The following is a 55,900-nucleotide window of genomic DNA, read 5'->3' as shown; positions in this document are numbered from 1 at the left end:
CTACTCCAGCGTGAAAATCGGTGGGCCCGTGCAGGTGCAAGTGCTGGACGGGTGCGCCCCTTATACTGGCGTGCAGATGGTCGGTTTGGCAAATAATCTTTTAGTCGCCCCAGAGGCCAAAAATCTAGCAATTCTGTCTAAAAACTTTGATTACATCATCGACTTAGGCACGCATATAGAAGTGGGGGCAAAGACAAGTGCCCAAAAACTCTTTAGCCACTACAAAAGCCACGACTTGCAAGGCTTGGAGTTCTTAGGTGCGTTGCCCGGGAGTGTGGGCGGTTTGGCAAAAATGAATGCGGGCATGAAAGCCTATGAGATGAAGGAAGTGGTGGAGGCGTTGAACATCAATGGGCAGTGGGTGGAAGCGGCGGATTTGGGCTTTGCTTACCGCACCAGCAACATCCAAGGCGTGGTGTTTAAAGCCCGTCTTAAAAAGCGCAAGGGTTTTAGGCAAGAAGTGCAACAAGCTTGCCAGCGCATGCGTTGCCACCCTAGAAATCCTAGCTTTGGCAGTTGCTTTAAAAACCCCCCGGGCGACTTTGCAGGTAGGCTTTTAGAAGCGGTGGAGCTTAGAGGCTTTCGCTTGGGGAGGGTGGGCTTTAGCCAAGAACACGCCAATTTTTTAATCAATCTTGGGGGAGGGGACTTTGACGAGGCGTTAAAGCTCATCGCCCTAGCCAAAGAGCGGGTGTTTAACGCCTTTGGCATCGCCCTAGAGGAAGAGGTTTGTATCTACTACTAAAGCTCCTTGGGCCTTAAAGCCTAGAGTGTGTCTAACTCTTCGGGGGATAGGTCTTCGTAAAAGCGCTCGAGCGCAAAATCCACTCCTAAGTATTTAGCGATTTCTTGAGAGTCGATGAGGGCGTTTTGCAAACAGCTGGTTGCTCCGGGGGAGGGGGTCATGTTAAAAGTGATGCCTTGATTGGTTTTAATGCGTTTTTCACCCAGCACGAGTTTTCTCTTGGTGCGATCGAGCACCTGCGGGCGCACTTCACCAAAGCCATGGGCGTAGTGCAGATCGGTGAGAGAGAGGGAGGGGATGATTTTGCGCGCATCGTGTAAAAATTTGCGTTTGCCGACATAGGGGACTTCAAAAACCATGTTTTTAAAGACATAGTTGCGGATGTCGCGCTCTACAAACAAGTCAAAGACGATGTTTAAAACATCGGCGTTGAAATCCATTTTCAACAGCTCCCAACTGATGCCCTTGAGTAGTTTTTTATTGCGCTCCAATTTGGGCATGGCTAGGGCAGTGGGCCCGATACGGGTGCGCCCCTTAATCACCACATCAGGATCGCCATGCAAGGCAGCAAAGGGCAGTTTAGGGTTTTGCACGGTGTAAACCTTGCCGCGCAGTAAGTCGGGTACAAAGTAGAAACTCCCCGCCACAGGCATACAGCCCAAATCCAAGCCATAGCCTAGCGATTGCGCTAGAGGCAGGGCGTAAGAGCCGGCATTGACCAAAATATATTTGGCGTAAATCTCATCGGTTTCATCGGAGATCAACGCCCAGTCGCCTAGCCGTTTTTCAATGGTTTCTACATGGAAGTTTAAAAAGACTTGGTTATGGGGCTTGATCGCCATCGCTTCGCTCACGAAGTTTTCACTCAGCAGGGCGTAGTTCATCGCACACCAATCTTTTTCAAACCCACTCCCCACAACATTTTCAGGGCGTTCTAGCCCGTGGTCTTCTAAGATCACCTGTGGTTCGATCTCTTTGACTTTTTTCTTGTCAAAAAAAGTAAGGCCCGGATAGATCTCTTGAAACTCTTCATGCCTTTGGGTGATGAAGGCGCACTCCACATCGCCCACGCCGATCGCCATCTTTTGGCACTCAAAAATCGCCTTGTTTTGCAAACCCTTGTTGAGCGCATAGTGGCGGACTTTATCCGCCGACAGTTTGACCTTGCGCGCCTTTTGGGCGGTGTAGTTGGTTTCAATCGAGCCATCGTGGATAGTTTGTGAGTTGGCTTTTGCGCTGGAACTCACTTTTGCCAACGCGTCTTTTTTGTCTACAATGGCGATTCTCTTAAGGTCTGTATATTGGCTGAGCACCCAAAAGGCCGCACAACCAGACACCCCGCCCCCGATGATCGCCACATCAAATTCATGGTTCATTCTTGTCCTTTTTTACCAACAGTAAAGGTCGATTTTAGCACATTTAGTTATGAAAACCTTTAAGCCCTTTAAAAATTGTTGGGTAGTTTAAGCGCATAGCGGTATAAATCCGACATGCCCAAAATCCTTGCCAAAAGCGAGAAGGAAGGGGGGTTTTTGGCATGTTTATGCCCGATGTCTAAAGTGGTGATCGCCGTTTTTCTAATGTCATAGGCGTTGTCCTTAGACACCAAAACAGACCACACATTGTGCGCCACAATCGCCCTATGGTGCTTTGCGCCCAAGTAGAGCATGATGTGCCCTTTCAGCCATAAAATCGTGGCAAAGGGGGTGGCGTGCTTGATGATGTAGGCTTCCTTTTTTCTTGGGGCCAGATGGCTTAAATCCACCATGTTGTTGGCATAGCGCACTTGGGCTAAAGAGTTGCGGGGGAGCAATATCCCAAAACTTGCAAAGCTATCCCTTGTAAAAGCCGAGCAATCGCGCTTTTGCTCCGCCCCGCCCCAGCCATAGGGTTGGCCTAGCATGGTGTCGATCACCACCGCCATCGCTCTTTGGGTGAAGGGGCGGGGGAAGGGAGTGAAGTGGGGAGAGTGCAAAGGGGTGGGGATTAATTTCACAAAGCCCTTAGTATCCTTAGCGTAGGTGTAAACCTGCTTAAAGTGGTGGGGGACTTTAATGAAAATTTCGCCCATGTGCGCCACGCTTCCATTAGTCAAAGGGACTTTGTCTTTTGTGGGGGTTAAATAATGCCTAAAGTGTAAAAAGGTTTGCATTTGTTTGGAGCTAATGGCGGCAAGTTTATCTAAACGCACCCAACCGAACACAAAAGAGCTTTGGATATGGGCGTAGGTTTTGGCCTTGTTGTAGTGGGTGATGAGCACGGGGGTGCCCGCAAAGATCATGGAGTTTTGCCAGCGATCAAAGGGCTGTCCGTCTTTGAGATAATAGGGGGCATCGCTAGGCACTGCCCGCACATTGGCATCGGCGATCACCACCGCCCTAAGCTCCACGCTCGGGTAGTGGGGCATGTCCATGTCCTCTAGGATGGCCTGCAAGCGATCTGAGGTGTAGGGCTGTAGATTTTTATCATAGCCCACCCTATGTAAGGTGTCTTGCATCCAAAAAACTTTGTTGAGGTCGTCCATCGCCTGCATGTCTACCCAAGGGGCGTACCATTGTTCTAGATAGGATTTTTTAAGCTTGGCTCTTTGGGGGATGGGTAAAGCGTGCTTGGGCAAGTAGTGGCGCGCCTCTTGGGGTAGGCCTAGCAAACTTCCAGGATGGGCGTGCAAAAGGGGCAAGAGGGCTAATAGAGCAAACAGTGCCTTACGCATGCAAGCTGGCTAGGAGATTTTGCACCCCTAGATCGATCAAGGTGTAAACCTTTTCAAAATCTTTCTCTTCTGAGTAGGTGTAGGGGTCGGGAATGTCCGCGCCTTGCAAGCCAAAATCCCCTAACTTACAGACATGGGGGTGTGCAATGCCTAAAGTCTTTAGAGCCTTAACATTGCTTGTGTCCATCGCCACAATGCGATCAAACTTACTTGCCAGCTTTTGGGTGATGGGCTTGCTTCTAAAGGGGGTTAAGTCAATGCCATGTCTTGTGGCTAGGGCGATGATGGGCGGGTGGGCCAGCTCACCCTCATGGTAGCTAGAAATGCCCGCTCCATCTACAACTAAATCTAGCCCCCGCTTTTTAATGATGTCGGTGGCAATCCCCCGTGCGAGCATGGAACGGCAAATGTTGCCTAAGCACAAGAATAGAAGGCTTTTCATATGCGCAAATAGCTTCTCAGTAAGCGCCCGTATTGCGGGCTTCTCAGCTTTTTAATCGCGCTGCTTTCAATCTGACGCACCCTTTCACGCGTAACATTGAGCTCTTTGCCAATCTCCTCCAAAGTCCGATCACTCTCATCTTCTAAAAGCCCAAAGCGCATGCGAATCACCGATTTTTCTCTTTCGTTAAGCTGATCGAGCACGCCGTCAATTTGAGCTTTCAAATCTTCACGCATGATGTGATCCATGGAGCCGACCACATTGCGATCCTCCACAAAGTCGCCAAATTTGCCATCGTCATCATTGCCCACGGGCGACTCTAGGCTGATGGGCTCTTTGGTGATCTTAATCACATTTTTGACCTTATCAAGGGGCAAGCCCACTTCCTTAGCCACTAGGTCCAAATCTGGTTCCTTGCCATTTTCTTGCATGTGCTTGCGCATCACTTTGTTGATACGGTTGATGGTGTCAATCATGTGGATGGGGATACGGATAGTGCGGGCTTGATCGGCAATGGCACGGCTAATAGCTTGCTTGATCCACCAAGTGGCGTAAGTAGAGAATTTATAATTTTTCTCATGTTCAAACTTATCCACCGCTTTCATCAACCCGATATTGCCCTCTTGGATCAAATCTAAGAAAGGTAGTCCCCTTGAAGTGTAGCGTTTGGCGATGCTCACCACCAGGCGCAAGTTGGAGCGTGCCATTTTATTTTTGGCTTTATCGGAGATGAGCTTACCGCGCTTGATTTGGTTTAAAATCTCCTTCAACTTCACAGGCTCTAAATTAAAGCCGTCCTCGCTCGCCTCTTTGGTCTGGAAGAGTTTTTTAATCTCCATGTAAACACTCACCATGGTGGACTCGGGTGCCATCGCACTGATCTCATCGCGACTCATGGTGGTGATGTTTTTTAAAATATTCTTGTGGTTCTCCACCAACGCTTCATTGAATAAGGACAGCTTATACTCTAAGCGTTTGAGCTCTTTTTCAAAGCCATCCCCGCTTTTAAGCGAAGTTTCCATGGCTTTAACCAATTCGCTGATAAGCTTGCTTGTAGGCCCTAGGTCGTAAAGCTTTTCTTTGAGAATGCGGCATTTGTAGGCTAAAGTCAATTCGTGCAAAAGCGAATCTTCTTGTTCCTCTTTAGGGGTGTTTAAGAATTTGAGCCAATCTTTTTTTGCCTTGCTGAGGGCTTTAAAGCTCTCTAGGACTTTTTCTACCCGCTTTTTATCCTTTTCAGACACATTCTTTTTTACTTCGGGGTTGTCCTCTTCCTCGCCCTCGCTCTCCTCCATCTCGCCCTCTTCATCCTTTTTGGGCATGCTCCCCTCATCGTCAAAGTTTCTAAACAACTCCTTGACCCGTCTTTCGCGGTTGATCAAAGCGTCCTTGTAGTTGTAAATGAAGTCGATGAGATAGGGCACAGAGCAAATCGCGTCTAAAATGATGTTTTCGCCCAGCTTGATCTGTTTACTTAAATGCACCTCTTCTTCTTTGCTAAGTAGGGGGATTTCGCCCATTTCCCGCAGATACATCCGCACAGGGCTATCACTTCGAGACCATTCAGGCAACTCTTTTTCTTTAAAGTCTAAATTCTCTTCAGGTTCTTCCTCAATTTGTTTGGGTTTCTTGCGCCCGGCCTTGCGCTCCAAAGAAGATAATGAAGTGTGGGCGTACTCGGATGAATGGATAAAGGTTTTATGGTATTTTTGCGCCCACTCTTTGAGTTTTTTGAGCTGAGAAGTGCTGGGGATCTTTTGCAAAATATCAATGACGCGCTCGTAAGACACGCTGGGTTGCTCTTCTTTAAAAAGCTGTTCTAACTCTTCTTGGATGGTTGGTTGTTTTGTAGAGGTTTTGGGGGTTTTTGGGGCCTTATTGTCTTTATTCTCCATGTGTCCTCGCTTTTAGAATGGTTGAAACCTAGTGGCTTGCAGAAGTGGTATTTTATAGCAAAATGTGGCTTATAAACCCATAAAAAGGTTAAAAATTGCTTGTGCTATAATGGGGCTTTTACTTAGGCAGGGTCAATAAATGTTTGGGATGGGATTTTTGAGTTGGTGGTGATCGTGGTGGTCGCCATTATTTTTTTGGTAGGACAAATTCCCCCAAGCCATGTTGGATTTAGCCCGCTTTTTTAGGGCGGTGAAAAAGACGCTAAATGATGCCAAAGAGAGCCTAGACAAGGAAATCCACATGGAAGAGCTGAAAAAAGAAGCCCTTGAATACCAAGAGCTCTTTAAACAACAAGCTAAACCCTTGGGGGATTTAAAGCAAGAGCTAGAAAACATCCCTCAAATGCCTGAAGTGCAAGACTTGCAAAAAAGCGTGGAGAGCATCGCTAAAAGCAACCCCCTAGAGAGTCTAAACACCCTAGAATTAGAAGAAAAGGCAGAAAAACCTAAAGTGAGTTTAGAAAAACCCCCAAAAAGCTCCCTAGATGCTTGAAGATTTAAAACCGCATTTAGAGGATCTGCGCAAGCGTCTGATCATTTCGGTCGCTTGTTTGGTGCTTGCCTTTGCGCTGTGCTTTAGCTTTTGGCAAGAAATTTTTGCGTGGATCAAAGCGTCTTATCATGGCAAACTCATACAGATTTCGCCCGTGGAAGGGGTGATGGTCGCCATTAAGGTGAGTTTTTTAACCGCTCTAGCTGTGTCTATGCCCGTGATTTTTTGGCAAGCATGGCTGTTTATCGCCCCCGGTCTTTACAAAAATGAAAAAAAGGTCGTTTTGCCTTTCGTGTTCTTTGGAAGTGTGATGTTCGCACTCGGGTCTTGTTTTTCTTACTATGTAGTCTTCCCCTTTGTGATGCATTATTTGGCAAACTTCGGGGGGACCATGTTTGAAGCGAACATTTCGGCTTCTAGCTATGTAAGCTTTTTTACCCGCCTGATTTTAGGCTTTGGGCTGGCGTTTGAATTGCCCGTTTTGGCGTTTTTCTTGGCAAAAGTGGGACTCATCACCGATGCCACGCTCAAAGCCCACTTTAAATATGCCATTGTGGCGATTTTTATTGTGGCAGCGATCATCACCCCCGATGTGATGAGCCAAATTTTAATGGCAATGCCCTTAATCGGGTTGTATGGGCTCTCTATCTTAATTGCCAAATGGGTTAATCCTGCCCCTAAAGAAAGTCTTGACGAAGCCCTAGAAGAAAACTCCGAAGAACCCCCCCATGCCTAATGTCCCCAAAGAGTTTCAGCGTGCCAGCTATCGCTATGACTTGCCCCAGCACCTCATCGCCACGCACCCCATAAGCCCCAAAGAAAACGCAAAGTTAATGGTCTATGAAAGGGCAAGCGGTCGGATCACCCACGCCACTTTCAAAGAAGTCTTTAGCTTTTTTCCAAGAGATGCTTTAGTGGTGTTAAACGACACCAAGGTGATGAAGGCGAGATTATGCGCCCATACCCCCACAAAACGCCCCGTAGAGATTTTATTACACCACGCCATGAGCCCCACAAGTTGTTTAGCCCAAATACGCGGCAAGGTGCGTCCCGGGCTGACACTCGAGCTAGGGCAGGGCTATTCGTGTGAAGTTCTCGAAGTGCGTAAAGATGGCTTAAGGGTGCTTACATTTAGACATGAAGGGGGGGTTTTAGAGTGGGCAAAAGTGCTTGCCATGCTAGAACTCTTAGGGCACATGCCCATCCCCCCCTACTTAAAACGCCTAGACACAAACGCAGACATACAAGACTACCAAAGCGTGTTTGCTAAAAATCTAGGGGCGATCGCGGCCCCCACAGCGTCTTTGCATTTTTCCCAAAGCGCAAAGGAGCATTTATTACAGAATTTTAAACACGCCTTTGTTACCTTGCATGTGGGGGCGGGGACTTTTTTAAGTGTACAAAGCGAGGACATTAGAGATCACCCCATGCACGCCGAGTTTGTGGAGGTGCCCCCACAATCATGGCAAGCCCTAGACAATGCTAAATATATTTTATGTGTCGGCACGACCGCTTTAAGGGCACTAGAGCACTATAAAAGGGGCCTTAGCCATGAGCCCTGCACCCTCTTTTTACACCCAGGCAATCCTGTGAAACACGCGAGTGCTTTGCTGACAAATTTCCATTTGCCCGAATCGACTTTAATCATGTTAGTCGCCTCTATGGTGGGGCTAGAGAAGTGTTTAGAGCTCTACAAAGTCGCCATAGAACACCGTTACCGCTTTTATTCCTACGGCGATGGGATGTTGATCTTATGAAAGACAAATTAGATTTATTCAGCAACTTGCTTTTAGAGTGGAATCGGGTGCATAATTTGAGCGGGGCTAAAAACCGCCAAGACATCGAGCACAACATAACTGATAGCTTGCAAGTCCTAGACTTCATCCAGCCCTTCAAAAGCTGTTTAGATATAGGCAGCGGGGCGGGCTTTCCGGCCATTCCCTTAAGCCTAGCCTGCCCTCATTCCCATTTTATTTTGCTAGAACCCAACGCAAAAAAAATGGCGTTTTTGCACCATTTAAAGGTGAATCTAAACTTAGACAATGTGCTGCTAAAACGCTTACGCTTGCAAGAGTTGCCCGCTTTAAAAGTGGATTTAATCACTTCTAGGGCTTTGATGAACGCCAAAGATTTATTAGATTTGAGCGCGCCCTTTTTAGAGAAAGGCGGGCATTTTCTCTTTTACAAAGGGAGTAACTTAAGCCAAGAGATTTCTTGTTTACCCAAAGAGTGCTTCACCTATGGCAAACGGGTGTATTTTTACCGCAAGGGGACAAATTGAGATTGTTATTTTTATTAGCCATTGTGGTGGGGCTGTTTTTGTGGCTAAGGCCCAAAATGAAAGTCCAGCCCCCAAGAACGACCCCAACACGGGGCTAGACATGCTCGAGTGCGCCCATTGCAAAACCTATGTTACGCCAGAGGAGGCGGTGTATGCTAAAGGCTGTGTCTATTGCTCTAAGGCGTGTTTAAAGGAGAGTGCATGTTGATTTTCGGGCATCCACAAATTCCCACAAGCCCCTTTGTGCGGGTCAAAGAAACCGAGCAAATCGCCCAAACTTTGGCGAGCGATGTCGTGTATTTTCACGCCACAGATGAGAAAGCCTTTGAGTTGTCCGCCCATTGCACCCAAAACGGGGTGAAATACGCCGTGTGTGTGCGCTCCCCCTTAGAGTGGGCGTTGATGGAAAATTTTAAACCCAGCTATATTTTGGTAGAAAGCGAGCCTAAAACCTACCAAAATTTGGCAGACGACTATTTGAGCGATGCGCGGGTGTTGTGGGTGATTGACGATGAAGAACAAATAGAACAAGCCCTACAAATGAGAATGGACGGCGTGGTGTTTAGGGAGTTTTTGGGGCTTGAGATTTTTTAGGCAAAATGTGCTAGAATAGGCGTTTTTGTTGGAGAGATGTCCGAGTGGTTGAAGGAGCACGCCTGGAACGCGTGTAAGGTGCAAGCCTTCAAGGGTTCGAATCCCTTTCTCTCCGCCATTTTCCCCTCTTTCTATCTTTTTTGTGAATAAGATTAACAAAGAATAAATAATATTATCTTTGGATAACAAAATATTAACAACCATTAGCCAAAAGATACTAAAATCTGCCTCGTTGATAGCTTGCGCTATTCAATAACACCATTTTATACGAGGAGTTTAGGATGAAACTGACACCTAAAGAGTTGGATAAGTTGATGCTCCATTATGCGGGCGAACTAGCCAAACAACGCAAAGCAAAAGGCATTAAGCTAAACTACACCGAAGCTGTAGCACTCATTAGCGCCCATGTCATGGAAGAGGCCCGCGCCGGTAAAAAAAGCGTGGCGGATTTGATGCAAGAAGGCAGGACTTTACTCAAAGCCGATGATGTGATGCCCGGCGTGGCGCATATGATCCACGAAGTGGGGATTGAAGCGGGCTTTCCCGATGGGACAAAATTAGTGACCATCCACACTCCCGTAGAAGCTGGCAGCGACAAGCTTGCTCCCGGTGAAGTGATCCTCAAAAACGAAGACATCACCCTCAACGCCGGCAAACACGCCGTCCAATTAAAAGTCAAAAACAAAGGCGATCGCCCCGTACAAGTGGGTTCACACTTCCACTTCTTTGAAGTGAATAAGCTTTTAGACTTCGATCGCGAAAAAGCCTATGGCAAACGCCTAGACATTGCTTCTGGCACCGCTGTGCGCTTTGAACCTGGGGAAGAAAAAACCGTGGAACTCATCGACATCGGTGGCAATAAACGCATTTATGGTTTCAACGCTCTAGTCGATCGCCAAGCCGATCACGATGGCAAAAAACTCGCCTTAAAACGCGCTAAAGAAAAACACTTTGGCACTATCAACTGCGGTTGCGACAACAAATAAGGAAAGGAAGACCGATGAAAAAAATTTCTCGAAAAGAATATGTTTCTATGTATGGACCCACTACGGGCGATAAAGTGCGCTTGGGCGACACTGACCTGATCCTAGAAGTCGAACATGACTGCACCACTTATGGCGAAGAAATCAAATTCGGGGGCGGGAAAACCATCCGCGATGGGATGGGACAAACCAACAGCCCCAGCAGCCATGAGCTCGATCTTGTCATCACCAACGCGCTGATTGTGGATTACACCGGCATTTACAAAGCCGACATTGGCATTAAAAACGGCAAAATCCACGGGATTGGCAAAGCCGGCAACAAAGACCTACAAGATGGCGTTTGCAACAGGCTCTGCGTAGGACCTGCTACAGAAGCTCTCGCTGCTGAAGGCTTGATTGTTACCGCCGGTGGGATCGACACCCACATCCACTTCATTTCTCCTCAACAAATCCCTACTGCCTTTGCTAGCGGAATCACCACCATGATCGGGGGCGGGACTGGACCTGCAGATGGCACCAACGCCACCACCATCACTCCCGGCCGCTGGAACTTAAAAGAAATGCTCCGCGCTTCTGAAGAATACGCCATGAACCTTGGCTACCTTGGTAAGGGGAATGTGTCTTTTGAACCTGCTCTCATTGACCAGCTAGAAGCCGGCGCGATTGGCTTTAAAATCCACGAAGACTGGGGCAGCACACCCTCAGCCATCAACCACGCTCTAAACATCGCTGACAAATACGATGTGCAAGTGGCGATCCACACCGACACCTTGAATGAAGCCGGCTGTGTGGAAGACACCCTAGAAGCCATCGCTGGACGCACCATCCACACCTTCCACACTGAAGGTGCTGGTGGCGGACACGCTCCCGATGTGATCAAAATGGCGGGCGAATTTAATATCCTTCCTGCCTCCACCAACCCCACCATCCCTTTCACCAAAAACACTGAAGCCGAACACATGGACATGTTGATGGTGTGCCACCACTTGGATAAAAACATCAAAGAAGATGTGGAATTTGCCGACTCTCGTATCCGCCCTCAAACCATTGCGGCTGAAGATAAACTCCACGACATGGGGATTTTCTCCATCACCAGCTCCGACTCTCAAGCCATGGGGCGTGTGGGCGAAGTGATCACCCGCACTTGGCAAACAGCGGACAAAAACAAAAAAGAATTTGGCCGCTTGCCTGAAGAAAAAGGCGACAACGACAACTTCCGCATCAAACGCTATATTTCCAAATACACCATCAACCCCGCCATCACACACGGCATTTCTGAATATGTCGGCTCTGTAGAAGTGGGTAAATACGCGGACTTGGTGCTTTGGAGCCCTGCGTTCTTTGGCATTAAACCCAACATGATCATCAAAGGCGGTTTCATTGCGCTTTCTCAAATGGGCGATGCCAACGCTTCTATCCCCACTCCCCAACCCGTGTACTACCGCGAAATGTTCGGCCACCACGGCAAAGCCAAATTTGACACCAACATCACTTTTGTGTCTCAAGTGGCCTATGAAAACGGCATTAAGCACGAGTTGGGCTTGCAAAGAGTTGTGTTGCCTGTGAAAAACTGCCGCAACATCACCAAAAAAGACCTTAAGTTCAACGATGTCACCGCACACATCGAAGTCAACCCTGAAACCTACAAAGTTAAAGTGGATGGCAACGAAGTTACCTCCCATGCGGCTGACAAATTGAGCCTAGCACAACTCTATAACCTATTCTAGTGCTGCAAAAATGGGGGGAGGATTTGCCCTGCTTTTTAGCGGGGCTTTTGTCGTTTAGGGGGGGTTTGATTTACTTTATTGTTTTATAATGGAGCTTCCTTGGGGTTTTCGTTATAAAACGATAACGCTCTGGTTATTTCACAATAAGGATAGGAATGTTAGGACTCGTGTTATTGTATGTTGCGATCGTGTTGATCAGCAACGGCGTTTGTGGGCTCACAGGCGTGGATGCCAAAAGCAAAGCAGTCATGAACTACTTTGTGGGTGGGCTCTCCATTGTATGTAATGTGGTGGCGATCATTTACTCCACTTTCCACGCCACCCCTATGGTTGAAGGGGCCGAAAATGTACAACAAGTGGCGCACCACCTGATCAACTTCTATGGCCCTGCGACAGGTTTATTATTCGGCTTTACCTACCTTTATGCCGCCATTAACAATACCTTTAATTTGGATTGGAAACCCTATGGTTGGTATTGCTTATTTGTAACCATCAACACCATCCCTGCCGCGATCCTCTCCCACTACTCAGATGTGCTTGATGACCACAAATTCTTGGGTGTCACTGAAGGCGACTGGTGGGCTTTCATTTGGCTCGCTTGGGGTGTGCTCTGGCTTACTGGCTGGATTGAAGAAGTGGCTAAAATTAAACTTGGCAATTTTGTGCCTTGGCTTGCGATTATCGAAGGGATCATCACGGCTTGGATTCCTGCTTGGTTGCTCTTTATCCAGCACTGGGCGTAAAAAATGCACGCTGTGGCTATCTTAGGCAACCTCCACATCACAGCCCCAAATGGGGCTGTGGATTACATTGACCTAGAGTGGTTTGATAGCCAAAAGCGCATGGGGCGTTTTAAGACACGAGGCGGGCAGGAAGTGGTGATGAAGCTAGAAAATCCCCCTAAAGTGGGGCTAGCAGACGGAGACATTTTGATCCAAACCCCCGACACCACCATTGCGATCAATATCTTGCCTACCCAAGTGCTTTACGCCTACGCCTCTAACATGCACGAAGTGGCGCGAATCTGCTATGAAGTGGGTAACCGCCACGCCTCTTTATACTACGGCGAAGAAAATTTGAGTTTTAAAACCCCATTTGAAAAACCCCTACAAGTTTTGTTTGAAAGGCTGGGCGTGGAACATGCGGTTTTAAAGAGCAAATTAGACGCTTCTAAACGCATTTCTGTGAGCGCGCCGCACGCCGACCCTTTAGAGATAGGCACTTTTAGGCCCCTAAAATTCACAGACAGCCAAGACTTACAAATTGTGATCAAAAAATAGGACTCCCATGCACACCGATTTTTTACTGCTCCAAATCAACGATGCCGTGTTTCCCATCGGCTCTTACACCCACTCTTTTGGGCTAGAAACCTATATCCAACACAAAGAAGTCAAAGACAAAGAGAGCGCGCTTGCCTACTTGCAAGCCAACCTAGGCACACAATTTTTATACAGCGATCTCCTCAGTTTAAAACTAAGCTACCAACACGCTTTACAAGGGCTAGAGAGCCAAGACCCCCATTTGGGGCACATTTTAGACATTGAAGAAAGGGTTTGCCTCGCCACCCTCCTTTAGAGCTAAGGAGCGCGAACCAAAAACTTGGCAACCGCTTTTTAAAGACCATTTTACAGCTAGATTTGCCCTTTGTGCGCTTTTTTAGAGCCTACGCTAAGGCGACCACCATCCCCACACACGCCACAGCCTACGGAGTCTTTTGTGCCTGCTTTAACATTGCCCTAGACACCGCCCTCAAGCACTATCTCTACGCCCAAAGCTCTAACATGGTGATCAACTGCGTGAAAACCATCCCTTTAGCCCAAAATGACGGACAGCGCATTTTATTAGCTTTGCAAGAAACTTTTAGCAATTTGCTAGACACTTTAGAAAATCTAGATGAACGCTATTTGTGTGCGGCGAGCATCCAAAACGACATTAAGGCGATGCAACACGAGCATTTATACTCCCGCCTGTATATGTCTTGATCTTAAATTTTACAAAGGACTACCATGGTAAAAATCGGTGTTTGTGGCCCTGTGGGCAGTGGAAAAACGGCTTTGATCGAAGCCTTAACTAGGGCGATGAGCCAAAATTACAGCATTGGGGTGATCACGAATGACATTTACACCAAAGAAGACGCCGAGTTTTTGTGTAAAAACTCTGTGATGCCCCGCGAAAGAATTATTGGTGTAGAAACGGGCGGCTGTCCGCACACGGCGATTAGGGAAGATGCGTCCATGAACCTAGAAGCCGTGGAAGAAATGCATCAACGATTCCCCGACATTCAATTAATGTTTATTGAAAGCGGAGGGGATAATCTCTCCACCACCTTTAACCCCGAGCTGGCTGACTTCACGATCTTTGTGATCGATGTGGCGGAAGGGGATAAAATCCCTAGAAAAGGCGGACCGGGCATCACCCGATCTGATCTACTCATCATCAACAAAATTGACTTAGCCCCCATGTCGGAGCAGATTTGGGCGTGATGGAGCGCGATTCTAAAAAAATGCGTGGGGACAAACCCTTTTTATTCACCAACATTAGAAGCAAGGACGGCTTAGACCAAGTGATCTCTTGGATTCAAAAATACGCGCTTTTAGAAGATTAAAATGGAGCACAAGAGCAGTTACGCCCAAGCCTCACGGCTGAAGCTCAAAACCAAAATGGGGCTCAATGGCAAGTGTGTCATCGCCGACAACTACTTCACCCCACCCTTTAAGCTCATGCCCCCCTTTTACGCTCGAGACAGCCTCGCTGAGATCATGCTCATTGCCGTGAGCCCAGGGATGCTAAAGGGGGATGCGCACGAGATAGACATTGAAGTGGGGCAAGATTGCCAGCTTAAACTCTCTAGCCAAAGTTTTGAAAAAATCCAAGACACGGAAGATGGCTATGCGAGCCGTAAAACCCGCATAGAAGTCAAGCCAAACGCTTTACTAGACTTTAGCCCCCTGCCTATTATCCCCTTTGCTAACGCGCATTTTCAAAACCACAGCCATATCGTGCTTTACGAAAACGCCCAACTGCTTTATAGCGAGATCATCACCGCCGGACGCATCGCGCACGGCGAAGCCTTTGTCTTTAAACGCTTGCACTCCACGCTCAACATCGCTTATTCGCAAGAAAATAGCGTGCACCCCTTGTTTGTAGATAACACGCTTTTAGAGCCCAGCAAAATAGATTTAAAAAACCCATGCATGTTTGGCAACTACACGCATTATTTAAACCTCGTGGCTTTCACCAAGCACCTAGATCAAGACAGCTTGCTCGGCTTTTTAGAAGGCTTTGAAGGCCAAGCAGGGGTAAGCACCCTAGCCTCCAAACTGCCTGAAGGCTATACAAGTTTATGCCTTAAAGCCCTAGCTTGTGGCTCAGAGCCTTTATTGCACTTGCGTAAAAGCATTAGCCAAGAGTTGTTGGGGCGGTTGTGAGTTTTAAGGGCTGGCCCTAGTAGGGGCTAGGGGCGATGTAGTCCATATCCTCCCACTCCCAGTCTTCCTTTCTGCAAGCCTTTTTAAGGTGCTCAAACGCCTTTTGTAAGTCGGGTGTTACGCCTAAACCTTTTTCATACATTTGGCTCAAGCGATGGCAAGCCTTGCCATAAGTTTTCCAGCTGAACCGCAGATTCCCCTCTGGCTGTGCGCTTCTTTGTTGCCATGCCTCAATGATCTCTTTATAATATTCCAAGGCTTTAGCATAGTCCTTATCCACCCCCCTGCCTTCAAAATACATGTCCGCCAGCCCACAACAAGCCTTATAATAATCCTCATCGCCCCTTCTAACTTCTACCGCCTTTTGGTAATACTCTAGGGCTTTTTTCTCATCCTGCTTACACCCTATGCCTCTAGCATACATCTTAGCTACGCGCCCATAAAGGCCCGTGTCGCCTAACTCTATTGCCCTAAGATACAACTCTAGTGTATCGCCTCTCCAATAATCCTCTCCATAGATGTCCCAGCCCAAAGACGCTAGCCGCCTACAAGCCTCCACCCCCACAACTCCCTTGGCTAACTCCACGGCTTTTCTCAAATAGTAAAAGGCCAAATGGGGATGTTTATGCAATTTTGTGCAATGCTCCCAGCAGTCTTTGGCAATTCTAAGACAAATGTTTGCCCTCTCTAGTTTAGTTTTACCCATTTGCATGGCTTTTCTGTAAAACGCAAGGCTACCCGTGGATTCAAGAATAAACCCAAAACCCTCCCGATACATCCTTGCCATATTCAAACAAGCCTCCACAGAGCCCATGTCTATTGCTTTGTTAAAGTATTCTTCGGTTTTTTCTGTATCCATCGGCACGCCCTTAGCATACCAATAAATCTTGCCAAGCTCGTTGTAAGCCTCTGCATTCCCCATCTTCGCGCTCTTTTCATAATACTTTAAGGCTTGGGTGTGGTAAGGCCCATTTCTCACATAACTTGAAAAAAAACCACGCACATACTCATTGCCCATTCTACGCGCATAGATTTCACCCATTTCATAATAGCCCTCCATATCCCCCATCTTTGCGCTCTTTTCATAGCATTCTAGGGCTTCCTCAAAATAATCCTTGCTGTGCGCCTGTGCACCTCTTAGCAAATAAACATCTGCCTTTCTAGGGAAAGTTTGTTTAGAGCCAACACCTCCCACTTTAAAATCTTGCAAGGGCAAGTCGTTAAACAACGCCACCAGTCTTAAAAAGGACTTATGGAAATAAGAACCCTTATAACCCTTCAAGCGGTATTTAGCTTTATCGCCCTCAAAGAGTTTTTTAAAGGCAGGGCAAGCTTGTGCCTCTTTAAGATTTTGCACCCCACAGGTGATGAAAAAATCTCCTACATCTAGATTAAAGCACACATAAAACCCATGTGTGCTGTTTAGTTTAGAAGTGTTGATTAAATCCTTTTGTAAGACAGCTTTAGGGGCAAAAATCAGCGCACAATCCACTTTTTCTATCCCCTGGTGGCTTAAAAGTTTAAGGGGCGTTTGATGCAGCGTACACACCCACCCAATGCTTCTTAAGAGCGTGTTTAACTCTTTGATCATTTCGTATTTTACGCCCCTATTAAAGCTGATCAAGTACCGATTCAAGGTTTCTATTGCTACACTCCCCCAGCTAACCCTTTCGATCATCGCGCCTCCTTAAACGGCGTATTCTTTAAAGAATGCATACAAGCGTTGGTAAATCTCCTCCGTGCGGGCTTTGATGTCCTCTAAAAGCCAATCGCTTTTGGCAAGTTTGGCTAAATCTTGCGCCTCTAAAAACTTGGATTTGGCGTATTTGGGCTTTTTTGCGTCAAAGTAGCCATTGCTCGCCTTGATGTTGAGCGGTTTTTCTAACAAGATTTTATTGCCAATGGACTCGACTAAAGCACTTGCCTTTTTCTTGTCAAGCTTCATGTAATTTGTCTGCCAAGTTTTGGGGAAAATGTGCTCGATTTCTGGCTTTTCGCAAACCTCCACTTTTTGCTCGGGGTATTTTAAATACATGTTGAGCAACAAAAGGGCTTTGGTGAGCCTTTTAGTTTGCGTTGCCTCAAAAAAGGTGCGGAAAGTGTGTTCGCTCCTTTTAGTATAAACCACGCTTTTTAAAATCTCTTGACTCTGGGCTCCAAAGTTGATTGTGCCCGTTTTGTAAAGCGAAGTGTAGGCGTGATAGATCAAGTTTTTAATCTGTCCGGGGTGGCGTGCAATGGTATAAACCAAGAAATGCGCGCATGTCCGCATTAAAACTTCATCCAGCCCTTTTAGATAGTCTTTGCCTTTTTCTAAGCAATAGGCGTAATAAGCCCCGTTTAAAAACTCCCAATACCCATTTTCTAAAGTGAAAAGCACCTCGTAAAACTGATCGGCACGCTGAGAAATCTTAGAATAAACTTCATCGCTATACAAAAATTCCCGCATCTTTTCAAGCTCTTGCATGATAGAGCCGTCTTTGAGTAGGTTGCGGTGCTTACTATAAAAGAAGGGGTGCAGGCCAATCTCGCGGCTTTTCTCTCCATGGCGTGCCCGCAAGACATGCATACAAAGCCTAAAAAGATACTCCACATCGCACTTTTGCTCTAAATCCTGCCACTGCGCAATAAACGCCTCCCTCTCTTTAGGGCTTTTGCCTGAAAAAATCACACTTTTAAAAATATCCGTCTCCGCTAGGACGAGTCCTCTATTATTCAGCGTGTTAAAGACCCTCAAAGCGTATTCTAGGCGTTTGTCATCGTCTTGCCCATTGCACGCCACAGTCAAAACAATGCAAGACTCCAAGACACACAAGCATAAGTCCTCAAAGCGTGTCGGGTCATCTTTAGCAAATTCGTCCAGTTGTGTGCAGAAATAGCGGTAGTTTTTCTCGTAATTTGAGTTGTCCTCGGCTTCGTCTTGCTCTAGTCCGTTTTCTAGGATATTTTGCAAAACTTGGTGCTTGTCATCGCTGATGGCATGGCTGATTAAATGGGGCTTTGCAGAGTCGATTTTGCCTGTTTTGCCACCCACATCCCATAGACAAGAAGCGATTTTATTAACTAAGAACTGCACGCTTTCGTTATTGGTTGCTGTAAGTTTGGTATGCATAGCTTTAAGCAACAACATTAAAGTTGTGGTGCGCTGTTGCCCATCCACGATGTGCATTTTCTCTCCAATGGGGTAATAGACGACCGAACCTAAGAAATAGGGGTTTTGATAGGTAGCTTCACCCCCCTCCCCCTCAAAAAACGCCGTGATGTCTTCCCACAACTTCTCGCAATGTTCCCGCCACACATAACCCCTTTGGTATTCAGGCACCACAAATCTATTTTTAGACAAATAGTCTAAAATATCCATTTGTAAAGTATCCATTCTTAACTTATCACGCCATAAAAACCTCCATTAAAAGATATCCCAAGATTCTAGCACTTCTTTTTTCATGAGACGGCTAATGGGACTAACGGCTTAAAGATCAAGCCCAACACTTAGGCAAACAAGCTAAAAAGTAGCATATCGATGTTTTGCACTTTAAGGGGATTTCAAAGAAGGCTTTGGGGGTGTGCGCGCAACATGGGCAATCTAAATCACCCCGCTTTTGTTTCTATTTTACCAATCTATCAAAACTTGTGGAGCTTTTTAATCTTGAAGTTTGAAAACCCCATAAAATTTTAGTTAACATCTACCCAGCTCTAAGTTTTTTGGAGAAATGGATTTTTGGTATGGCCTCACAGCCCACTTTCTTTCCCTTGATGTCTTTAGGTGCAGAGAAAAAACAGCGCGTTTATCGCGGGCAGTTTTTGTCCTCTAATTTTGAAGAGATTGTTAGGAAAAAAGTTAGTGGCGTGTGGCAAACCGGAAACTTTGGAGGAAATGATGACACACAACACCCAAATTGTGGCAGATTCTTTAGAGATCAGTGGAAGTATCCAAAGCCTTGCTCAAGACATCTTGGATGAAGCCAATCGCGAGAAATTTTGAGAGGCTTATATGCGTTCGTTTTCTTTTTCTTTGGGCAAGCAGATTGTCGCATTATGGACTTTGACCATTGTTTTGATTCTTGTGGTTTTGCTTTTGTTTGTGCATGGCAACAGAGAGGCGATCAAGCGCACAAATGCGTTGGTCAATGTTGATTTTAAACAACTGCTCGGCGATCAGCTCAAGCTGGCGACAGATGCCCTAGCCCACAGCATTTCCCACGCCATTAGAAATGTCCCCGCAGACACGGCAAGAAAGCAAATCATCACCGACTTATTAGATGGGTTTCGCTTTGAGGATGACAAATCGGGCTATTTCTTTGTCTATGATAAGTATAGCCCCTTTTATAATCCAAATATCAAACACAAGTTAGGCATGAGTCTTGAAAATGTGAAAGACAAGAACGGGGTGCTTTACGTCCAAGAACTCTACAAGGGCGCCATGAAAAAAGGGGGTTTTTCGCATTATGTTTTTCCTAAACCTTTGATCGGTGGCGGCACGCGCGATGTAGACAAAATTGCCTACGCCCAAAAAATCGAGGGCGCGCCCAATTGGTGGATCGGCACGGGGGTGTATATGGACAATGTCAACCAGCGCACCCAAACGATCGCCCGCGATATTGAGAACGGCATGCAGCGTAATTTTTATACCTATATCTGCATTGTGGCTCTGTTGCTGTTGTTGGTGGTCGTGCCCACCTATTACATCTTTTACCGCAAAATCACCCGCAACATCAGCACGCTCAACCGCGGTCTAAATGATTTTTTCGCCTTTGTGAACTACAAAGATAAAACTGTCCCGCAAGCGGTGGTGTTACACGCAAGAGACGAATTAGGTCAAATGGCTAACGCCCTGAAGCACAATATAGAAGAAGCGGTTAAACACTTCCAGTCCGATCAGGTTTTTTCTAAAGATGCACTCAAAGTTTTGAATGGGGTACACACGGGGATTTTAAGCAAAACATCCAAGCCAGTGCAGCTAACCCCGAGTTGCAATATTTGGGTAAAAATCTAAACCAATTTGTGCAATTCTTGGACGATATCTTCCACCAAATCAGTGTTGCGATCCAAACTTATTCTAAAAATGATTTTAAAGCGAGGGTGCAGACAGAAGGCTTGCAAGGTGGGTTTTTACAGCTGGCTAAGGACATCAACACTTTGCAACAAAGCATTGTTTCTTCTCTCCAGCATTCTTTAGACATCGCCCACGCCCTAGACAAGGAAACGAACACGCTCAACGACACCACACACCGCTTACAAGACGCGTCTAAACAACAAATGGAGTCTATTGAGCAGACCACCAGCGCGCTCGAACAAATCAACAATTCTATGCAGAATGTCAACGCCAAAAGTTACGAAGTTACAGAACAATCCAAGAGCATCCAAAAAATAGTCGACATCATCAATGAAATCGCCGATCAGATCGGACTCTTGGCCTTGAATGCCGCCATTGAAGCCGCCCGTGCAGGCGAACATGGCCGGGGCTTTGCAGTGGTGGCCGATGAAGTGCGCCAACTTGCCGAACACACACAAAAGTCTTTAAACGAGATTGAAGGCAGCATACAGGCCTTGAGTCAATCGATCAGTGAAGCAACCAGCGCGATCGAGGAGCAGACCGAGAGCATCTCTCAAATCAGCACAGCGATGGAGATTTTAGAAAAAACGATGGCCTACAACACCGAAATCGCCACAACTTCTTTAAACATTAGTAAAAATGTCAAAGAGATTGCGCAAAACATTTTAGACGAGGCCAACAGCAAGAAATTTTAAAGGAATGGCGCGGCCAAATGAAGCCACAAAAATGATCTAAGTAAAAGCGATCTTTCTAGCAAATGCACGGGCAACTGGTGTTGAGAAAAGCCGCGTAGTGCGTGAGCTATTTAGGGATATTGTGTAAGAAAAACCCCCTTCTTTGTAAGACACGCAAAGCCTCGCCAATCCATGCCTCACACCATTTTAAATACGCCTCTTGGGCGAGCTGGTCTTGGTAAGATTTATCGCCTTGTGCGCTAGAAGTTGTGCTTAAAAACGAGCATTCGATGATGATTTGGGGGTTTATTTTATCAGGGATGATGAAGTCCATCGTGTATTTTTCAGGTTTTCGTGTGCGCTTAAAAGGGGCAAATCCCCACATTCACAGGGGATTTTTAGGCCCCCTAATAGGTCTTTAAGGGTTGCTTGGGTTGTTTGCCATCGAGCCACTATAAGAGTCCTTTTGTCTATAACGGATCAAGGTGTCTAGCATGTGGGGTTCAAAGTTCATTTTACTCAAATAAAGGCAAAGTCCGCACCAAAAAGGGGTTAGATGCGCCCTTAAAGAAAAGATTGACAAGCCCCTTAGCAAACGCTCTATTCTCTCTAATGAGGGTTTTTTATTTTGGTATCTCCCCACTCTTTAACCTCTCCCTTTTCTTAACTCCCCCACTGATCGAGCAATAACAGCTTAGATAATTCTTGATCTTTCACAATCCTTGCGATGGTGAGGATGTGTTTTTAGGTTTTCATGCGCTAGGGCGTTGAGCACCAACAGGACTTCTAGCCCAAGTTCATGGTCTTGGAGAAAATCCATAAAAGTCTATTTTTATCCTGGTGGGGGCTAAAGGGATGGTAACAACCAAGCAGGCTTCAAGCTACGCCAAGCCTTAAGGGTGTTGGGGTTTATTTGGCTTAGCAACAACATAATCCGTCCTTAAGTCTTGAATACAAGCCAAACCGCTAAGCCATTCAACCCCAAACCTAGAGTTGTTCCCTTGCTTTCAATGAAATGGCAGATGCCATGACAGCAACAAACGGGGAAGCTATGCCAAGCCCACCCTAAAGAAAATCAGCGACACCCAAAGTAGAAATACTCAAACCAGCCAAAAGGCAAAACTTAAAGCCATTTTAAGCACTTTTGACAAAAATTTTTTGTGTTAAATCTTGTTATTTAGGGTATTGAAATCCCACACCACCATAAACTCCATTGTGCTTAGCCATAGGGAGCTTAGCACTAAACCGAGCCTATAAATGGGGCAACTAGGGCTTTTGAAAGAATTTAAAATATCCCTTGGAGATAGACACTTGGGGGGGGCGCACTAACACTAAATCCCCCTCTTGCACGGGCTGTGTGATCGTGCTGCCCGCCCCTATGAGCACATTATTAGGGATGTTTAAGGGGGCGACAAGTTGGCTATCGCTGCCAATAAACACATTTTGCCCGATGTTGGTGTGGTGCTTGTTTTTGCCATCGTAGTTGCAGGTGATGACCCCCGCCCCGATATTAGTCCCGCTTGCGATGCTGCAATCGCCCAAATAGCTCAAATGCCCTGCCTTCACCCCATTTAAATACGCGCTCTTGGTTTCCACAAAGTTACCCACATGGCTATCAACAATCTTAGAGTTGGGGCGGATATGGGCGAGCGGTCCCACGGAGCTGTTTTCAATGTGGCTAGACTCGACCACGCTGTGCGCCCTAATGTGCGCCTCTTGCAAATAGCAATCCCCCGCCAAATGCACCCCCTGCTCTAAAACACAGCCCGCCCCAAAGCGCACCCCCTTTTCTAAGTAAATCGTGTGGGGCATGTGCATACACACCCCCGCTTGCATGGCTTGCGCTCTTAGTTTGTCTAGCATTTTGCCCTCAGCGGCGGCAAGTTCGCTTTGTGAATTGACTCCCAAAAAGTCGTGGGCGTTGACAAAAATGGGGGCAAAGCGCACGCCCTTTTGCACCCCCAGCCCCACAAGTTGGGTTAAATAATACTCGGCTTGGGCGTTGTTTTGATCCAAGCGTGGTAAAAACTCTTGCAAGCACTCTTGGCTAAAGAGATACACCCCGGCATTTAGGGTATTTAAGGCTAGAATTTCTGCACTCGCGTCCTTTTCTTCTATAATGGCTTGCACTTGGTTGTTTTGCAAGCACACCCGTCCATACCCGCTTTTAGACTCTAAACTAAAGACCCCCAAAGCGTTAGATTCTTGACTTTCTACAAAGGGCATTAAAGCCTCTTTAGACACAAGGGGCATGTCGGCGTTGAGCACCAAAAGGCGGTCGTGGGCGGTTTTTATGGAAGTGGGCGCAACGCCCCCACCGCCCCCTTGCATGAGCGCGCCCCCTGTGCCCGGGTATTGCGTGGCATTTTGTAGGTGGATGGTTGGCTTGTTGTTAAAGTGCTTGCCAATCACCTTAGCGATCAATGCGTGTTCGTGGTGCAAAATGACATGCACATCCTCACTCACACTCAAGGCACACTCGAGCACATGCACGAGCATCTCCTGCCCGCAAATTTTATGCAAGACTTTGGGCAATCTAGAGTGCATGCGTGTGCCCTTGCCCGCCGCTAAGATCACAACCGATACCGCCATCTTTTCCCCTTTTAGGCAATTTTAAAAACAAGCCTATTATACTTGAAAGTTATCCCACACAAAAGGGCTTTTTCTTGCGTTTTCTCTTCTCTTGGGCTGTGCTTGCCTCTTGTGTGTTGCTAGGGGCTGCGCTTAAAGACCCTGTGATCCCCACAATCAATTTGTCCTTAACTGCCCCCCACACGCCCACGCAATTAGTAACCACTCTCAATGTGGTGCTGGTCTTAACCCTCTTGGTGCTAGCACCCTCTTTAATTTTGGTGATGACCAGCTTTATCCGCCTGATTGTGGTGTTTTCCTTCTTACGCACCGCTTTAGGCACGCAGCAAACCCCCCACGCAGATTTTAGTGTCTTTGGCGTTGATTTTAACCTTTTTTATCATGGAGCCCGCTGCTAAAAAGAGTTACGACACCGCCATCAAGCCTTATTTGGCTGAAAAGATTTCTTACACAGAGGCCTTTGAAGTGGGCATTGTGCCTTTTAAAGAGTTCATGCTGCAAAACACTCGCGAAAAAGACCTAGCCCTGTTCTTCCGCATACGCCACTTAGAAAACCCCAAAAACCCGAGTGCTGTGCCTTTGACCGTGCTTGTGCCCGCCTTTATGATCAGCGAGCTTAAAACCGGGTTTCAAATCGGCTTCTTGCTCTACTTGCCCTTTTTAGTCATTGACATGGTTGTCAGCTCCATTTTGATGGCGATGGGGATGATGATGTTGCCCCCCGTGATGATCTCTTTGCCCTTTAAAATCTTGGTGTTTATCTTGGTGGACGGCTTCAATCTCTTGGTAGAGAATTTAGTAGCCAGCTTTAAACACCTCTCTTAGGTTTAAGCAACGCCCGCCACACAAAAGAGATCAAAAGCAAAGCGAGCAAGGCTTTAAATAGGGTTTCACTCTGAGCGTGCACGGCCAAAAACTCGGGGGTGGTGGTGGCGTGGGTGGCCTGGGCGTTTAAAATGTAGGGGGTGTAGTGGAAACTAAACAGGGCAATGAGTGCCGCCCCCGCTAGGTGAAAAAAGAGCAGCCCCGACTTATGCACCGCCCAAAGCACCAAAGCGTCTAAAACCAGCACACACGCCAACGAGTTTAAAAGGAAGTTGCCCCGCACAAAAATACGCCCCATCAGCACCCCTGCATTGTGCTGGTTTAAAATCTCTGGGGTCTTAAAGAGGATGGGGGCCACACACGCCCCAGAGAAGAGCACCACGCCCACGCCCACGCCTAAAGCCAGCAACACCAGCACACGCCACAAGCGCAACATTAGAATAAGAAATAATAGGCGGCGGTGAATGCCCAATCACGTTTTAAGGACAGACTGAAGTCATTAAAAACACCACCGTCCACTCTACCCTGCACATGGGTAGCGAGCATGGGAATTTTTACACCCACTTCAAAGGCACTGTGTCTAGCGATCACCGCCCTAACGCCCACATTGACCATCCATTGGAAGCGCGTTGCTCCGCTTCCATGCACTGCCGACCATGTGTTGCCCCCCAAAGCCACACCACCAAAAATCCCCAAGTTGGACTTTTCGCCATTGAGTAGGTTAACGAGTAAATCCACGCCCACACCATAGCCCGACAGGTTAAAGGTGTTCTTGCCAAAGTTCGCGTTTTTGTTCCACACCGCCCTACCAAAGTTGGTTAAGCCCCAGTTGTAAAAGCCATAGTAGCGCAGCCCGAAGTAGCCCTTCTGCCCGAAAAGTTGGTTATACCCGATGCGCACGCCCACGCCCTGCGTGATGGCAGTGCGGTTCACATTGTTGGGGTTTTTGTCATCGATGCGCGCCTTAAAGGTCGAACCGCCCACTTCATACACGCCACCGAGGAAAAACGCGCTTTGCTCTGCACTTAAAGCCCCCCCAAAATACGTCAAAAAGGCAAGGGGTAAAAACTTTTGAGAAAACTTCATAACGCCCCCTTACGCCCTTGCCGCCAACTTACTGATCGCCTCAGCGTGCATGTCGTCCATGTGGGTTCTCAACACTTTAGAATACATGTCCACGAGGCGGTTGGCTTCAATGAGGCGAGTCATTTCAATCACGGCATTGACATTGCTCTTTTCTAGGAAGTGTTGCCGGACAATAGGGGCGTTTAGCTCAGTGCGCTCGTCCATTTTATCCTGTGGGTAGGTGTAGAGATTGTCGCCTATTTTCTTTAAGAGCTTTTGGCTTTGGAAGGCCACCACGGCTAAAGCCCCCCCGGGCACTTCCTCGCCCCCTTGTCTAAAAAACATGTCCCCATTGGGCGACACGCTCACACTTGCCCCCGGGAGCATTTGTATCCCCGCCCCGCTTTCAATCCCCCGGCTCAAGACATGGTAGCCCTCTTTGGTGCTTAAAAAGCCTTGCGCATCGATGGTGAAACTGCCATCCCTCGTAAAAGCAATGCCCTGTGGGGTTTGCACCACAAAGTAGGCGTTAGGATCGCTTAGGGCAAAATCCAACTCATTGTCGGTTTTTTGCATCGGCCCTAGGCTGTAATCGGTGTATCTCTCTGTGATGATGGGCACTCTGTTTAGGTTGCGGTTTAGATACTTGGCGGCTTGCTTGGTCTGATCGGGCAGGGGCAACTTGTCGCGGTAGTTCTGATAAAGGCGCAAAAAGTCGCCCACCACGACATCGTCGCGTTTAAACCCTGCGGTGTTGAGATTAGCCAAATTGTTAGAGATTTGATCCAAGCGGTTGAACTCGGTAACCATGCCCCCCGTGGTTGCGTAATAGCCATTTGTCATGAGAAACTCCTATGTGGACTTTATGCTATTATACCCTAGAAAGATTTAAGCGAAGGATTGCGGTGGATTTAGCGCACTTTCAGGCCTTGTTCGACTCGTGGGGGTATTTGTTTCTCTTCGTCTATTCCTTTGGAAGCGGGTATATCGGGCTTGTGCTGGCGGCAATCCTAAGCGCTACAGGACATATGGATATTGGCAAAACCATGCTCGTGGCGGGGCTGGGTAATTTTGTAGGCAGCTCTTTATTGGTGTGGCTGGGGCGCACACAGAAGAGGGAAGTGCGCGCCTACTTACACAAACACCGCCGCAAGTTGGCTTTAGTGCATATTTGGATACAGAAATACGGGGTGTGGCTGATTTTTTTTAACAAGTATATTTATGGGGTGAAAACCCTGGTCCCCCTAGCCATAGGCCTTAGCAAGTTTTCCTTTAGGCGCTTTGTGTGCTTCAATGCTCTCTCTTGCGTGCTGTGGGCATTGAGCTTAGGCGAGCTCACCTACCACGCGAGCAGCTGGGTACAACACTCTTTAGACAAGGGCAACACTTACTCTTATCTTTTGCCCGTGTGTTTCATCGCCAGCCTAGTCGGGCTGTGGCTGTGGATCGTGCAAATTTCTAAGAAACCTCATTGTTAGTGCATGGTTATTTCCAAAAGAATACAATGACATCCTTAAAGGAGCTTGCATGAAAAAGAATGGGTTTTTTGGGTTAGTGGGTGTTTTGGTGCTTTTACTGAACATGGGCTGTGCGACAAGTGGTCAAAAAGCAACGGGTTGTGCGGGCAGCAAACCCCCTACACAAAAAGGACTAGCGCAGGCAGCCCCGCAAGATGAATGCCCGAATACCGGTGAGCCTAAACAGGTGGAGTGATTAGAAAAAAGTTGTGAAGTTCATGAATAGGTCTGCGCTTTTGTAGTTGTCCATGAGCTTTAAGCCATTGCCTCCAGCACTCATGGTGCGTATCTCATCAATGATAGGGATGTGTGTCCCTAGGCTCCATTTGAATCTATCCACGCGTATGCTAAAGCCAAAGGTGGCGTCTAGGTTGGCGTTGTGGCGTATCAGTGAGCCTTTGATGAAGTTGGCATCCCAAAAGTTGACAATCCCCAGCAACCCCGCAAAAAGCCCGTAAGCTTGGACTTTGGCGCGCCCCACTTTAGGTTTTTTAATCTTGCTATAAAGATTCAAGAGGACATTACCCCCGATTCCCAAGCTGTAGCGGTTTAAGTCATCTAGACTGTTGGTGGCAACACCCATATACAAATAGCGGAATCCCAAATAACCGTAGCAAGACATGCCAATAAAGGAGTTAAAATACTTTTGATACCCCCCCTGGGCTTGTAGCCCTAGTTGCATCGAGTTTTTCTGTAGATTTTTTGTGGTAAAAGTGAGCAAAGGGGCTGGGGCTTGTTGACGGAGGGCAGGGGCGTGGCGTTGGTGCTGATTTTGGGTATGGGGGGCGCAGGGACGGGTTTAGGGATGGGGGGATTGGGCAGAGTGGGGACTTTATAGGCAGGATTGGAGGGTTGGGGGTTTTTGGCTTTAAAGTTGTTGTGGTAGTGGTGGCGTTGCTGGCGGCTGTGATTGCGCTTGTCACGGTGGGAAGCTGGGCTGATAGAGTGCTCTCCAACGCGCCGGTTTGGTTGCTCAAATATCCAAAATAACCCATAAACATCGCCTGCGCCCACCAGTTATACCCACACACCGCATAGCCTTGCGAAAAATCCAAGCCTATGGCTGGCGAATCGTAGCAGTATTTGACATTCTGGCTATTCCACTTTGAAACCACTTCGTTTTTTTGGGAAGCTGAGGGGGTCGCAGGGGGTCCATTGTGTCCGCTAGCCCCGGGCACTAAACTCATCAGCCATATTGGGTTATCCACAAAGGTTTGGAGCATGTCGGGTACAAAAGTCTTGACATAGGCATCGACAAAGTTGGTAGCGGCACTAAAATCTCCCGTTAAAAGGTCATTATCGATCGAGCTATACAGCTTTGTGTTGGTAAAATTACCCACAAAATTAGCCGCGCCTACATAGCCATTCATGAGGTTAAAGAAATTTTGCATCCCTTGTTGGGCTTCCTGGGCACTCACACCACTACAGCCCCCTTTAGCGCAATCCGAGGGGCTGATCCAAACATCTTTAAGCTTGTCGAGATTAAACAAAGTCCCCCAAATCTCAGACATGCTCACCCCGGCTTTTTTGGCAGCTTCTTGAAAACTTTCCAAGTCTTGCGTTGTTCCTCCTTGGTAACCACAGGAGTGGATATTGCTTGCCGTGTTGTTCAAAATAATATCAAACACGCAGGTGTCGCCCGCATTGATATAGGGAACATGCGCAGAATTATTTAAGAAAAAAGTCTGCCCATTGGCGAAGTTGACCCATTGGTTATGGAAAGCCCGCCCCACGATCTGTGTGATGCCAACAATTTGGTTTAAAGCATTTGTAACGGCACTGCTTTCATCGTTTTTAAGCGTGTTGGATTGGTTTAAGTAGTCAATGGCGATCTTTTGGCTAGCTTGCCCTAGTTTACTAATGTCCCCGCCCACAATGGAGGCAATTTGGTTGACTTCATCGGCTAGAGCCTGCAGGGCAGCGTTGGCTTGTTGGGGGGTGAGGGAAGAAATATTGCTGTTAGAATTGAGCGGCGCGGGTAGGCTCAAGGGCGTGTAGGAAATGCCTAAAGCTTGAGCCGCACTGGCGATTTGGCTGTTGAAGGAATTAAAGGTGTTGATCGCATTTTCTAGGGCTTGCTTGTTTTGGCTATTCGACTCCGAGAGCTCTTTTTTATATTGAGCGATTTCTTGCTGGGCTTGAGTCACTAGGGCTTGGTTTTGGCTCTCATAAGTGCTGATGATTTTGTTGAGGTATTGCTGGTAGGCAGCCACGCCATCGGCGATGCTCGACACACTCTCTATGTCTTGGGTGCGGATGGCTGTTTGGATTTGTGCGATGAGGCTAGCAGAGGAGGGCAAGTTGAGATTTTGTAAATCTTGCAGCAAGGTTTGCAAGGTCTGCATGGTTTGAGTCTTGTTGGCCTGCAAAGTGTTCATGGCATTTTGGTAGTCTTTGAGCTCTTCGTGGTAAGCGTTGATTTTTTGGATGTCGCTGCTGGGTTCTGTGTGGCTGCTCTCTAAAACATTGCCCCCGCCTGCATCCATGCCAAAGGAGAAAAACGCCCCGTCTAAATAGGAAGAATAAGGATGTGCATGGGCGATGAGGGAGCAGAGAAAATAGAGTAGCCCGAGTCGTTTCATGTTTAGCTTACCTAAGCAACGCCATTTAGATTCTAAAATATCTCCGTAAAGTTCATAAAAAGCGCGGCGCTCTTGTAATTGTCTACAATTTTTAGCGACTCAGACCCCCCTGTTTCAAGAGGCGTTCTCACGGTGCGGATTTGGTTGATCAAGGGCATGTGGATGCCTATACTCCATTTGAATTGATCCACCCGCACACTCAAACCAAAGACGGCGTTGATGTTGACATTGTTGCGGACATAAGCCGTGCTGCTGCCCGAAAAGCGCGCGCTCCAAATGTCGACCATGCCCAAAAGCCCACCAAAAAGCCCGTAAGCTTGGATTTTAGGGTGTTTAGCCTTTGTCTTCTTGATCTTGCTGTAGAGATTAAAGAGCATGTTAGCCCCAAAGCCCACTTGGTAGCGATCCAAGCTGTTAACCCCGCTCGAATCCCTGACAAAAGAGCCCATGTAAAGATAGCGATAACCCAAGTAGCCATAGTAAGAAATACCAAAAAAATTAAAATATTTTTGATATCCTGCTTGGGCTTGGACACCTAGTTGTAAAGATTTGGATTGTAAGCCTGTGTTGGTGATGGTTAAAAGGGGCTTTTGGGGAGCGGCGACATGGGGCAGAGTGGCCGCACTGGAACTGACTTTGGGGAGAGCAGGCGGAGAGACCACAGAAATACTAGGTGTGCTTAAAGGGGTGGATGCGGGGTGGGAGGCTTCAAAATTTTTAAGGGCTGTCTGCGCATTTTGGTAGTTGGAATAATCTGTTTGCATGGTGGTAAAAATTTGTGGAATTGGGTTGCTGCCCAGCTGGGCAGTTTGGACTTGAGCGCTTTGATCCAACATGGCCTGCGTGCTTTGTTGGCTGGCTAGTTGGGAGTCGATCTCTTGCATGATGTTAGATACTCCATTAAACCCAAATACGCCCAGCGTTTTAAAACTCACACCATCCCAACCGGCTTGTTGTCCAAAGCTAAGTTGTCCTGAAGGCAGGGACTCGCCGCTATGCCCGCTTTGCTTGATGTAGTCATTGAGTGCGTTTTGCGCGCTGGGGCTATTAGGAATTTCTGCGAGCACCCAAAAGGGGTTGTTACTGCCCCCACCGCCCGACCCGACATTAAAGACATTGAGCATGTAAGGAATCATGGTGCTGATGTAGCTGTTTACAAGACCTTGGGCGGCTGTGAAATTAGGGGTTTGGGAATTTGTGGGGGAAAGGTCGCTTTCTAGCTCTTGGTAGAGTTGGGAGTTGGTAAAATTGCCCGCAAACGCGCTGTTACCAATGTAATTATTGAGATTTTCAAAGGTTTCATGCATGAGGTTTTGGTTAGTTGTGGAGCTAAAGCTTGGGGGAATGGCGATGATTTTCACATCTTGCTCTAGGGTGCTTAGGTTAAAAAGTGTCCCCCACACTTCCTCTGAGCTCATCCCAGAGGGCAGGGAAACCCCCACAGGCGAGCAGCCATTGCTTGAACCCTTGTAGGCTGAGCCCAAGATATTTAAAAACACACATGGCCGCCCGCTGGTGGCAAAGGTGAGATTATTGATGGCAGCACCGGGTTTCACCCCCAAAGCTTCCCCCACCACATAGTCCATCCACTGCTGGTGGAAGGCCTTGCCTAAAGTCGTGGAAACCCCCACGATTTCGTTCAAGGCATTGGTGCGCGTGGTCGTGTAGGCGGTTTCTGTAGTGCTCACCGCATTTTCTAGGCTGGTGAGTTGCTTTTGGTATTTGGCACTGGAAGCTTGGATTTGGCTATTGGCGGCGGCGATGGCTTGGTCTATCTCCTGGCTTAAGGCCTGCAGGGCACTGTCGACTTGTTGGGGGCTCATGCTAGAGACATTGGCATTAGGGGTAAGAGGTGAGGGCAGACTCATTGGGGTGTAAGAGAGCCCAAGACTTTTATAGACAGCGGCGATTTTTGTGTTTGTGGCGTTGAAGACATTTAGGGCGTTTTGCAGGTTTTGTTGGTTTTGGGCGGCGGTGGTTTTCAGGGCATTTTGGTAATTTGTGATGCTGGTTTGGGCGTTGTTGATGAGTTGTGTATTGGCACTTTGGTAGTTTGCAAGGATTTGGTTTAGGTATTGCTGGTAGGCACTTGCGCTCCCGCCCACACTCGCGGGGTCGCTTGCTAGGCGGCTAATTTGGGTGATCAGTGTTTGAAACTCCTGGGAGTTAGGATCCAGGGAGCTGATGAGGGCTTTAAGTTTGGCCGCGGTTTGGGATTGATCGGCTTGCAGAGCGGACATGGCATTATTGTAAGCCTCCATCTTTGTGTTGTAGGCTTGGTTTTCTTCGGCGTTGGTGTTGGGCACATCGCGACTTGTTTCCAAGACACTGCCCCCACCAAGACCCATGCCAAAGGAGAGAAACGCCCCGTCTAACGAGGAGGCATAGGGGTGGGCTTGCGCTGGCGCAAGAGAAAGCAGCAACCACATCACACTCCTCTTTGCCATCGACTCTCCAAATGCTTAATACTTTAGAAAACCATTATAAAAACCAAAGAAAACAAAAAACAGATGACCAATGCTACCATTAGTGATATAAAGTACACCTTATATTGAATACTGAGAATCGCAAAAGGCAAGGGATAGGGGGTTAAAAAATTTGTGTAAAATTTAAAAAGAGTTGGGAGCTTTTGTAGTTGTCGATGAGCTGTAGTTCTTCGCGCAGACCTTCTTTGCTCACGGCTTTGATCCGTTGGGTTTGGCCCACCAAAGGCACATGCACGCCCAAGCTCCATTTGAAGCGGTTGATCCGCACACTAAGCCCAAAGACCCCATCGACATTGAGGTTATAGCGGGCTTGCATGGGGGCTTGCAAGATGTAGGCGTTCCACATATTGCCTAGGGCCAAAAGTCCGGCAAAGAAGCCATAAGTTTGGATTTTCACCCGCCCGATTTTAGACTTTCTAATCTTGCTGTAGAAGTTGGTCAAAAGATTTGCCCCAAAGCCTAAGCTGTAACGATTCAGCCCGCTTAGATTTGTCTGCTCGCTCATCGCGTGCCCCATATACAAGTAGCGGTAGGCTAGGTAGCCATAAGTAGACACTCCAAAAAAGGGCGTGAAGTACTTTTGATACCCCCCTTCAGCCTGCATGCCCAGTTGTAAGGAATTTGCCCGCAAGTTGCCAGACGCAAAGGTTAAAACGGGCTGATTGGGGGCGCTGATGGTGGGCATGGGGGCGGGGCTGGTGCTGATGATTGGGCGCAAAGGTAGGGGCGGTGGTGGGCTTGGGTTTTTTAAGGGCACGGGTGGGGGCGGGGTGAAGGGGGGGATGGGAAAAGTTTGGGTGGGTTTAAAATCCGCTAGGTTTTTATTGGCGGTTTGCAATTCTGTGAGGGCATCTTGGTAGGGTTGTGTGGAGCTGTCTATTTGGTTTTCTAGGCTTTGTTGGGAGCTTGGGGTAAAACCAAAATAGCCCACAAAAATCCCATTGGACCAGCCCGTATTGGCTTCGCACATAGTGTTTGTCGTGGAGTTATTGTAAGGAAAACTTAAACCTGCATTGCCCTTAGCCGCTCCATAGCAATACTTCACATTATCGGGTATTTCTGGATTGTTAGGGTTACTCATGCTATTTGCAACATCTTCTTTACTACCCCTAATGCTATTTGGCACCCCCTCTGGCAATGCACTCATGATCCACACAGGAGCTTTTTGGAAAGCACTGATCATGTTTTTAACGCCTTGTTGGTAACCTTGCATGAGTGCATAGGCGGCGGCTAGTCCTTGTGTGGTGTTGGTGTTGTTTAAGTCGGCTTGCAAGAGCTCATAGATTTTAGAGTTTTCAAAATTGCCGTCAAAGCCGTAAGCTTGGGAAGTGCCATTGCCTAAATAATTGTTCAACACATTAAAAAAGGTGTTCATGTCTTGTTGGGCTTGGGCTGTGGTGATTTGGGGTTTGCCATTAGAGGCACAACCCCCTAAACTATTCATGCCACCCGCACAATTGGAGTTTAATAAAGCCGGGATTTCTTGTTGCAAATAGGGCACATCAAAAAGAGTGTTCCAAATATTGTAGGCATTTAAGCCTAAATCTTTGAGTTGTGTGGGGGTATTGATTTGCCCTTCGCTACAATTATTGGAGATATAGTTTTTGTACCCTCCATTAGAAGTTAAAATGGGGACAAAGACACAATTATAGCTGTCATTGATATAGTTATATTCTTTACCCTTATAGGTGTATTTGCCATCGGGGATGTTGATGTTGACATGTTGTCCTTTAATATCTGTGCTTATGCTATTCACCTTAGCGTTGTCCACCCCAAAGACTTGCCCATCGGCGTAATTCACCCACACATTGTGGAACGCCCGCCCCACCATTTGCGAAAGCCCGATGATTTGTTTCAGGGCTTGGTTGGTGGCGGCGTTTTTTTCAGCTTGGAGTTTTGAGAGTTGGGAGGCGTTTTCTACAGCGATTTCTCGGTTGCCCGCTTGCAAGCTGTCGATGTTTGTACCTACACTAGAGATCAACGCCCCTAATTCGTTGCTAAGGCCATTTAAGGCCATTTTGATTTGTGCTTGGCTTAGACTACCGATATTGCTCCCATTGGCGTTTAGCGGGGTGGGCAGGGGCAAGGGAGTGAAAGTGATAGGGGCTAGGTAGCTTTTGAAGCCCTTGATTGGTTGATTTTATGGGCGACATCGCTGATTTGCGTGTTGTAACTCTCAAGAGTGTTGATCGCATTTTGCAAAATTTGTAAATCTTGACTGTTGGGTTGGCCATCGGTGGTCTCTTGATACTTGTTGATCGACTCGCTGTATTGGTTGAGGGCGTTTTGGTATCATTGATGCGCTCTTGGTTGTTGTCCCCATACTCTGCCACGATTTTTTGCAAATAGGCGAGGTATTGTTCCACGCTTTTTGAATCGCAGCGGGGGTTTGGTTGTCTGTGTTGAGGGCGTTGAGCTTGGCAAGTAGGGTGGTGGCTTGGGGGGAAGTGGGGGTCAAGTTGGCTAATTGCCCGGCGATGATCTTTAGGGTGTTGATGGTTTGGGTTTGGTTGGCTTTAATTTTGGCGATGGCTTCTTGATAGGCTTTGAGCTTGGTTTGGTATGCTTGTTGTTTCACGGCGTTGATGGGGGGGTCGTAAAAGTATTCGTGCGCGATGCTGCCCCCACCCACATCCATGCCAAAGGACACAAAAGGCCCGTCTAAATAGGACGCAAAGGGGTGGGCACTTAAGCCCACAAAGCATAGAAAAAAGAGCCAAATTCTCAGCACGCTAAAACAGATGGGTGAAGTTTAAAAAGAGTTCGGAACTCTTGTAGTTGTTGACAATTTCAAACATGCTAAACTGCTGGTTGCCCGCGGGCAACTTGATGTACTTTGTTTCGTTGGCAATAGGCACGTGTACTCCTAGACTGATTTTGATGCGGTTAAAGCGCATATGCAGGCCAAAAACCGCATCGATGTTGGCGTTGTTGCGGATATAGGGGGTGTTGTTGTTGAAGTATAAAGTCCAAATGTTAGCCACCGCCAAAAGCCCACCAAACATCCCAAAAGTCCGGATTTTAGCGTGTTTGCTCTTTGTTTTGACAATCTTGCTGTAAAAGTTAAGCAATAAATTCGCCCCCACCCCCACTTGGTAGCGGTCGATGTTGTTGGCCTTGCTCGTGGTTTTTGCCCACTGGTCCATGTATAAATAGCGGTAAGAGAAATAGCCGTAATAGCCCACTCCGATGAGGGGCGTGAAGTAGTTTTGTTCGCCAAGCTTGCCTTGCATGCCCAAAAACACGGAGTTGGTGGAAAAATTGTGGGTGGTGTTTAAAATGCGATCGGTAACCAAACGCCCCTCCCCCACCCCCATCCCTAATGAAAAAAACGCCCCATTTAAAAGGTGGGCGGTGGGGTGTGCGCTTAAAGGGGCTAGCATCAACAACGACAAAAAAGCCCTTTTAGCCCGCATCAAGCTCCCCTTTCAAAAAACAACACAATCGGCTAAAATTGCCTTATGTTAAAGGTCTTAAGCCACCCTCGTGCGTAAAAATGTGCGGGCGGGCAGTTTGGCGGGTAATTTTACAGGGTTGGTGTTGCCGCTGTGGATGCTCTCCAACTCTTGCCCGTTTTCTAGCGCAATTTTATACAGACAAAGGTAGTCCTTGCCCTCAAAACTATAAAGCTTGCCTAGCTCATTTGTCATAGGCTCTAAGCGCGCTCCATAGGGCAACACCACCTCATAGGGCTCGTTTGGGCGGGTGGTGAATTTGCATAAGAAATGCAAGCCATCTTCTAGCACCTCCCCGCTCACTTGAAACTCCCCCTCGCTGATCGCCGTCTTAAAATTCTGCGTGTCTAGGCGTTGGTGGGGGCGTTTGATCAAATACCCTTCTGTAAAGCCCCGGTTTTTGAGTGTGGCGAGCTCAGCTTGGTAAAGGGCGGGGCGGTGTTGGTTGTTGTGGTAGTCGTCTATGGCGGTGCGGTAAGTCTTGGTGGTGATGGCAGCGTAGTAGCTAGACTTTGTGCGCCCCTCGATTTTAAAGGCATCGATCGCCCTAGTGTCTAAAATCGTGGCGATGTGGTTGGCTAAGTTCAAATCTTTGGCGTTTAAAATGTGCGTACCCACACCCTCTTCCTCTTCAAGGCGCATGAAAACGCCCGTGTCGGGGTTTTTGATGTAATGTTCGTAGTCAAAACGGCAATCGTTGGCACAACTCCCCCGATTAGGCACGCGCCCGTGTTGCAGAGCAGAGATCAAACAGCGCCCCGAAAAGGCAAAGCACATGCTCCCGTGCACGAAAATTTCAATCTCCAGCTCGGGCAGGTGTTTTTTGATCTCTACAGCATCGCTGAGGCTCATCTCCCTAGCCGCCACTATGCGCTTCACGCCCATTTCGTGATAAACTTCAGCGTCTAAAACATTCATCACATTGGCTTGGGTGGATAGGTGGATGGGGATATGGGGGGTGAGTTTTTGCGCCAGCTTCAACACCCCCGGGGTGGCGATGATGAGCGCGTCCACCCTACAATCGGCAAGCCTTAAGAGCTGCTCTTCTAAGAGCTTGATTTGGGAGTTAAAGGGGAATCCGTTTAAGGTGGCGTAAAATTTCTTGCCTTTGCTGTGGGTGTAAGCCACTCCCTCTTTAAAACCCTCTAGATCAAAGGCTTTAGATGCGCGGTTTCTTAAAGAAAACTGCCCTAAGCCGGCATAGACCGCATCCGCGCCATAGTCTAAAGCGATTTTAAGCTTGGTTAAGTTGCCCGCAGGGGCTAATAATTCTGCCAAAACTATTTTTTACCAAAGGCGGCGATCAAAGCCTCAATGTCGCTTTCACTCGCCGCATTTTCGTTGTCATCCCCGATGATGTAGGAGGCGGAGCTCACCCGCTTGGAGTCTTCAATATTGCCCTCAAAGAGAGAGTTCATGTACTGCGTTAAAGCCCGCATGACATTGATGACCCGCTCGATTTTTTGGCGGTGGATGTCTTGAAATTGCATGATGTCCATCGCCTGCATGGAGCTGTCCGAACAGCCTTCGGCTTTTTCTTGTATGGAGTTTATGCCTTGTAAAATCTCGTTTGTCTCGTCTAAGGAAGTTTGGAAAGTTTGGATAAGGGGGAAGTTCTCGGCTAAAACCTCAAAAATCTCTAGGTGCTTTTGCAAGGGGGTTTTAATTGTCTTTAAAACATTTAAAATCCCATCTGCGCTCATGTTGATGTAGTCAAGTTGGTCGAAAACTTGAGTCGCCTTGACCTCCGAATCGCGTGTGACATCGTCTAGCTGGTGCACAACTTTGTGCTCTTCAGTGGGGGGTGGGGGGGGCCACTCCTCAGAGTCGACCTTGCCATATTTTTCGGCAGTTTTTTTATCCACTTTGTAACGGCTTCCTGCCTCTTGGTCTTTTCCGTCCCCATTGCCCTCTTTCTCCACTTCTTCTTCTGCTTTTTCGGGCTTTTCTAGCTCTTCAAGGGCAGCCACTTCCAAACCGCCCCCGCTCATCAAGGCATCTAGTTCTTCTTGGGTCATCTATTCTCCTTAGATAGTCCGCCGATTATAGTTTATTTTACTTTGTAGATTGCTTTAAGGGGTTTTGGGGGGGCAACCCACATCGGCTTTCAAGTTGCAAACGGCTTAAGTGCTTTAGCGGTGCTAGCGGGGTCTAGTAAACCACTAGAGAGCAACACGGACAAAGTGAGTCTACAAAATCCAAATCAGGCTTAAGGCATTTGCGCCTTATGTACGAGGACATCTTGCATGATTTGGTCTAAATCCCCGTCTAAAATCGCCTCCACTTGGCTGTAGGCGATCTCACTTCGTGCGTCTTTGATTTGCTGGTAGGGGGCTAGGACATAGTTTCTAATTTGGTGTCCCCAGCCGATTTCGCTCTTTTCCTCTTGACTATTTTGTTCTTGCTGTTTGCGTAGCTCCAGCTCGTAGAGTTTGGATTTGAGCATTTTTAGCGCCATGGCTTTGTTCTTGTGCTGGCTACGGTCGTTTTGGCATTGCACCACAATCCCCGTGGCGTAGTGGGTGAGCCGCACCGCCGACTCGGTCTTGTTGACATGCTGTCCGCCCGCCCCACTGGCGCGGTAGGTGTCCACCTTGTAGTCCTTTTCCTCTAGTGCAATGTTGATTTCATCGTCTATTTCAGGGCTCACCTGCACGCTGGCAAAGCTCGTGTGCCGCTTGCCATTGGCGTTAAAGGGGGACATGCGCACCAAACGGTGGATGCCATTTTCATTTTTCATGTAGCCATAGACATTGACCCCCTTAATGCTAAAGGCTGCCCCCTTAATGCCCGCTTCTTCGCCCTCTTGATAATCTAGCAGCTCCACCTTAAACCCCCTTCTTTCCGCCCAACGCAAATACATGCGATAGAGCATGCTCGCCCAGTCTTGACTCTCTGTGCCCCCCGCCCCCGGCTGGATGCTCACCAACGCGTCCAGACTGTCGTTGGGATCGCTTAGCATCACCTCAACCTCCATACGTTGGATACACGCCGCTAATTTAGGGGCTTCTTTAAAAAGTTGCTCTAAGGAGGTCGTGTCCTCTTGACTGAGTTCAAACAACTCAAGGGCTTCTTCTAGGGCATCTTTGGTTTTGCGATAGGCGGACAACAGCCGTTCTACATGCATTTTTTCTTTATTCTTATGCGTGGCTAGAGCTTTATCTTGCCAAAAGTTGGGGTGCGCTTGCTCTTGAGTTAAGCTGTCTAATTGCGCTTGCAAGTCTTGGGGTTTGATGATTTGGGCGATGTTATGGCATTTACCCTGTAAGTCCTTGAGCAGTTCACTGTATTCGTAAGCGTCCATTGTGTTTCCATAGGTTAGTTATGAGCGGGTATTATACAACGGGTATTTAGCTTTGTAAAGTTTACTTTTGAAGGGAGTTCTTAATATGTATGCGGATCGGATTTTAAAACATGTGGAGAATGCCTACCCCCAGCAAGTGGAGTTTAGACAAGCGGTCGCCGAAATGCTGCACGCTTTAAATCCTTTGCTCAGAAAAGAACCTAAGTATGAAAAATACGCCATTTTAGAACGCTTAGTGGAGCCAGATAGGCAGGTTTTTTTCAAGGTCGTGTGGGCGGATGACAAGGGCAAGGTGCAAGTCAATCGGGGATGGCGGATTCAATTCAACAACGCCCTAGGTCCTTACAAAGGGGGCTTAAGGTTTCATCCCAGTGCCAATGCCAGCATCATCAAGTTTTTGGGGTTCGAGCAAATTTTTAAAAATGCGCTCACCACACTAAATATTGGTGGGGCAAAGGGGGGGAGCGACTTTGACCCCAAGGGCAAGAGTGAGGCGGAAATCATGCGCTTTTGTCAGGCGTATATGGACGAATTGCACCGCTATATTGGGGCGTTAAAAGACGTACCGGCAGGCGATATTGGTGTGGGGACTAAAGAAATTGGCTATCTCTTTGGGCGCTACAAAAAGCTTGTAGATGGCTTTGAGGGCGCGCTCACGGGCAAAAATTTAGACTGGGGGGGCAGCCTAGTGCGTAAAGAGGCTACGGGTTATGGGGCCGTGTACTTTGCCCAAGAGATGCTAGAGGCGCGCAAAGAGGGGCTAGAGGGCAAGGTATGTTCTGTTTCTGGTAGCGGCAATGTGGCGATCTACACCATTGAAAAATTATGGCAAGTGGGGGCGATCCCTGTAACAGCCAGTGACTCTAAAGGCATGATCTACGACAAAGAGGGGATCAATTTAGAGCTCTTGAAAGAAATCAAAGAGGTGCGTCAGGGGCGCATTGAAGACTATGCCAAGAATAAAAAAAGTGCCATCTACACCCCCACGAAGGACTACAAAGCCGGCACAAATGGGGTGTGGAGCGTGCCTTGTTTTGCGGCGTTTCCAAGCGCCACGCAAAACGAGCTTAGCGAGCTGGACGCTAAAACCTTGCTGCAAAATGGCTGTAAGTGCGTGGCTGAGGGGGCCAACATGCCCTCAACTGCTGAAGCAGTGCAAGCCTTTTTAAAGGCAAAAATTTGCTACGGGCCTAGCAAGGCTGCAAATGCGGGCGGCGTGGCTGTGAGTGGCTTAGAAATGGCGCAGAATGCGAGTCTGCACACTTGGAGTTTTGAGGTGGTGGATCAAAAACTACACACCATCATGCAAGACATTTTCACCAACAGCTCCCAAACTGCTGCCGAGTTTAAAGACCCTACAAACTTAGTTTTAGGCGCAAACATTGCTGGTTTTAGGAAAGTCGCTCAAGCGATGATCGAACAAGGATATTAAGTTGAAAGGGGGATTTTTAGGAGGTGGTGTGCTCAGAGGGATTCAAACCCCCGACCTACAGGACCGCAACCTGTTGCTCTATTCAGCTGAGCTATGAGCACCCAAAAAGCTTTATTATAGCAGAGTTTTCGTGATTTTAGGTTAAATTTACAAAAATTTGTTAATATGTGCGGATATTTACACAAGAAAGTAGGTGATGGCATGCCCGGGATCAAAGTGCGCGAGACAGATAGTTTTGACGAGGCTTATCGGCGTTTTAAAAAACAGACAGATCGCAATTTAGTGGTGACTGAGTGCCGTGCAAGGCGCTTTTTTGAGTCTAAAACCGAAAAACGCAAGAAACAAAAAATCAACGCCAAAAAGAAAATCCTCAAACGCTTGTATATGCTTAGACGCTACGAGTCCAAGCTATAAGGTTTTTCAATGGAGTTTAGCGGACAAAATGTCTTGATCACAGGGGCGACTCGGGGGATCGGACGCGCCATTGCGCTGTTGTTGGCTAACTACAGCCACAAAGAGGGGGGGCGTTTAAAGGTGTGGATCAACTACCGCTCCAACCCCGAAAGTGCCGACAGCTTGAAAGCTGAGATCGAGGGCATGGGCGGCAAGGCGGCGTTGGTGAAGTTTGATGTCACCGATGAAAAGGCCTTCGTTGAGGGGATTGGCACGATCGTGGATGCCGATGGAGGTTTAAGCTATTTGGTCAACAACGCGGGCATTGTGTTAGACAAACTCGCTTTGCGTATGAAAACCGAAGAATTCATGCAGGTTTTAGACACCAATCTTAAATCTGTCTTCATCGGGTGCAGAGAAGCCTTAAAGGTAATGGGCAAGCAACGCTTTGGCAGCGTGGTGAACATTTCCTCTGTGATCGCCGAAAGGGGCAATATGGGGCAAGCCAACTACGCCGCCAGCAAGGGGGGTGTTTTGTCTATGACCAAGTCCTTTGCCTACGAGGGGGCACTGCGCGGCATTCGCTTTAACGCCATCACCCCCGGTTTCATCGACACGGACATGACGCACTTAGAGGAGAGTGTGAAAGAGGCGTATTTAAAAAATATTCCCCTAGCTAGACTAGGCCAGCCTAAAGAGGTCGCCGGGGCCGTGGCGTTTTTGTTAAGCGATTTAGCCAGTTACACCACGGGCGAGGTTTTGAAGGTCAATGGCGGCTTGTATATGTAGGGCGCAAGTTCAATAGAGGAGAGAAGATGCATTTTTTGGTGATTGTTTTGTTGTTGGCGATTGTTTACTTTTTGTACCGCATTGCCGACATTTTGGAGCGCAAGTAGGCTTTTGTTTTAGGGTTCTTAAAGCGTTTTGCAGCTAGAATCTCGGGATTGTTCTTAAAATTTTAAATAAACTAGGAGACTTTATGGCTTTATTTGAAGATGTACAGGCGGTGATTGTGGAGCAGTTGAATGTGAGTGCATCGCAGGTGACCGAAGAGGCGGATTTCATTAAGGATTTAAACGCCGATTCGCTTGATGTGGTGGAGCTCATCATGGCTCTTGAGGAAAAATTCGGGATCGAGATCCCCGATGAGCAAGCTGAAAAGATCAAAACCGTGGGTGATGCGCTCCGCTTCATTCAAGACAATAAACTCGCTTAATCCTTGATCCTTGTAGGTGAGGAGTTCTTTTGCATAGGGTTGTGGTAACGGGCATGGGGATGGTCAATGCCCTAGGACTGAACAAAAAAGATGCTTTTAGTGCCATTGTTAAGGGCAAGTGCGGGGTGAAAGAGATCACCAGCTTTGACACCACCGGCTTTCCCGTGCGAATCGCTGCAGAGATCACCGACTTTGACCCTGCTTTGGTGATGAATTTAAAGGATGTTAAAAAAGCCGGGCGTTTTATCCAGCTCGCCCTTTTAGCGGCTAAAGAGGCGATTTTAGAAAGCCAAATTTTGCAAGAGGGCAAATGCCCGCCCGAGTGGGCGGAGCGCATGGGCATTAGCTCGGCTTCAGGCATCGGGGGGCTTGGCAACATTGAGGCCAACTCCATTTATTGCTTTGATAAGGGCCCACGCAAGGTGAACCCCTTCTTCATCACTTCAGCTTTGGTGAACATGATCGGAGGCTTTGTGTCGATTGAATACGGCATTAAAGGTCCCAATCTCTCCAGCGTTACGGCCTGTGCCGCCGGCACGCACGCGATCATCGAGGCCTACAAGACGATCGTTTTGGAGGGGGCAGATCGCATGCTGGTCGTGGGTGCAGAATCCACGATTTGCCCCGTGGGTATCGGGGGCTTTGCGTCCATCCGCGCACTTTCTAACCGCAATGATGAACCTTTAAAAGCGTCTAGACCCTTTGATAAAGAGCGTAACGGCTTTGTGATGGGCGAGGGGGCGGGGGCTTTAGTCTTAGAGGAATATGAGAGTGCAAAAAGCCGAGGTGCGCCCATTTATGCCGAACTTGTGGGCTATGGCGAAAGTGGAGATGCCAGCCACATCACCGCACCCGCTCCCAATGGCGAGGGGGCTTACCGCGCCATGAAACAAGCCTTAAATATGGCCAGCAAGGTGGGGGCAAAAGTGGACTATATCAATGCGCATGGCACGAGTACGGGCTACAACGACCTTTACGAAACTATTGCCCTAAAGAATGTCTTTGGCGGTAAGGACAATGTCCCTCCCGTGAGTTCTACTAAAGGGCAGATCGGGCATTGTTTGGGTGCAGCGGGGGCGATTGAGGCGGTGGTGTCTATCATGGCAATGCAAGAGGGCACACTGCCCCCCACAATCAACCAAGAAACTCCTGACCCTAATTGCGATTTAGACTACATCCCCAACGAGGCAAGGCAAGCCAAGTTGGAGGCGGTGATGAGCAATTCCTTTGGGTTTGGCGGGACCAACGGCGTGGTGATCTTCAAAGCCTTGTAGTTTAGAGATTGCAGTGGCTGTCTATTTAGATTTTGAGAACCGCATTAGGGGGTTGCAAGAGGACATCGAAATGGCGGTCATTCGAGGGGATTTGGATGCAAAAGAGATTTTGGAAAAACGCCTAGCTAAGGAAACCAATGCCGTTTACTCCAATCTCACCGACCACCAACGCCTGCAGCTTGCCCGCCACCCCGACCGCCCCTATGCGATGGACTACATTGAGCTGATTTTAACCGACAAGTACGAACTCTTTGGCGACCGCCACTTTAAGGACGATAAAGCCATTGTGTGCTTTGTGGGCAAGATTGAGGGCATGCCGGTTGTGGTGATCGCTGAAGAAAAGGGGCGGGGGACCAAAAATAAAATCATGCGCAATTTTGGCATGCCAAACCCAGAAGGGTACCGCAAGGCCCTAAAGAGTGCTAAGTTTGCCGAAAAATTTAACTTACCGCTTCTAATGCTCGTGGACACGGCGGGGGCTTACCCCGGGCTTGGAGCAGAAGAGCGGGGACAGAGCGAGGCGATCGCCAAAAATTTGCAAGAGTTTGCCGCCTTGAAAGTCCCCACTATTTCCATCATCATCGGCGAGGGGGGCAGTGGGGGGGCGTTAGCCATTGCGGTGGCAGATAAGTTGGCCATGCTAGAATATGCGGTTTTTAGCGTGATTTCGCCCGAGGGCTGTGCGGCGATTTTGTGGAACGATCCGAGCAAAATTGAAGTCGCGGTCAAGGCCATGAAAATCACCCCCTTTGATCTCAAAAAGGCCAATTTGATAGACGACATCATTTTAGAGCCTGAAAGGGGCGCGCACCGCGACAAACTCCAAGCCAGCCAATCCATTAAAGACTACTTCTTGCAACAACTTCCCCTCATCCAACAGAGCGACTTTTTAACCCTACGCTACCAAAAACTCATGTCCTTTGGGGCGTTTGCTTAAAACCCCTAGAGAGGGCATGGTGGGTAAAGTTGTTTTAGATAACCGCTTTTGGCTCATGTGGCTCGCCTCTGTTGTGGCGGCGTTCTTCTCTATAGAGGTGCATGCGGGCGGGTATTTGGATCGTTACCACGCATGCTCTTGAGAGCATAACAAAAGACAATCATCTTAAAGTGTCAGCTAAGATAATTCTGTATAAATCATATCATTAATTCTATATAAATCATACACTGCATGCAAACTATCAAATACAAGAATACAAGAGCAACAACAATCTTGTCTATACTTGCAAATACCATGCTGTGTGGTGTCCTAAATACAAGAGAAAAGTTCTTGTAAATCAGGTAGAGATAAGATTGAAACAAATTGTTTTAGAAGTGGCACAAGAATTAGAGGTGGAGATTTTAGAAATGGAAACAGATAAGGACCATAGAAACTCCGCTGCGCTCATTTTGGAGTGATGAAGTTTATTAGAACAGCTAAAGGCAGAAGCAGTCGGCTTTTAAGGCAAGTTTTGTGCATTTGAGAACAAGACTACCCACACCATGGACAAACTCTTGTTTGATTTCTTCTATAGGGGGGTGCGCCTTTGAAAACAAGTGGAAAGACGATGTTAATCGCCTACAAGCAGAAACTCTACCATGCAAGCAAGCACAAGCACATCAGCAAGCTTCTACGCTTTTATGGCATTTGCTACAACCATGGTATGGCTTGGCATAAGAGATATGAAGGCTCTACAAGAAACACTTAAATCTCTACACTCTGCAAAGCACATCACCAAACTCAATGAAAACAACACACTTTGCTTTTTTAAACTTTGGGTTCTCAAACCTTGCAGGAGTTAGTAGAGAGGATAGACAAGGCTTATCAAAGATTTTTTTAAAAACAAGGCAGACCTCCTAGATTTAACTTGTGCCTGGTGTGTGGAGAAAAACGCCAAGCGTTTTCCCCTAAACCTGCAGGCACTAACAGCGTGGGGCTTGCTGGGTTAAAAACATTTCTCACCTGCTCTCATGGCGCACAAATCCCCTTACCTTTATTTTTCTCTAAATATTTGCCTTTGATGAAATCTTGTTCTAAATCTCTAAAAAGAAAAGAGGCTCAGAATCACCGCTTGAAAGCTAGATGAAGGCTTGCTAGATTGCACAGAAAAATCAAAAACCTGAGAACAGACTTTTTCTACAAGCTTGCCAATAGTCTAGCCAGACAATACGCCACTATTTTCATTGAAGACTTGAACTTGAAGGGTATGGTTAAACTTTGGGGGTGCGCAAGCCGAAGGGTTGCGCGTCTAATGCCAAACTGCGAGGACTGTTATAATGCAAGGGCTATCCTCTAGAGAGAAAAACCCAAGTGGTTATAGGTCTCATCAAAAGCGTTGCTTTTGTTCCCAGCTCTAAAACTTGTTCTAGCTGTGGAGCACTTAAAGAGGATTTGAGCCTAAAAGATAGAGAGCGGGCCTATGGTGCCCGCCAAAATTATCTCTCTTGTGGCTTTTCTTTGGATAGAGACTTCAATGTAAGCATTGATGTTCATAGAGAGCGGGCTTGCTCTTGGAGTCAAGGCTGTAAAACATGCCTAGTGGGCAAACCTTGATGATTCCACACTCCCCCTAGCTTTAGCTAGGGGGAGTGTGTCAAACATATAAGACAATCCTGGAGTATTTTAAACTCAACATAAACTAACCAAACACAAAGGCAAAAAGTAGATTTACTCCGCCACTTTAGCAGTGGGCATCTTGTATTCTATGCACTCACACATATGACCCAACCACTGTAGCTAATCCACTTTTTATGTGTGGCAATAGCGGTAAAAACAGCGGTAAAATTTTAAACACACGCTAGGCAAAACCACACCTCACACTTAACAAAACTAAAAGAATATCAACTTAACATAAGTCTATCACTCTATAATGTCTTCAAGCCCCCACATCATTTGAGTGGCAAATTTACGCAATAATCCCACACGGGGTACGGCTTAACGCCTTTATCGGGTGGAATTTGCTCTGTGAGACTAAGAGAAAATTTTGTTGCTAAGTATAAAAGGTTTAATCAAAAAGTTTTAAGCCCTGCGGCACTTGAGTAGCAACAATGCAAACAAGTTTCATAAGCGCGCCTTAAATTGGATATTATAATAATAACCTTACTACTCTTAATTTGAAGACTCTTTGAGAGTTTTAAGTTTTTGTAAGAGTTGATAGGTCAGCCTTGCAGTTGCAGTCTGAGAAATTGCAAACCAAAACAACAAAGGCGAACCCAATGGATGGCAGTTTACAAAACGAAACCTTAGGACCATTTGAAAACCATGAGCAACAATGTGAAGATCTTAATGGCTATAAGTTACAGATGAATCAAATCTATCATGTGGATTGTTTATTGGGTATGCAATACATAGAAAGTCAATCAATTCCATTTATCTTAACGGATATTCCTTATGCCGCTGTAAATCGTAAAAGTCATGGGTTACGTAATCTTGATAAACAACATGCTGATCAGACGACATTTGATTTGCACTTGTTTACAAAAGAGCTTTACCGCATTAATTCGAATAGTTTAGTGATTTTTTGTGGTAAAGAACAATTTAGTAATATCTATAACTTTTTTGCTTCCAAAAAAAGGGACAACAAGACCCATTGTTTGGGAGAAGTCGAATCCATGTCCTATGAATGGTCAATTTGTGTATTTAAGTGGAGTAGAAATGGCTATTTGGTTTAAAAAGCGAGGGGCTAGAACTTTCAATGCCCATTGTAAAAATACAGTTTTCAAATATCCTAATGGCAGTACGAAATTTCACCCAACAGAAAAAATCATCAACTATTAGTCGATTTAATCTTAGACAATAGTAACGTGGGTGATTTGATTTTTGACCCTTGTTGTGGGAGTGGAGCACATTTATTGGTTGCAAAATCACTAAAACGGAAGTACCTAGGATTTGATGCGAATGAAGAATGTGTACAGATTGCCAAAAGCGTATTCTAAGCGCAACATCCTAGATAGATTTTAATTTCTTTTGTTTGTTTTTGGAGATTTTCAATAGTTCCAAAAAAACAAGCAGTATCCTTAACTAAACTCGAAACTTTAATAGGTAGAAAGGCTGAGCCATGTGTATCGCCCAAATTAGTTTTATCGTTAAGTTTGACTTTTTTAGACATGCATCTAGATTCTTATGGAGATATTCTAATAATTTTTCTTTTGTGATTAACAAGATATGGTCTGGATCTTTATCAAGGCTTAATTTTTCATTATAAAAAAGAACAATCAATGCATCTAGGTAATTTTCTTGGAAGTGTTTGCCAACTTTATTTTATTGTTTTGGTATGTGCAATCTCGAAATTTTCAAAAATATCTGCGCTAACACGATCTTTTTTGCTGTTTCCATCTTAAATAAGCTGACACAAAATCTAGTCTTAGATCTCCCCACCGTTTAAAGTCTTGCGAATATTGGACATCTATACGTATATGGTTAATTTCCGTGATTAAATCTACGGCATGAATATCTTTTGTGTTATTTTTGATGGCTACAATGCCCAATTTTTCTAGAATTTTTACACCAAGGTTCTCAGTATAAAGAGCATCGCTCTCTCTGTAATTAGGCACGGACCACTCTCATTTTGTGCTTCTTTTGATCATAAATTATAACATGTTAATTTGCTCTTGTTGTTCTTTCTTGGATTTATCTTGATCTTGATCTATCTTGATTTTGCAGTAGCTCTTAAACCGCTTTTTCTCTAGGTTATATTTACAACTCCCTACTAAAGACCATTGAAACCATCCAAGAGTTACAAGTTTTAAAAGTGCCCTTAATGGTGCTCGTCACCGATTATCAAAGCCTAGAAGAGCAAGAACAAACAAGTTCTACCTTACAATCTAACTTCACAGATTTAAACTTTTTCTTTTTTAAACACTCTAAGATTATAGAAAACTCTATGCGTAAGGGATTGAGCTTTAAAGAGTTGTCTTTGCAAACCCCACTCTCTAGAATCCAATACAAGACTTTCATGACAGAATACCAACGCCTTTTAGACACTTTAACAAAAGGAGTAAACAATGAATGAAAACAAAAACACCCCCAAATCTATCCAAGATGCTTTGAAAAACACCCACAACCCCCAAGCAAACACTTTCAGTGCTAAAGACAAAGCCAAACCAGGTAGAAAACCTTTGCCCGCTCATTTAAAACAAAACCACATCGTTACCTTTTACTTATCCCAAGAGGAATACAACACCCTAAAAGCTCTAGCTGACAAGGAGGCTGATAGTGTGGGCTTCTTTGTCAAACGCTATGTGTTAAAGAATTTGGTGAGGGGGTGAAAGTAATCCAAAGTTTTATTGAAGAAAAAGTACTCCATGGGCGACGCTCGCAAGAACTCTTCTGGCAAAAGTATTTAGATTCTTACAATGGGAGTTTGCAAGCACACTTGGATAATTTACATGAAATTTTGTGTTGAAATAAAACTTGGATACTCTTGCCAGTTATGAAAGACAACATAAACATAGAAGTCTATTACGCACAAGTGCAAGCTTTTAAAAGCGATGTGAGAAATCTCATATCTTTAGAGCGGCTTATATCCTATGGAAATGACATTGCCAAACACAACGCTAGTTTAGAGTTCAATGCTAGACTCACTCCAAAGATCGCCCAGGCAGAGATTTATCTAAGAAACATTGTGGATTTTTGCATGCAGTTAGTGGTTGGTAGTCCAGCTTGGATTGTAGATGCGCCTTACCTAAGCAGAGAGATAGAGAAGATCAACAAGCGTGTGAGCCGGGACAGACTCATTCGAGAGCATGTGGCTTATATACAAAGGACCGATGTAAAAGCCTACAATTCTTACTTGTTATCCAATTTGACACTAGGGTCTATTGTGGTCATCATCAAACAGAACCATTTGCAAAATCTGATTTTAGAAAGCATAGGTTGGACTTTAGAGATTTCTGCCATCTCAATAAAAAAATAGATTTAAAACTGCCTAACTATCATAAAGTCAATGGTGTTGTATTCCTCTTGGGATAAGTAAAAGGTAACGATGTGGTTTTGTTTTAAATGAGCGGGCAAAGGTTTTCTACCTGGTTTGGCTTTGTCTTTAGCACTGAAAGTGTTTGCTTGGGGGTTGTGGGTGTTTTTCAAAGCATCTTGGATAGATTTGGGGGTGTTTTTGTTTTCATTCATTGTTTACTCCTTTTGTTAAAGTGTCTAAAAGGCGTTGGTATTCTGTCATGAAAGTCTTGTATTGGATTCTAGAGAGTGGGGTTTGCAAAGACAACTCTTTAAAGCTCAATCCCTTACGCATAGAGTTTTCTATAATCTTAGAGTGTTTAAAAAAGAAAAAGTTTAAATCTGTGAAGTTAGATTGTAAGGTAGAACTTGTTTGTTCTTGCTCTTCTAGGCTTTGATAATCGGTGACGAGCACCATTAAGGGCACTTTTAAAACTTGTAACTCTTGGATGGTTTCAATGGTCTTTAGTAGGGAGTTGTAAAGGGAGTGCAGGGGATGAGGATGGCTTGACTGGCTTTAGCAATCTCTAAAACCCCACTTTGGATAAAGCCTCCAAAGTCATAGACACAATTGTTGATTAAAGAAAGGCGGGTGCTGATTTTAGCTTTATCAGGGTAAATGCTCTCAATGATGGAAGAGTCGTTGCTTTGCAAGAACAAATCTAAATCTTTAGCAATGGAGAAACTAAAGGCGGTCTTACCCACCCCACCTTTTTTGTTGATAATGGAGAAAATCATGAGAACCTTTGTTTTTGGTTTTTGGTTTGTTTTTGGTGTTAGCGGTTGATGGGCATAGAATGGGCGTAGACATACCACTGACATCGCTGACACCACTGACTAGATTAGTGTAAAGTGCGAAGTCTTGAATTAGCATGATATTCAATTAGAATAATATTTAATCCATTAAAAAATGTTTAAGATTTTGATTAATCAAATGATTTTTATTTATAATTGTGTTAAATATAAATAAACAATATTATAAGTTGTGTTAAATATCAATAAACAATATTGCATATTATGATAAATTCAAATAAACAATATTTAAAATAGTATTAAATATATTGAGTATTATTTGAAATTGGATTTAATATATCTTAAATTGTTTAGATGGGTGGCGTGAAGGTGATGGGGCAAGATGGCGATTAAAGTGCTTTGAAATGGTTATAGAGTGCAGGTTTAGAGGTTGGGAGCTTTTCAAAAAACTAGGATTTGAGGTTGGAAGCGATTGTAAGCAATTGCAAAGCTTGAGAAAACAAAACAAATCCTTAGAGCAAGTCTTTCATTCAAGTTTTCTTTCTACATTTCTATCTATGGGTTTCGTTAGCAAGTGGGAAAGTGAGAAAAGGTAGTAGCGGTCACCACATCTTAGCTAGCCGTGTTTTTGAAGGTTTAACGCGCGTTCTCAAAGTGACACCCCGCACCAAATCAGCCACACCCCATAAAGGGCGGCGATGGTCTTTCTAGCGGCCTTCGGGCGGGTCTGTGGACCTAGAGAAAAACTAGGGACACACAACCAACGAGCACTCTGTAACTAGAGGTGATAATTGCTCGCAATTCTAAACAAAGAGAGTGAATAGGGGGTAAATGGCACTTAATCCCCACACAAATACTCCCCATCACACCACCAAGCATCGTCCCACCAATAGACAGTGTTCCCAGGGGGTGTGCCAAAACGCGCACGCAAATATTCTTGTCTGCGCTTTCTGCTCCATTTGGATTTGTGGCGTTCGTTGTAGGCATCTACTTCTTTGCTGTATTGTTCAATCCACTCTTTAGAACCTTTTGTGCCATTTATTGCCCACTCTTGCTTTGAGGTTACTCGTTTAAACTATGTTATAATGGAGGATTGATGTTGCTTTTGGATTAACGTTTTTGATTCATATTTGGTGTGTAAAAATCAGATAGAATGAGAATACAGGGGTGATCTTTGCCAAAATCCGAATTTAATGAACAGAACCGGGTTCAAATTCCAGCCTTAATCCATCTAAATAAAATGGGTTATCACTACATAGGCAAAACAGACAAAACAAATAGCATGGATTCAAGCACGAACATTTTATTAGATTCCTTTAACAAGGCTTTTGAAAAACTAAATTCAAAAGCACCTGTGGGTACATGTGAAAAGATTTTAGAAACCATGCAAAAAAACTAGACAATGAAAAAGATTTAGGGAAAGCTTTTTATTGGTATCTTTTAAACGCTGAATATAAGCTTTTAGATTTTGAAAATCCAAGTAATAATATTTTTGAAATGCGCGCAGAGTTACCTTATAAAAGTTTAAGACCAGACATTACGCTTTTTGTGAATGGTCTGCCTCTAGCTTGCATTGAAGTTAAAAAACCTCTAGGGCAACAAAACATACAAGATGAGCAGGAGCGTTTTATTAAACGCTGTGGCGACCAAAGCAATAGGCATTTTTTGAATCTTATACAGCTTTGGATTTTCAGCACAAACGAATCCTATGGTCAAGATAACTCGCAAGGTGTATTCTACACCACTTCTTATCAAGCCAACTTTCAACGCTTCAGAGAAGAAATGCCCATAGATTTAGCCTCGATCTCTCCCACCCAACAACAAGAGATATTAGAAGATTTTGAAGCAGTGAATTTAGAAAATACTCCCGAATTTTCTACGAATATGCAAGTGGATACACCGACAAATGCGCTTCTCACCTCTCTATGCCATCCCACTAGATTTTTATTTACCTTGAGATACGGCATTGTTTTTTTGGAAAGGGATAACAACTATACAAAGCACATTTGGCGTTATAACCAATTGTTTGCAAGCCTAAGGGTGCAACAAGCGTTAAAAAACCACTATAGCGAGTCTAAAGTACCCAAAAATCCATTAAATGGGGTGATTTGGCACACACAAGGCAGTGGCAAGACTGCTCTAAGCTACCACCTTACACGCCTTATTAAAGATTTTTTTAAACATTTGCCTAAGTCTAAGCATGCTAAGTTCTACTTTGTTGTGGATAGGTTAGATCTATTGGTTCAAGCCAAACAAGAATTCGATGAGCGCGGTATAAAGGTGCATGTCCCCGAAAACAAAAATGCCTTAAATGTTGAACTCTCGAGTCAAAATGCTTATCGAAGCGGTGGGGACGAGATCGTGGTGGTGAATATACAAAGATTTGAAGACTTATCAAAAAGCGACTTAGTTTCACCGGCGCAAAACGAACATTTGCAAAGAGTGTTTGTTGTAGATGAAGCCCATAGAAGCTACGATCCCAAAGGCTGTTTTTTAGCTAATTTGCTTAACGCAGATAAGAATGCCATAAAGATTGCCCTAACAGGCACTCCACTTTTAGAAAAAAACAAACAAGACAAAGCGACTAAAAAAATCTTTGGAAATTATTTGCACACTTACAATTATGCGCAATCCATTGAGGACGGGCACACACTCAAGCTCATTAGGGAAGCCATAGAGCCCCAATACAAGATAAGATTGCAAGGCATTTCTAAGAAAATCCAAGATGAAATAAAGATTGATGAAATCTCCATAAAAGAAAAACATATTTTTGAAGATGCCCGCTATATCAAAAGTTTTTTACACTACATCATCCAAGACTTCTTAAAGTTTCGAAAAGTTTTCGATGATGAAAATTTACAGGCAATGATTGTTTGTTATTCTAGTGCTCAAGCCAAATTAGCCAATGAGCTTTTTAAGCAAGTGCAAGAGGATATATTTAAAGAAGACGACAATGTGAAGGATTTAAAGCGATTGCACCATGCCCTAATATTGCACGACACCAAAGAAGTAGAAAAACTAATCCAGCAATTCAAAAAACCCGGTGCAGAAAGATTGCCCATAGATATTGTACTGGTGGATCGGATGCTTTTAACGGGCTTTGATGCACCTAGACTTAAACGCCTTTATCTTGCCAAGAAGTTAAAAGAACACACATTGCTTCAAGCGTTGGCACGCGTCAATCGTCCATACACCTTGTCCAATGGGGAGAAAATACATAATGGTTACATTGTAGATTTGGCAGACATCCAACAAAATTTTGAGCAAACCACCAATGATTATTTAGGAGAGCTTTGCGAATTTGATGCCCATATCCAGCAAGACGGGAGACATTTTCCAAGTCTTTTTGAGACAATGTTTACCGATCCAAAAAGAGATCAGGCAAAAGATTTCAGAAATTGAAAATATTTTTTTTAACTATGATTGCAAGAACTTAGAAAAAATGAGTCAAGCCATTAGTGGTATGGATTTGGCAGATGTTAGGAAATTATCTGAGGCCGCTAGAACCCTAAAGATTTATGGTAATTTGATACGCAATGACGATGCGATGCACTCATTGCCCCAAGAGCTCTTAGAAGTTGATAGGCTTAGAGCCATAGAGAGTTTGCTTAGTGCAAGACGAAAACAACTTAACGCCGAGACCACTTTAAATGATTTTTATGATAAACCAAATCTAATAGCCTTAGAAAATGTATTGCAGGCATTGGAGTTTGATTTTGTACATAAAGGTGAGGGGGAGCTCCATTTTAAACAAAAAGAAGAGTTGCAAGCCGCACAAGATGGTCTAAAATCCGCCTTACATGCAAACAAAGAACTATGCGATCCAGAGTTCAAAAAATTCCTCAAAGATAGTATATGTCTTGCGCACGAAAGGATCACAAGCAGTAATTTTGACTCCATTTTGAAAGGGACAAAAGAACTCACGCAAAGAGTACAAAAACTCAATCATAATAACATCCATCTATTGGAAAAATATTCGGGCGATGTGAAATATATGCACATACACAAGCGCATGGCAGAACGGCAAATTTTTACAGAGCCTGTCACTTTGTTTAAATTCTTACAAAAATGTCAAAACACGCTTAATGGGATTGTGGAGCAAAGAAGCACCATTGTAGAAGAAAGAGAAACATTTTTGGCAGAGATAAGGATATGTTTTTCAGAAACAGAAATGGGACAACAACTCACAAGCGAGCAAGAAGATTTTATGATAGAAACAATCTACCAGCAGTACCACCAAGCCTATAAATAAGGGACACTCCATGCCCAGTGATGCACTTTTAAAATTAAGACAAGATACACAAAGACTCATTGATGACTTAAAAAGCACATGCGCCGCATATGGTCTAGGCAATGATGGTAATGAATATAAGATTATCATGCAATTATTTTTGTATAAATTCCTATGCAATAAAATCCAAGTGCTCTCGAATGCAAAATATCCTCATAAAAAATACGAGGATTTATCTAAAAAAGAGCAAGAAATATTCAATCTAGTGTTAACAAAAGAAAAACTCCCTAAACTTCAACCCCACCAATTTTTAAGCAGTCTCTACACACATCTAAATGCTTCAGACATCCATTTACAATTGGATCAAGTTTTTGAAGAGATTTCTAAAGAAAATGCATCTCTTTATAGGGCTTTTAGCACAGATAAAAGCGCAATCGATCTCTTTGAGAAAATCAGTCCCTATATCAATGAGGAATCCAAAAGGGCAAGTTTTACACGGAAAGTGTTAGACAGCATTTATAATTTTAGTTTCCAACCAGCCTTTGAAGAGAAACAGGGTTATGACTTCTTTGCCCCCATTTTTGAATATTTGCTTAAAGATTACAATAATGCAGGCGGGGGCAAGTATGCCGAATACTACACCCCTTTAAGCATTGCTAAGGTCATGGCAAAAATCCTAGTCCCCAACCCAGCAAAAGATCAAAAAATTTACGATCCAAGTGCAGGTACCGGGACGCTTCTAATGGCATTAGCCCACCAAATAGGCACGAGCGCATGCACCCTTTATGCCCAAGACATTTCCCAAAAAAGCCTTAAAATGCTTAAGCTTAATTTGATCCTAAACGATTTAACCCACTCGATCCCAAGGGTCATTGAAGGCAACACCCTAACACATCCCCATCATCTTGATCAAAAATTTGATTACATTGTCAGTAATCCGCCCTTTAAGTTAGATTTTTCGAGCGATCACGCCACCATCAAGGCTGATAAAAACAACATCTTTTTTGCAGGTGTACCCGCCATCCCTAAAGATATAAAAAAAGATGGTTTAGTGCGTGTGAGCGATAAAAGCAAAATGCCTATTTATACTTTGTTTTTTCAGCATTGCTTAACACTGCTAAAAGACGATGGCAAGTGCGCCATTGTCGTCCCTACGGGTTTCATTAGTGCTAAAAATGGCGTAGAAAATAGAGTTTTAAGGCATATTGTAGATAAAAAGCTTGTCTATGGTGTCATTTGTATGCCTGCTAAAGTCTTTGCCAACACGGGGACCAATGTAAGCATTATCTTTTTTGCCAAACAAGAACAAGAAGGTGTTGTCTTGATCGATGCTTCTAAAATGGGCGAAAAATATAAAGATCACAACAAACAAGAAAAAACACGCTTGAGAGAATCCGAAATTAAAGACATCACAAAAGTATTTTTACATAAAGAAGCTACCCCCGATTTTTGCGCCTATGTCTCTCACGAAGAAATCGTAGAAAATGGCTATTCTCTAGTGCCGGGACGCTATTTTAAAATAGGGCACAACCTCGATCCCATCAGCCCCGAAGAGTTTAAAGAGCGCATGCAAAAGCATACACAAGAGATCAAAACCCTTTTTACTCAAAGCCAAAACTTGCAACAAGAGATTTTGGAGATGTTGCAGGGGGTGGAGGTTGAATGAATGGGGGTGTTTTTACCTTAAAGATTTAGCCAAAATCGTTGGGGGTGCCACCCCCTCTACTCGCAATCCTAAGCACTATGGAGGCAAGATAC

At 45.7% G+C, this 55,900-nt stretch carries 59 protein-coding genes, 2 tRNA genes and 6 pseudogenes (2 of these 67 cut by a window edge); 42 read left to right on the top strand and 25 right to left on the bottom strand.

Annotated features, from left to right (window positions below):
- Positions 1 to 745, top strand: partial view of a UDP-N-acetylmuramate dehydrogenase gene (locus QUE23_RS05365; RefSeq protein WP_286348074.1) — the 3' portion only. Its footprint begins 20 nt before the window's first position; the window shows 745 of its 765 coding nt (coding positions 21–765); its start codon lies beyond the left edge, outside the window; the stop codon is at positions 743 to 745.
- A 20-nt stretch (positions 746 to 765) separates the two neighbouring features.
- Here the strand turns inward: QUE23_RS05365 and QUE23_RS05360 are convergent, their stop codons facing one another.
- The 4 genes from QUE23_RS05360 to rpoD form a co-directional block, all read right to left on the bottom strand.
- The gene (locus tag QUE23_RS05360; protein ID WP_286348073.1) at positions 766 to 2,121 is read right to left on the bottom strand and encodes an FAD-dependent oxidoreductase; all 1,356 of its coding nucleotides are present in this window, start codon (positions 2,119 to 2,121) and stop codon (positions 766 to 768) included.
- Between the two features lie 68 nt (positions 2,122 to 2,189).
- Positions 2,190 to 3,458 carry a C40 family peptidase gene (locus QUE23_RS05355; protein ID WP_286348072.1) on the bottom strand — a complete coding sequence of 423 codons (1,269 nt, stop codon included), beginning with the start codon at positions 3,456 to 3,458 and terminating at the stop codon, positions 2,190 to 2,192.
- The gene (locus tag QUE23_RS05350) at positions 3,451 to 3,900 is read right to left on the bottom strand and encodes a low molecular weight protein-tyrosine-phosphatase (protein ID WP_286348071.1); all 450 of its coding nucleotides are present in this window, start codon (positions 3,898 to 3,900) and stop codon (positions 3,451 to 3,453) included. The genes QUE23_RS05355 and QUE23_RS05350 overlap by 8 nt, the downstream gene beginning before the upstream one ends.
- A complete protein-coding gene (gene rpoD / locus QUE23_RS05345; protein ID WP_286348070.1) occupies positions 3,897 to 5,795 on the bottom strand; it encodes an RNA polymerase sigma factor RpoD in 1,899 nt (632 codons plus the stop codon). Before rpoD ends, QUE23_RS05350 begins: the two co-directional genes overlap by 4 nt.
- A gap of 250 nt (positions 5,796 to 6,045) precedes the next feature.
- Here rpoD and QUE23_RS05340 point away from each other — a divergent pair, with 250 nt between their 5' ends.
- From QUE23_RS05340 to QUE23_RS05275, 14 genes and pseudogenes are all read left to right on the top strand, one after another.
- The gene (locus QUE23_RS05340) at positions 6,046 to 6,348 is read left to right on the top strand and encodes a Sec-independent protein translocase protein TatB (RefSeq protein ID WP_434801973.1); all 303 of its coding nucleotides are present in this window, start codon (positions 6,046 to 6,048) and stop codon (positions 6,346 to 6,348) included.
- Positions 6,341 to 7,084, top strand: coding sequence for a twin-arginine translocase subunit TatC (tatC, locus tag QUE23_RS05335; protein WP_286348069.1), 744 nt, complete (start codon positions 6,341 to 6,343; stop codon positions 7,082 to 7,084). The genes QUE23_RS05340 and tatC overlap by 8 nt, the downstream gene beginning before the upstream one ends.
- Complete coding sequence (gene queA, locus QUE23_RS05330) at positions 7,077 to 8,105, top strand: tRNA preQ1(34) S-adenosylmethionine ribosyltransferase-isomerase QueA (protein ID WP_286348068.1); 1,029 nt, start codon at positions 7,077 to 7,079, stop codon at positions 8,103 to 8,105. Before tatC ends, queA begins: the two co-directional genes overlap by 8 nt.
- Positions 8,102 to 8,629 carry a 16S rRNA (guanine(527)-N(7))-methyltransferase RsmG gene (rsmG, locus tag QUE23_RS05325; RefSeq protein WP_286348067.1) on the top strand — a complete coding sequence of 176 codons (528 nt, stop codon included), beginning with the start codon at positions 8,102 to 8,104 and terminating at the stop codon, positions 8,627 to 8,629. The genes queA and rsmG overlap by 4 nt, the downstream gene beginning before the upstream one ends.
- 40 nt (positions 8,630 to 8,669) lie before the next feature.
- Entirely contained in the window at positions 8,670 to 8,837 is a 168-nt protein-coding gene (locus tag QUE23_RS05320) for a PP0621 family protein (protein ID WP_286348066.1), read from the top strand.
- The gene (locus tag QUE23_RS05315) at positions 8,831 to 9,223 is read left to right on the top strand and encodes a hypothetical protein (RefSeq protein ID WP_286348065.1); all 393 of its coding nucleotides are present in this window, start codon (positions 8,831 to 8,833) and stop codon (positions 9,221 to 9,223) included. Before QUE23_RS05320 ends, QUE23_RS05315 begins: the two co-directional genes overlap by 7 nt.
- 30 nt (positions 9,224 to 9,253) lie before the next feature.
- Positions 9,254 to 9,341: transfer RNA gene (locus QUE23_RS05310), tRNA-Ser, on the top strand.
- 163 nt (positions 9,342 to 9,504) lie between these two features.
- Complete coding sequence (ureA, locus tag QUE23_RS05305; RefSeq protein ID WP_286348064.1) at positions 9,505 to 10,209, top strand: urease subunit alpha; 705 nt, start codon at positions 9,505 to 9,507, stop codon at positions 10,207 to 10,209.
- A 14-nt stretch (positions 10,210 to 10,223) separates the two neighbouring features.
- Positions 10,224 to 11,933, top strand: a complete 1,710-nt coding sequence (ureB, locus tag QUE23_RS05300) for an urease subunit beta (RefSeq protein ID WP_286348063.1) — start codon at positions 10,224 to 10,226, stop codon at positions 11,931 to 11,933.
- Between the two features lie 155 nt (positions 11,934 to 12,088).
- Complete coding sequence (locus QUE23_RS05295) at positions 12,089 to 12,676, top strand: AmiS/UreI family transporter (protein WP_053830446.1); 588 nt, start codon at positions 12,089 to 12,091, stop codon at positions 12,674 to 12,676.
- A 3-nt stretch (positions 12,677 to 12,679) separates the two neighbouring features.
- Entirely contained in the window at positions 12,680 to 13,213 is a 534-nt protein-coding gene (locus tag QUE23_RS05290) for an urease accessory protein UreE (RefSeq protein WP_053830445.1), read from the top strand.
- A gap of 7 nt (positions 13,214 to 13,220) precedes the next feature.
- Positions 13,221 to 13,915, top strand: a pseudogene (locus QUE23_RS05285) (urease accessory protein UreF).
- Between the two features lie 24 nt (positions 13,916 to 13,939).
- A pseudogene (gene ureG / locus QUE23_RS05280) lies at positions 13,940 to 14,538 on the top strand (urease accessory protein UreG).
- 1 nt (position 14,539) lies between these two features.
- The gene (locus QUE23_RS05275) at positions 14,540 to 15,361 is read left to right on the top strand and encodes an urease accessory protein UreD (protein WP_286348062.1); all 822 of its coding nucleotides are present in this window, start codon (positions 14,540 to 14,542) and stop codon (positions 15,359 to 15,361) included.
- 16 nt (positions 15,362 to 15,377) lie between these two features.
- Here the strand turns inward: QUE23_RS05275 and QUE23_RS05270 are convergent, their stop codons facing one another.
- Together QUE23_RS05270 and QUE23_RS05265 are read right to left on the bottom strand one after the other, a co-directional pair.
- Entirely contained in the window at positions 15,378 to 17,039 is a 1,662-nt protein-coding gene (locus tag QUE23_RS05270) for a tetratricopeptide repeat protein (RefSeq protein WP_286348061.1), read from the bottom strand.
- A 9-nt stretch (positions 17,040 to 17,048) separates the two neighbouring features.
- The gene (locus QUE23_RS05265; RefSeq protein WP_286348060.1) at positions 17,049 to 18,737 is read right to left on the bottom strand and encodes a DUF262 domain-containing protein; all 1,689 of its coding nucleotides are present in this window, start codon (positions 18,735 to 18,737) and stop codon (positions 17,049 to 17,051) included.
- A 465-nt stretch (positions 18,738 to 19,202) separates the two neighbouring features.
- Between QUE23_RS05265 and QUE23_RS05260 the strand changes: the two genes are divergently transcribed.
- From QUE23_RS05260 to QUE23_RS09985, 3 genes are read left to right on the top strand one after another with little or no spacing between them, the layout of a single operon-like run.
- Positions 19,203 to 19,343, top strand: a complete 141-nt coding sequence (locus QUE23_RS05260; protein WP_286348059.1) for a hypothetical protein — start codon at positions 19,203 to 19,205, stop codon at positions 19,341 to 19,343.
- Positions 19,344 to 19,352: 9 nt separating this feature from the next.
- The gene (locus QUE23_RS09990; protein ID WP_353622217.1) at positions 19,353 to 20,354 is read left to right on the top strand and encodes a cache domain-containing protein; all 1,002 of its coding nucleotides are present in this window, start codon (positions 19,353 to 19,355) and stop codon (positions 20,352 to 20,354) included.
- Complete coding sequence (locus tag QUE23_RS09985) at positions 20,339 to 21,109, top strand: methyl-accepting chemotaxis protein (RefSeq protein ID WP_353622216.1); 771 nt, start codon at positions 20,339 to 20,341, stop codon at positions 21,107 to 21,109. Before QUE23_RS09990 ends, QUE23_RS09985 begins: the two co-directional genes overlap by 16 nt.
- A gap of 106 nt (positions 21,110 to 21,215) precedes the next feature.
- On the opposite strand, the gene QUE23_RS05250 is transcribed toward QUE23_RS09985, so the two are convergent.
- The 3 genes from QUE23_RS05250 to glmU form a co-directional block, all read right to left on the bottom strand.
- On the bottom strand, positions 21,216 to 21,473 hold the full coding sequence (locus tag QUE23_RS05250; RefSeq protein ID WP_286348058.1) for a hypothetical protein: 258 nt from the start codon (positions 21,471 to 21,473) through the stop codon (positions 21,216 to 21,218).
- Positions 21,474 to 21,506: 33 nt separating this feature from the next.
- On the bottom strand, positions 21,507 to 21,671 hold the full coding sequence (locus QUE23_RS05245) for a hypothetical protein (RefSeq protein WP_286348057.1): 165 nt from the start codon (positions 21,669 to 21,671) through the stop codon (positions 21,507 to 21,509).
- A gap of 683 nt (positions 21,672 to 22,354) precedes the next feature.
- Positions 22,355 to 23,680 carry a bifunctional UDP-N-acetylglucosamine diphosphorylase/glucosamine-1-phosphate N-acetyltransferase GlmU gene (gene glmU / locus QUE23_RS05240; RefSeq protein WP_286348056.1) on the bottom strand — a complete coding sequence of 442 codons (1,326 nt, stop codon included), beginning with the start codon at positions 23,678 to 23,680 and terminating at the stop codon, positions 22,355 to 22,357.
- Between the two features lie 98 nt (positions 23,681 to 23,778).
- Here glmU and fliP point away from each other — a divergent pair.
- Positions 23,779 to 24,505 (top strand): annotated as a pseudogene (gene fliP, locus QUE23_RS05235) (flagellar type III secretion system pore protein FliP).
- Here the strand turns inward: fliP and QUE23_RS05230 are convergent.
- Genes QUE23_RS05230 through QUE23_RS05220 form a run of 3 tightly spaced genes read right to left on the bottom strand, consistent with a single transcriptional unit; the run spans position 24,489 to position 26,413 of the window.
- On the bottom strand, positions 24,489 to 24,941 hold the full coding sequence (locus QUE23_RS05230) for a DUF4149 domain-containing protein (protein WP_286348055.1): 453 nt from the start codon (positions 24,939 to 24,941) through the stop codon (positions 24,489 to 24,491). The pseudogene fliP and the gene QUE23_RS05230 sit on opposite strands and share 17 nt — an antisense overlap.
- Entirely contained in the window at positions 24,941 to 25,591 is a 651-nt protein-coding gene (locus QUE23_RS05225) for an outer membrane protein (protein ID WP_286348054.1), read from the bottom strand. Before QUE23_RS05225 ends, QUE23_RS05230 begins: the two co-directional genes overlap by 1 nt.
- A 9-nt stretch (positions 25,592 to 25,600) precedes the next feature.
- Positions 25,601 to 26,413 carry a flagellar hook-basal body protein gene (locus tag QUE23_RS05220; protein ID WP_286348053.1) on the bottom strand — a complete coding sequence of 271 codons (813 nt, stop codon included), beginning with the start codon at positions 26,411 to 26,413 and terminating at the stop codon, positions 25,601 to 25,603.
- 62 nt (positions 26,414 to 26,475) lie between these two features.
- On the opposite strand from QUE23_RS05220, the gene QUE23_RS05215 reads away from it, so the two are divergent.
- Together QUE23_RS05215 and QUE23_RS05210 are read left to right on the top strand one after the other, a co-directional pair.
- Positions 26,476 to 27,048, top strand: coding sequence for a DedA family protein (locus tag QUE23_RS05215; RefSeq protein WP_286348052.1), 573 nt, complete (start codon positions 26,476 to 26,478; stop codon positions 27,046 to 27,048).
- 49 nt (positions 27,049 to 27,097) lie between these two features.
- Positions 27,098 to 27,283, top strand: coding sequence for a hypothetical protein (locus QUE23_RS05210; RefSeq protein WP_286348051.1), 186 nt, complete (start codon positions 27,098 to 27,100; stop codon positions 27,281 to 27,283).
- On the opposite strand, the gene QUE23_RS05205 is transcribed toward QUE23_RS05210, so the two are convergent.
- From QUE23_RS05205 to prfB, 9 genes are all read right to left on the bottom strand, one after another.
- The gene (locus tag QUE23_RS05205) at positions 27,284 to 27,670 is read right to left on the bottom strand and encodes a hypothetical protein (protein ID WP_286348050.1); all 387 of its coding nucleotides are present in this window, start codon (positions 27,668 to 27,670) and stop codon (positions 27,284 to 27,286) included.
- A 52-nt stretch (positions 27,671 to 27,722) separates the two neighbouring features.
- On the bottom strand, positions 27,723 to 29,669 hold the full coding sequence (locus tag QUE23_RS05200; protein ID WP_286348049.1) for a hypothetical protein: 1,947 nt from the start codon (positions 29,667 to 29,669) through the stop codon (positions 27,723 to 27,725).
- A 32-nt stretch (positions 29,670 to 29,701) separates the two neighbouring features.
- A complete protein-coding gene (locus tag QUE23_RS05195) occupies positions 29,702 to 32,098 on the bottom strand; it encodes a hypothetical protein (RefSeq protein WP_286348048.1) in 2,397 nt (798 codons plus the stop codon).
- 160 nt (positions 32,099 to 32,258) lie between these two features.
- Positions 32,259 to 34,241 (bottom strand): outer membrane beta-barrel protein, encoded by a 1,983-nt coding sequence (locus QUE23_RS05190; RefSeq protein WP_286348047.1) that lies wholly within the window; start codon positions 34,239 to 34,241, stop codon positions 32,259 to 32,261.
- A gap of 90 nt (positions 34,242 to 34,331) precedes the next feature.
- On the bottom strand, positions 34,332 to 34,853 hold the full coding sequence (locus tag QUE23_RS05185) for a hypothetical protein (protein ID WP_286348046.1): 522 nt from the start codon (positions 34,851 to 34,853) through the stop codon (positions 34,332 to 34,334).
- Positions 34,854 to 34,887: 34 nt separating this feature from the next.
- On the bottom strand, positions 34,888 to 35,571 hold the full coding sequence (locus tag QUE23_RS05180; protein ID WP_286348045.1) for an outer membrane beta-barrel protein: 684 nt from the start codon (positions 35,569 to 35,571) through the stop codon (positions 34,888 to 34,890).
- Positions 35,572 to 35,628: 57 nt separating this feature from the next.
- Entirely contained in the window at positions 35,629 to 36,894 is a 1,266-nt protein-coding gene (locus QUE23_RS05175; protein ID WP_286349420.1) for a peptidase U32 family protein, read from the bottom strand.
- Positions 36,891 to 37,628, bottom strand: coding sequence for a protein phosphatase CheZ (gene cheZ, locus QUE23_RS05170; protein ID WP_286348044.1), 738 nt, complete (start codon positions 37,626 to 37,628; stop codon positions 36,891 to 36,893). Before cheZ ends, QUE23_RS05175 begins: the two co-directional genes overlap by 4 nt.
- 191 nt (positions 37,629 to 37,819) lie before the next feature.
- Positions 37,820 to 38,914, bottom strand: a complete 1,095-nt coding sequence (gene prfB / locus QUE23_RS05165) for a peptide chain release factor 2 (protein WP_286348043.1) — start codon at positions 38,912 to 38,914, stop codon at positions 37,820 to 37,822.
- An 85-nt stretch (positions 38,915 to 38,999) separates the two neighbouring features.
- On the opposite strand from prfB, the gene gdhA reads away from it, so the two are divergent.
- On the top strand, positions 39,000 to 40,346 hold the full coding sequence (gene gdhA, locus QUE23_RS05160) for an NADP-specific glutamate dehydrogenase (RefSeq protein WP_286348042.1): 1,347 nt from the start codon (positions 39,000 to 39,002) through the stop codon (positions 40,344 to 40,346).
- Positions 40,347 to 40,370: 24 nt separating this feature from the next.
- On the opposite strand, the gene QUE23_RS05155 is transcribed toward gdhA, so the two are convergent.
- Positions 40,371 to 40,447, bottom strand: a tRNA-Arg gene (locus tag QUE23_RS05155).
- Positions 40,448 to 40,547: 100 nt separating this feature from the next.
- Between QUE23_RS05155 and rpsU the strand changes: the two genes are divergently transcribed.
- From rpsU to QUE23_RS09970, 12 genes and pseudogenes are all read left to right on the top strand, one after another.
- On the top strand, positions 40,548 to 40,760 hold the full coding sequence (gene rpsU / locus QUE23_RS05150; protein ID WP_053825483.1) for a 30S ribosomal protein S21: 213 nt from the start codon (positions 40,548 to 40,550) through the stop codon (positions 40,758 to 40,760).
- A gap of 9 nt (positions 40,761 to 40,769) precedes the next feature.
- Complete coding sequence (gene fabG / locus QUE23_RS05145) at positions 40,770 to 41,528, top strand: 3-oxoacyl-ACP reductase FabG (RefSeq protein WP_286348041.1); 759 nt, start codon at positions 40,770 to 40,772, stop codon at positions 41,526 to 41,528.
- 190 nt (positions 41,529 to 41,718) lie between these two features.
- Entirely contained in the window at positions 41,719 to 41,955 is a 237-nt protein-coding gene (gene acpP / locus QUE23_RS05140) for an acyl carrier protein (RefSeq protein WP_015106458.1), read from the top strand.
- A gap of 59 nt (positions 41,956 to 42,014) precedes the next feature.
- On the top strand, positions 42,015 to 43,229 hold the full coding sequence (locus tag QUE23_RS05135; RefSeq protein ID WP_286349419.1) for a beta-ketoacyl-ACP synthase II: 1,215 nt from the start codon (positions 42,015 to 42,017) through the stop codon (positions 43,227 to 43,229).
- A 13-nt stretch (positions 43,230 to 43,242) separates the two neighbouring features.
- Positions 43,243 to 44,166 carry an acetyl-CoA carboxylase carboxyl transferase subunit alpha gene (gene accA, locus QUE23_RS05130; RefSeq protein ID WP_286348040.1) on the top strand — a complete coding sequence of 308 codons (924 nt, stop codon included), beginning with the start codon at positions 43,243 to 43,245 and terminating at the stop codon, positions 44,164 to 44,166.
- A 19-nt stretch (positions 44,167 to 44,185) separates the two neighbouring features.
- Positions 44,186 to 44,308, top strand: a complete 123-nt coding sequence (locus QUE23_RS05125) for a hypothetical protein (protein WP_286348039.1) — start codon at positions 44,186 to 44,188, stop codon at positions 44,306 to 44,308.
- 103 nt (positions 44,309 to 44,411) lie between these two features.
- Positions 44,412 to 44,746 (top strand): annotated as a pseudogene (tnpA, locus tag QUE23_RS05120) (IS200/IS605 family transposase); the annotation flags it as partial.
- 6 nt (positions 44,747 to 44,752) lie between these two features.
- The gene (locus QUE23_RS10185; RefSeq protein ID WP_434801972.1) at positions 44,753 to 44,914 is read left to right on the top strand and encodes a hypothetical protein; all 162 of its coding nucleotides are present in this window, start codon (positions 44,753 to 44,755) and stop codon (positions 44,912 to 44,914) included.
- Between the two features lie 390 nt (positions 44,915 to 45,304).
- The gene (locus QUE23_RS09980) at positions 45,305 to 45,502 is read left to right on the top strand and encodes a transposase (protein WP_286349220.1); all 198 of its coding nucleotides are present in this window, start codon (positions 45,305 to 45,307) and stop codon (positions 45,500 to 45,502) included.
- Positions 45,503 to 45,516: 14 nt separating this feature from the next.
- The gene (locus tag QUE23_RS09975) at positions 45,517 to 45,759 is read left to right on the top strand and encodes a zinc ribbon domain-containing protein (RefSeq protein WP_353622215.1); all 243 of its coding nucleotides are present in this window, start codon (positions 45,517 to 45,519) and stop codon (positions 45,757 to 45,759) included.
- A 662-nt stretch (positions 45,760 to 46,421) separates the two neighbouring features.
- Positions 46,422 to 46,877: a hypothetical protein gene (locus tag QUE23_RS05110; RefSeq protein ID WP_286348038.1), complete on the top strand. Its 456-nt coding sequence runs from the start codon at positions 46,422 to 46,424 to the stop codon at positions 46,875 to 46,877.
- 132 nt (positions 46,878 to 47,009) lie between these two features.
- Positions 47,010 to 47,141, top strand: coding sequence for a DNA methyltransferase (locus tag QUE23_RS09970; protein WP_353622214.1), 132 nt, complete (start codon positions 47,010 to 47,012; stop codon positions 47,139 to 47,141).
- Here QUE23_RS09970 and QUE23_RS05105 read toward each other — a convergent pair.
- Entirely contained in the window at positions 47,138 to 47,314 is a 177-nt protein-coding gene (locus QUE23_RS05105; RefSeq protein ID WP_286348037.1) for a hypothetical protein, read from the bottom strand. The two genes, QUE23_RS09970 and QUE23_RS05105, sit on opposite strands and share 4 nt — an antisense overlap.
- Positions 47,315 to 47,965: 651 nt before the next feature.
- On the opposite strand from QUE23_RS05105, the gene QUE23_RS05100 reads away from it, so the two are divergent.
- The 3 genes from QUE23_RS05100 to QUE23_RS05090 all read left to right on the top strand — a co-directional run bounded on the left by QUE23_RS05100 (position 47,966) and on the right by QUE23_RS05090 (position 49,120).
- Complete coding sequence (locus QUE23_RS05100; RefSeq protein WP_286348036.1) at positions 47,966 to 48,217, top strand: hypothetical protein; 252 nt, start codon at positions 47,966 to 47,968, stop codon at positions 48,215 to 48,217.
- Complete coding sequence (locus QUE23_RS05095; RefSeq protein ID WP_434801970.1) at positions 48,210 to 48,473, top strand: ribbon-helix-helix domain-containing protein; 264 nt, start codon at positions 48,210 to 48,212, stop codon at positions 48,471 to 48,473. The genes QUE23_RS05100 and QUE23_RS05095 overlap by 8 nt, the downstream gene beginning before the upstream one ends.
- A 164-nt stretch (positions 48,474 to 48,637) precedes the next feature.
- The gene (locus QUE23_RS05090) at positions 48,638 to 49,120 is read left to right on the top strand and encodes a hypothetical protein (protein ID WP_286348035.1); all 483 of its coding nucleotides are present in this window, start codon (positions 48,638 to 48,640) and stop codon (positions 49,118 to 49,120) included.
- 2 nt (positions 49,121 to 49,122) lie between these two features.
- Here QUE23_RS05090 and QUE23_RS05085 read toward each other — a convergent pair whose 3' ends face one another.
- Positions 49,123 to 49,332, bottom strand: a complete 210-nt coding sequence (locus QUE23_RS05085) for a hypothetical protein (protein WP_286348034.1) — start codon at positions 49,330 to 49,332, stop codon at positions 49,123 to 49,125.
- Positions 49,325 to 49,896 (bottom strand): annotated as a pseudogene (locus tag QUE23_RS05080) (P-loop NTPase family protein). Before QUE23_RS05080 ends, QUE23_RS05085 begins: the two are co-directional and overlap by 8 nt.
- A 1,189-nt stretch (positions 49,897 to 51,085) precedes the next feature.
- On the opposite strand from QUE23_RS05080, the gene QUE23_RS05075 reads away from it, so the two are divergent.
- The 5 genes and pseudogenes from QUE23_RS05075 to QUE23_RS05055 all read left to right on the top strand — a co-directional run.
- A complete protein-coding gene (locus tag QUE23_RS05075; RefSeq protein WP_286348033.1) occupies positions 51,086 to 51,310 on the top strand; it encodes a type I restriction endonuclease in 225 nt (74 codons plus the stop codon).
- 53 nt (positions 51,311 to 51,363) lie between these two features.
- Positions 51,364 to 53,313 (top strand): annotated as a pseudogene (locus tag QUE23_RS05070) (HsdR family type I site-specific deoxyribonuclease); the annotation flags it as partial.
- A gap of 202 nt (positions 53,314 to 53,515) precedes the next feature.
- Entirely contained in the window at positions 53,516 to 54,163 is a 648-nt protein-coding gene (locus tag QUE23_RS05065; RefSeq protein WP_286348032.1) for a hypothetical protein, read from the top strand.
- 10 nt (positions 54,164 to 54,173) lie between these two features.
- Positions 54,174 to 55,808, top strand: a complete 1,635-nt coding sequence (locus QUE23_RS05060; protein WP_286348031.1) for an HsdM family class I SAM-dependent methyltransferase — start codon at positions 54,174 to 54,176, stop codon at positions 55,806 to 55,808.
- A protein-coding gene (locus QUE23_RS05055; RefSeq protein ID WP_286348030.1) for a restriction endonuclease subunit S crosses the window boundary here: on the top strand, positions 55,801 to 55,900 show its 5' portion. It continues 1,022 nt past the right edge of the window; the window shows 100 of its 1,122 coding nt (coding positions 1–100); its start codon is at positions 55,801 to 55,803; its stop codon lies off the right edge, out of view. The genes QUE23_RS05060 and QUE23_RS05055 overlap by 8 nt, the downstream gene beginning before the upstream one ends.

Origin of the sequence: Helicobacter felistomachi, from assembly GCF_030296895.1 — a bacterium.
GTDB lineage: Bacteria > Campylobacterota > Campylobacteria > Campylobacterales > Helicobacteraceae > Helicobacter > Helicobacter felistomachi.
This window is presented reverse-complemented; position numbering and strand designations above follow the sequence as displayed.

Coding starts and splice junctions, on each gene's coding strand:
- QUE23_RS09990 (WP_353622217.1), top strand. CDS start 19,353: ATGCGTTCGTTTTCTTTTTCTTTGGGCAAGCAGATTGTCGCATTATGG.
- QUE23_RS05315 (WP_286348065.1), top strand. CDS start 8,831: ATGTTGATTTTCGGGCATCCACAAATTCCCACAAGCCCCTTTGTGCGG.
- QUE23_RS05295 (WP_053830446.1), top strand. CDS start 12,089: ATGTTAGGACTCGTGTTATTGTATGTTGCGATCGTGTTGATCAGCAAC.
- QUE23_RS05360 (WP_286348073.1), bottom strand. CDS start 2,121: ATGAACCATGAATTTGATGTGGCGATCATCGGGGGCGGGGTGTCTGGT.
- QUE23_RS05230 (WP_286348055.1), bottom strand. CDS start 24,941: ATGTTGCGCTTGTGGCGTGTGCTGGTGTTGCTGGCTTTAGGCGTGGGC.
- QUE23_RS05205 (WP_286348050.1), bottom strand. CDS start 27,670: ATGGGTGTTGCCACCAACAGTCTAGATGACTTAAACCGCTACAGCTTG.
- queA (WP_286348068.1), top strand. CDS start 7,077: ATGCCTAATGTCCCCAAAGAGTTTCAGCGTGCCAGCTATCGCTATGAC.
- QUE23_RS05275 (WP_286348062.1), top strand. CDS start 14,540: ATGGAGCACAAGAGCAGTTACGCCCAAGCCTCACGGCTGAAGCTCAAA.
- ureB (WP_286348063.1), top strand. CDS start 10,224: ATGAAAAAAATTTCTCGAAAAGAATATGTTTCTATGTATGGACCCACT.
- cheZ (WP_286348044.1), bottom strand. CDS start 37,628: ATGACCCAAGAAGAACTAGATGCCTTGATGAGCGGGGGCGGTTTGGAA.
- QUE23_RS05200 (WP_286348049.1), bottom strand. CDS start 29,669: ATGAAACGACTCGGGCTACTCTATTTTCTCTGCTCCCTCATCGCCCAT.
- QUE23_RS05090 (WP_286348035.1), top strand. CDS start 48,638: ATGAAAGACAACATAAACATAGAAGTCTATTACGCACAAGTGCAAGCT.
- QUE23_RS05270 (WP_286348061.1), bottom strand. CDS start 17,039: ATGATCGAAAGGGTTAGCTGGGGGAGTGTAGCAATAGAAACCTTGAAT.
- rpoD (WP_286348070.1), bottom strand. CDS start 5,795: ATGGAGAATAAAGACAATAAGGCCCCAAAAACCCCCAAAACCTCTACA.
- glmU (WP_286348056.1), bottom strand. CDS start 23,680: ATGGCGGTATCGGTTGTGATCTTAGCGGCGGGCAAGGGCACACGCATG.
- QUE23_RS05265 (WP_286348060.1), bottom strand. CDS start 18,737: ATGGATACTTTACAAATGGATATTTTAGACTATTTGTCTAAAAATAGA.
- acpP (WP_015106458.1), top strand. CDS start 41,719: ATGGCTTTATTTGAAGATGTACAGGCGGTGATTGTGGAGCAGTTGAAT.
- prfB (WP_286348043.1), bottom strand. CDS start 38,914: ATGGACGCTTACGAATACAGTGAACTGCTCAAGGACTTACAGGGTAAA.
- tatC (WP_286348069.1), top strand. CDS start 6,341: ATGCTTGAAGATTTAAAACCGCATTTAGAGGATCTGCGCAAGCGTCTG.
- QUE23_RS05290 (WP_053830445.1), top strand. CDS start 12,680: ATGCACGCTGTGGCTATCTTAGGCAACCTCCACATCACAGCCCCAAAT.
- fabG (WP_286348041.1), top strand. CDS start 40,770: ATGGAGTTTAGCGGACAAAATGTCTTGATCACAGGGGCGACTCGGGGG.
- rpsU (WP_053825483.1), top strand. CDS start 40,548: ATGCCCGGGATCAAAGTGCGCGAGACAGATAGTTTTGACGAGGCTTAT.
- QUE23_RS05060 (WP_286348031.1), top strand. CDS start 54,174: ATGCCCAGTGATGCACTTTTAAAATTAAGACAAGATACACAAAGACTC.
- QUE23_RS05355 (WP_286348072.1), bottom strand. CDS start 3,458: ATGCGTAAGGCACTGTTTGCTCTATTAGCCCTCTTGCCCCTTTTGCAC.
- QUE23_RS05135 (WP_286349419.1), top strand. CDS start 42,015: ATGGTCAATGCCCTAGGACTGAACAAAAAAGATGCTTTTAGTGCCATT.
- QUE23_RS05110 (WP_286348038.1), top strand. CDS start 46,422: ATGGATGGCAGTTTACAAAACGAAACCTTAGGACCATTTGAAAACCAT.
- QUE23_RS05180 (WP_286348045.1), bottom strand. CDS start 35,571: ATGCGGGCTAAAAGGGCTTTTTTGTCGTTGTTGATGCTAGCCCCTTTA.
- QUE23_RS05195 (WP_286348048.1), bottom strand. CDS start 32,098: ATGTGGTTGCTGCTTTCTCTTGCGCCAGCGCAAGCCCACCCCTATGCC.
- QUE23_RS05250 (WP_286348058.1), bottom strand. CDS start 21,473: ATGTGGGGATTTGCCCCTTTTAAGCGCACACGAAAACCTGAAAAATAC.
- rsmG (WP_286348067.1), top strand. CDS start 8,102: ATGAAAGACAAATTAGATTTATTCAGCAACTTGCTTTTAGAGTGGAAT.
- QUE23_RS05095 (WP_434801970.1), top strand. CDS start 48,210: ATGAATGAAAACAAAAACACCCCCAAATCTATCCAAGATGCTTTGAAA.
- ureA (WP_286348064.1), top strand. CDS start 9,505: ATGAAACTGACACCTAAAGAGTTGGATAAGTTGATGCTCCATTATGCG.
- QUE23_RS05220 (WP_286348053.1), bottom strand. CDS start 26,413: ATGACAAATGGCTATTACGCAACCACGGGGGGCATGGTTACCGAGTTC.
- gdhA (WP_286348042.1), top strand. CDS start 39,000: ATGTATGCGGATCGGATTTTAAAACATGTGGAGAATGCCTACCCCCAG.
- QUE23_RS05085 (WP_286348034.1), bottom strand. CDS start 49,332: ATGAATGAAAACAAAAACACCCCCAAATCTATCCAAGATGCTTTGAAA.
- QUE23_RS05105 (WP_286348037.1), bottom strand. CDS start 47,314: ATGTCTAAAAAAGTCAAACTTAACGATAAAACTAATTTGGGCGATACA.
- QUE23_RS05225 (WP_286348054.1), bottom strand. CDS start 25,591: ATGAAGTTTTCTCAAAAGTTTTTACCCCTTGCCTTTTTGACGTATTTT.
- QUE23_RS05210 (WP_286348051.1), top strand. CDS start 27,098: ATGAAAAAGAATGGGTTTTTTGGGTTAGTGGGTGTTTTGGTGCTTTTA.
- QUE23_RS05100 (WP_286348036.1), top strand. CDS start 47,966: ATGGTGCTCGTCACCGATTATCAAAGCCTAGAAGAGCAAGAACAAACA.
- QUE23_RS05350 (WP_286348071.1), bottom strand. CDS start 3,900: ATGAAAAGCCTTCTATTCTTGTGCTTAGGCAACATTTGCCGTTCCATG.